General features: G+C 60.2%; 55 protein-coding genes, 4 tRNA genes and 1 pseudogene (1 of these 60 cut by a window edge). 27 read left to right on the top strand and 33 right to left on the bottom strand.

Annotation, left to right across the window (positions count from 1 at the left end; all coding sequences use genetic code 11):
- Positions 1 to 1,136, top strand: partial view of an Mks condensin complex protein MksF gene (gene mksF, locus L6D64_RS18145; RefSeq protein WP_176506906.1) — the 3' portion only. The gene continues 1,696 nt to the left of window position 1, outside the view; the window shows 1,136 of its 2,832 coding nt (coding positions 1,697-2,832); the start codon falls outside the window, past its left edge; it ends in the stop codon at positions 1,134 to 1,136.
- 135 nt (positions 1,137 to 1,271) lie between these two features.
- Here mksF and L6D64_RS18140 read toward each other — a convergent pair whose 3' ends face one another.
- The 5 genes from L6D64_RS18140 to rplU form a co-directional block, all read right to left on the bottom strand.
- Entirely contained in the window at positions 1,272 to 1,733 is a 462-nt protein-coding gene (locus tag L6D64_RS18140) for a CreA family protein (protein WP_176506907.1), read from the bottom strand.
- A complete protein-coding gene (gene proB, locus L6D64_RS18135; protein ID WP_054887601.1) occupies positions 1,730 to 2,848 on the bottom strand; it encodes a glutamate 5-kinase in 1,119 nt (372 codons plus the stop codon). The genes L6D64_RS18140 and proB overlap by 4 nt, the downstream gene beginning before the upstream one ends.
- An 85-nt stretch (positions 2,849 to 2,933) precedes the next feature.
- Positions 2,934 to 4,163, bottom strand: coding sequence for an Obg family GTPase CgtA (gene cgtA / locus L6D64_RS18130; RefSeq protein WP_054887600.1), 1,230 nt, complete (start codon positions 4,161 to 4,163; stop codon positions 2,934 to 2,936).
- A 188-nt stretch (positions 4,164 to 4,351) separates the two neighbouring features.
- Positions 4,352 to 4,609, bottom strand: coding sequence for a 50S ribosomal protein L27 (rpmA, locus tag L6D64_RS18125; protein WP_003247464.1), 258 nt, complete (start codon positions 4,607 to 4,609; stop codon positions 4,352 to 4,354).
- A 38-nt stretch (positions 4,610 to 4,647) separates the two neighbouring features.
- Entirely contained in the window at positions 4,648 to 4,962 is a 315-nt protein-coding gene (gene rplU, locus L6D64_RS18120) for a 50S ribosomal protein L21 (RefSeq protein WP_003247466.1), read from the bottom strand.
- Positions 4,963 to 5,206: 244 nt separating this feature from the next.
- On the opposite strand from rplU, the gene L6D64_RS18115 reads away from it, so the two are divergent.
- The 3 genes from L6D64_RS18115 (at position 5,207) to L6D64_RS18105 (ending at position 7,007) form a co-directional block, all read left to right on the top strand.
- A complete protein-coding gene (locus L6D64_RS18115; protein WP_099815048.1) occupies positions 5,207 to 6,175 on the top strand; it encodes a polyprenyl synthetase family protein in 969 nt (322 codons plus the stop codon).
- Positions 6,176 to 6,338: 163 nt separating this feature from the next.
- Entirely contained in the window at positions 6,339 to 6,680 is a 342-nt protein-coding gene (locus L6D64_RS18110; protein ID WP_054887598.1) for a zinc ribbon domain-containing protein YjdM, read from the top strand.
- 81 nt (positions 6,681 to 6,761) lie between these two features.
- Positions 6,762 to 7,007: a PA4570 family protein gene (locus tag L6D64_RS18105; RefSeq protein ID WP_176506908.1), complete on the top strand. Its 246-nt coding sequence runs from the start codon at positions 6,762 to 6,764 to the stop codon at positions 7,005 to 7,007.
- A 25-nt stretch (positions 7,008 to 7,032) separates the two neighbouring features.
- Here the strand turns inward: L6D64_RS18105 and L6D64_RS18100 are convergent, their stop codons facing one another.
- The 5 genes from L6D64_RS18100 to L6D64_RS18080 form a co-directional block, all read right to left on the bottom strand.
- The gene (locus tag L6D64_RS18100; protein WP_054887596.1) at positions 7,033 to 7,650 is read right to left on the bottom strand and encodes a BamJ family beta-barrel-assembly machinery protein; all 618 of its coding nucleotides are present in this window, start codon (positions 7,648 to 7,650) and stop codon (positions 7,033 to 7,035) included.
- Positions 7,651 to 7,735: 85 nt separating this feature from the next.
- Positions 7,736 to 8,041 carry a DUF6482 family protein gene (locus L6D64_RS18095; RefSeq protein WP_176506909.1) on the bottom strand — a complete coding sequence of 102 codons (306 nt, stop codon included), beginning with the start codon at positions 8,039 to 8,041 and terminating at the stop codon, positions 7,736 to 7,738.
- A 236-nt stretch (positions 8,042 to 8,277) separates the two neighbouring features.
- Entirely contained in the window at positions 8,278 to 8,766 is a 489-nt protein-coding gene (locus tag L6D64_RS18090; RefSeq protein WP_003247486.1) for a TIGR00645 family protein, read from the bottom strand.
- Between the two features lie 108 nt (positions 8,767 to 8,874).
- A complete protein-coding gene (locus L6D64_RS18085) occupies positions 8,875 to 9,213 on the bottom strand; it encodes a PA4575 family protein (RefSeq protein ID WP_054887213.1) in 339 nt (112 codons plus the stop codon).
- Positions 9,214 to 9,374: 161 nt separating this feature from the next.
- A complete protein-coding gene (locus L6D64_RS18080) occupies positions 9,375 to 11,813 on the bottom strand; it encodes a Lon protease family protein (protein ID WP_176506910.1) in 2,439 nt (812 codons plus the stop codon).
- A 253-nt stretch (positions 11,814 to 12,066) separates the two neighbouring features.
- Here L6D64_RS18080 and L6D64_RS18075 point away from each other — a divergent pair, with 253 nt between their 5' ends.
- From L6D64_RS18075 to L6D64_RS18060, 4 genes are all read left to right on the top strand, one after another.
- Positions 12,067 to 12,555: a DUF3015 domain-containing protein gene (locus L6D64_RS18075; RefSeq protein WP_176506911.1), complete on the top strand. Its 489-nt coding sequence runs from the start codon at positions 12,067 to 12,069 to the stop codon at positions 12,553 to 12,555.
- Between the two features lie 75 nt (positions 12,556 to 12,630).
- A complete protein-coding gene (locus tag L6D64_RS18070) occupies positions 12,631 to 14,484 on the top strand; it encodes an Lnb N-terminal periplasmic domain-containing protein (RefSeq protein WP_176506912.1) in 1,854 nt (617 codons plus the stop codon).
- A gap of 94 nt (positions 14,485 to 14,578) precedes the next feature.
- Positions 14,579 to 14,935: a hypothetical protein gene (locus L6D64_RS18065; protein ID WP_176506913.1), complete on the top strand. Its 357-nt coding sequence runs from the start codon at positions 14,579 to 14,581 to the stop codon at positions 14,933 to 14,935.
- Between the two features lie 68 nt (positions 14,936 to 15,003).
- Positions 15,004 to 15,492: a GreA/GreB family elongation factor gene (locus tag L6D64_RS18060; RefSeq protein ID WP_176506914.1), complete on the top strand. Its 489-nt coding sequence runs from the start codon at positions 15,004 to 15,006 to the stop codon at positions 15,490 to 15,492.
- Between the two features lie 140 nt (positions 15,493 to 15,632).
- On the opposite strand, the gene gdhA is transcribed toward L6D64_RS18060, so the two are convergent.
- The 3 genes from gdhA to L6D64_RS18045 form a co-directional block, all read right to left on the bottom strand.
- Positions 15,633 to 16,973, bottom strand: a complete 1,341-nt coding sequence (gene gdhA, locus L6D64_RS18055) for an NADP-specific glutamate dehydrogenase (RefSeq protein ID WP_176506915.1) — start codon at positions 16,971 to 16,973, stop codon at positions 15,633 to 15,635.
- Between the two features lie 231 nt (positions 16,974 to 17,204).
- Positions 17,205 to 18,872 (bottom strand): energy-dependent translational throttle protein EttA, encoded by a 1,668-nt coding sequence (gene ettA, locus L6D64_RS18050; protein ID WP_054887205.1) that lies wholly within the window; start codon positions 18,870 to 18,872, stop codon positions 17,205 to 17,207.
- A gap of 296 nt (positions 18,873 to 19,168) precedes the next feature.
- Complete coding sequence (locus tag L6D64_RS18045) at positions 19,169 to 19,555, bottom strand: hypothetical protein (RefSeq protein WP_176506916.1); 387 nt, start codon at positions 19,553 to 19,555, stop codon at positions 19,169 to 19,171.
- A gap of 258 nt (positions 19,556 to 19,813) precedes the next feature.
- Between L6D64_RS18045 and L6D64_RS18040 the strand changes: the two genes are divergently transcribed.
- The 6 genes from L6D64_RS18040 (at position 19,814) to L6D64_RS18015 (ending at position 27,852) form a co-directional block, all read left to right on the top strand.
- Positions 19,814 to 23,644 (top strand): sensor domain-containing protein, encoded by a 3,831-nt coding sequence (locus L6D64_RS18040; RefSeq protein ID WP_176506917.1) that lies wholly within the window; start codon positions 19,814 to 19,816, stop codon positions 23,642 to 23,644.
- Between the two features lie 171 nt (positions 23,645 to 23,815).
- Positions 23,816 to 25,069 (top strand): serine hydroxymethyltransferase, encoded by a 1,254-nt coding sequence (gene glyA, locus L6D64_RS18035; protein ID WP_054886141.1) that lies wholly within the window; start codon positions 23,816 to 23,818, stop codon positions 25,067 to 25,069.
- A 146-nt stretch (positions 25,070 to 25,215) separates the two neighbouring features.
- Positions 25,216 to 25,809 (top strand): hypothetical protein, encoded by a 594-nt coding sequence (locus L6D64_RS18030; protein WP_176506918.1) that lies wholly within the window; start codon positions 25,216 to 25,218, stop codon positions 25,807 to 25,809.
- Positions 25,810 to 25,960: 151 nt separating this feature from the next.
- Positions 25,961 to 26,926: an arsenic resistance protein gene (locus tag L6D64_RS18025; RefSeq protein ID WP_176506919.1), complete on the top strand. Its 966-nt coding sequence runs from the start codon at positions 25,961 to 25,963 to the stop codon at positions 26,924 to 26,926.
- Positions 26,927 to 27,236: 310 nt separating this feature from the next.
- Positions 27,237 to 27,533, top strand: coding sequence for a type II toxin-antitoxin system RelE/ParE family toxin (locus L6D64_RS18020; protein ID WP_176506920.1), 297 nt, complete (start codon positions 27,237 to 27,239; stop codon positions 27,531 to 27,533).
- A gap of 1 nt (position 27,534) precedes the next feature.
- On the top strand, positions 27,535 to 27,852 hold the full coding sequence (locus L6D64_RS18015; protein WP_176506921.1) for a helix-turn-helix domain-containing protein: 318 nt from the start codon (positions 27,535 to 27,537) through the stop codon (positions 27,850 to 27,852).
- 78 nt (positions 27,853 to 27,930) lie between these two features.
- On the opposite strand, the gene L6D64_RS18010 is transcribed toward L6D64_RS18015, so the two are convergent.
- Positions 27,931 to 28,860, bottom strand: a complete 930-nt coding sequence (locus L6D64_RS18010) for a malate dehydrogenase (RefSeq protein WP_176506922.1) — start codon at positions 28,858 to 28,860, stop codon at positions 27,931 to 27,933.
- Positions 28,861 to 29,239: 379 nt separating this feature from the next.
- Here L6D64_RS18010 and L6D64_RS18005 point away from each other — a divergent pair, with 379 nt between their 5' ends.
- The gene (locus L6D64_RS18005) at positions 29,240 to 30,625 is read left to right on the top strand and encodes a GntP family permease (protein ID WP_176506923.1); all 1,386 of its coding nucleotides are present in this window, start codon (positions 29,240 to 29,242) and stop codon (positions 30,623 to 30,625) included.
- Positions 30,626 to 30,657: 32 nt separating this feature from the next.
- Here the strand turns inward: L6D64_RS18005 and L6D64_RS18000 are convergent, their stop codons facing one another.
- Positions 30,658 to 31,458 (bottom strand): class I SAM-dependent methyltransferase, encoded by an 801-nt coding sequence (locus L6D64_RS18000; protein WP_176506924.1) that lies wholly within the window; start codon positions 31,456 to 31,458, stop codon positions 30,658 to 30,660.
- Positions 31,459 to 31,630: 172 nt separating this feature from the next.
- On the opposite strand from L6D64_RS18000, the gene L6D64_RS17995 reads away from it, so the two are divergent.
- The 4 genes and pseudogenes from L6D64_RS17995 to L6D64_RS17980 all read left to right on the top strand — a co-directional run bounded on the left by L6D64_RS17995 (position 31,631) and on the right by L6D64_RS17980 (position 34,129).
- Positions 31,631 to 32,275, top strand: coding sequence for a hypothetical protein (locus L6D64_RS17995; protein WP_176506925.1), 645 nt, complete (start codon positions 31,631 to 31,633; stop codon positions 32,273 to 32,275).
- Between the two features lie 107 nt (positions 32,276 to 32,382).
- Positions 32,383 to 32,976, top strand: coding sequence for a hypothetical protein (locus tag L6D64_RS17990; protein ID WP_236192524.1), 594 nt, complete (start codon positions 32,383 to 32,385; stop codon positions 32,974 to 32,976).
- Positions 32,976 to 33,668, top strand: coding sequence for a hypothetical protein (locus L6D64_RS17985; protein WP_176506927.1), 693 nt, complete (start codon positions 32,976 to 32,978; stop codon positions 33,666 to 33,668). Before L6D64_RS17990 ends, L6D64_RS17985 begins: the two co-directional genes overlap by 1 nt.
- Before the next feature lie 195 nt (positions 33,669 to 33,863).
- Positions 33,864 to 34,129 (top strand): annotated as a pseudogene (locus L6D64_RS17980) (DUF3077 domain-containing protein).
- A 153-nt stretch (positions 34,130 to 34,282) separates the two neighbouring features.
- On the opposite strand, the gene L6D64_RS17975 reads toward L6D64_RS17980, so the two are convergent.
- Both L6D64_RS17975 and L6D64_RS17970 read right to left on the bottom strand, forming a co-directional pair.
- Entirely contained in the window at positions 34,283 to 34,726 is a 444-nt protein-coding gene (locus L6D64_RS17975; protein ID WP_176506928.1) for a GFA family protein, read from the bottom strand.
- A 102-nt stretch (positions 34,727 to 34,828) separates the two neighbouring features.
- Positions 34,829 to 35,671 carry a LysR family transcriptional regulator gene (locus L6D64_RS17970; RefSeq protein WP_176506929.1) on the bottom strand — a complete coding sequence of 281 codons (843 nt, stop codon included), beginning with the start codon at positions 35,669 to 35,671 and terminating at the stop codon, positions 34,829 to 34,831.
- Between the two features lie 102 nt (positions 35,672 to 35,773).
- Between L6D64_RS17970 and L6D64_RS17965 the strand changes: the two genes are divergently transcribed.
- Positions 35,774 to 36,163, top strand: a complete 390-nt coding sequence (locus tag L6D64_RS17965) for a tautomerase family protein (RefSeq protein WP_176506930.1) — start codon at positions 35,774 to 35,776, stop codon at positions 36,161 to 36,163.
- 21 nt (positions 36,164 to 36,184) lie between these two features.
- Here the strand turns inward: L6D64_RS17965 and L6D64_RS17960 are convergent, their stop codons facing one another.
- The 12 genes from L6D64_RS17960 to L6D64_RS17905 all read right to left on the bottom strand — a co-directional run bounded on the left by L6D64_RS17960 (position 36,185) and on the right by L6D64_RS17905 (position 48,753).
- Positions 36,185 to 36,802, bottom strand: a complete 618-nt coding sequence (locus tag L6D64_RS17960) for a LysE family translocator (RefSeq protein ID WP_176506931.1) — start codon at positions 36,800 to 36,802, stop codon at positions 36,185 to 36,187.
- 25 nt (positions 36,803 to 36,827) lie between these two features.
- Positions 36,828 to 37,460, bottom strand: coding sequence for an alanyl-tRNA editing protein (locus tag L6D64_RS17955; protein WP_176506932.1), 633 nt, complete (start codon positions 37,458 to 37,460; stop codon positions 36,828 to 36,830).
- 102 nt (positions 37,461 to 37,562) lie between these two features.
- Positions 37,563 to 38,372 carry an AraC family transcriptional regulator gene (locus L6D64_RS17950; RefSeq protein ID WP_176506933.1) on the bottom strand — a complete coding sequence of 270 codons (810 nt, stop codon included), beginning with the start codon at positions 38,370 to 38,372 and terminating at the stop codon, positions 37,563 to 37,565.
- Positions 38,373 to 38,513: 141 nt separating this feature from the next.
- On the bottom strand, positions 38,514 to 38,726 hold the full coding sequence (locus L6D64_RS17945; protein WP_176506934.1) for a hypothetical protein: 213 nt from the start codon (positions 38,724 to 38,726) through the stop codon (positions 38,514 to 38,516).
- 1,311 nt (positions 38,727 to 40,037) lie between these two features.
- Positions 40,038 to 42,179: a transcriptional regulator gene (locus tag L6D64_RS17940; protein ID WP_176506935.1), complete on the bottom strand. Its 2,142-nt coding sequence runs from the start codon at positions 42,177 to 42,179 to the stop codon at positions 40,038 to 40,040.
- Positions 42,180 to 42,619: 440 nt separating this feature from the next.
- Positions 42,620 to 42,964 carry a hypothetical protein gene (locus L6D64_RS17935; RefSeq protein ID WP_176506936.1) on the bottom strand — a complete coding sequence of 115 codons (345 nt, stop codon included), beginning with the start codon at positions 42,962 to 42,964 and terminating at the stop codon, positions 42,620 to 42,622.
- Positions 42,965 to 43,045: 81 nt separating this feature from the next.
- A complete protein-coding gene (locus L6D64_RS17930) occupies positions 43,046 to 43,855 on the bottom strand; it encodes a hypothetical protein (RefSeq protein WP_176506937.1) in 810 nt (269 codons plus the stop codon).
- A gap of 697 nt (positions 43,856 to 44,552) precedes the next feature.
- On the bottom strand, positions 44,553 to 44,840 hold the full coding sequence (locus L6D64_RS17925; RefSeq protein ID WP_176506938.1) for a hypothetical protein: 288 nt from the start codon (positions 44,838 to 44,840) through the stop codon (positions 44,553 to 44,555).
- Entirely contained in the window at positions 44,837 to 45,817 is a 981-nt protein-coding gene (locus L6D64_RS17920) for a site-specific integrase (RefSeq protein WP_176506948.1), read from the bottom strand. Before L6D64_RS17920 ends, L6D64_RS17925 begins: the two co-directional genes overlap by 4 nt.
- Before the next feature lie 895 nt (positions 45,818 to 46,712).
- Complete coding sequence (locus L6D64_RS17915) at positions 46,713 to 48,035, bottom strand: tyrosine-type recombinase/integrase (RefSeq protein WP_176506939.1); 1,323 nt, start codon at positions 48,033 to 48,035, stop codon at positions 46,713 to 46,715.
- A gap of 161 nt (positions 48,036 to 48,196) precedes the next feature.
- Positions 48,197 to 48,272: transfer RNA gene (locus L6D64_RS17910), tRNA-Thr, on the bottom strand.
- A gap of 70 nt (positions 48,273 to 48,342) precedes the next feature.
- Positions 48,343 to 48,753 carry a pilin gene (locus L6D64_RS17905; RefSeq protein WP_176506940.1) on the bottom strand — a complete coding sequence of 137 codons (411 nt, stop codon included), beginning with the start codon at positions 48,751 to 48,753 and terminating at the stop codon, positions 48,343 to 48,345.
- Between the two features lie 215 nt (positions 48,754 to 48,968).
- Between L6D64_RS17905 and L6D64_RS17900 the strand changes: the two genes are divergently transcribed.
- The 4 genes from L6D64_RS17900 to yacG are packed head-to-tail and all read left to right on the top strand — an operon-like array spanning position 48,969 to position 51,866.
- Positions 48,969 to 50,177, top strand: coding sequence for a type II secretion system F family protein (locus L6D64_RS17900; RefSeq protein ID WP_176506941.1), 1,209 nt, complete (start codon positions 48,969 to 48,971; stop codon positions 50,175 to 50,177).
- 2 nt (positions 50,178 to 50,179) lie between these two features.
- Entirely contained in the window at positions 50,180 to 51,046 is an 867-nt protein-coding gene (locus L6D64_RS17895) for a prepilin peptidase (RefSeq protein ID WP_176506942.1), read from the top strand.
- Positions 51,046 to 51,669 (top strand): dephospho-CoA kinase, encoded by a 624-nt coding sequence (coaE, locus tag L6D64_RS17890; RefSeq protein WP_176506943.1) that lies wholly within the window; start codon positions 51,046 to 51,048, stop codon positions 51,667 to 51,669. The genes L6D64_RS17895 and coaE overlap by 1 nt, the downstream gene beginning before the upstream one ends.
- Positions 51,666 to 51,866, top strand: a complete 201-nt coding sequence (gene yacG, locus L6D64_RS17885) for a DNA gyrase inhibitor YacG (RefSeq protein WP_054886117.1) — start codon at positions 51,666 to 51,668, stop codon at positions 51,864 to 51,866. Before coaE ends, yacG begins: the two co-directional genes overlap by 4 nt.
- A 73-nt stretch (positions 51,867 to 51,939) precedes the next feature.
- Here the strand turns inward: yacG and L6D64_RS17880 are convergent, their stop codons facing one another.
- Positions 51,940 to 52,647 carry an energy-coupling factor ABC transporter permease gene (locus tag L6D64_RS17880; RefSeq protein WP_176506944.1) on the bottom strand — a complete coding sequence of 236 codons (708 nt, stop codon included), beginning with the start codon at positions 52,645 to 52,647 and terminating at the stop codon, positions 51,940 to 51,942.
- Positions 52,648 to 52,733: 86 nt separating this feature from the next.
- Between L6D64_RS17880 and L6D64_RS17875 the strand changes: the two genes are divergently transcribed.
- The 3 genes from L6D64_RS17875 to L6D64_RS17865 all read left to right on the top strand — a co-directional run bounded on the left by L6D64_RS17875 (position 52,734) and on the right by L6D64_RS17865 (position 55,049).
- The gene (locus tag L6D64_RS17875; protein WP_152959241.1) at positions 52,734 to 53,363 is read left to right on the top strand and encodes a DUF1780 domain-containing protein; all 630 of its coding nucleotides are present in this window, start codon (positions 52,734 to 52,736) and stop codon (positions 53,361 to 53,363) included.
- A gap of 132 nt (positions 53,364 to 53,495) precedes the next feature.
- Complete coding sequence (locus tag L6D64_RS17870; RefSeq protein WP_060512989.1) at positions 53,496 to 53,669, top strand: DUF3094 domain-containing protein; 174 nt, start codon at positions 53,496 to 53,498, stop codon at positions 53,667 to 53,669.
- 84 nt (positions 53,670 to 53,753) lie between these two features.
- Positions 53,754 to 55,049: an NAD(P)/FAD-dependent oxidoreductase gene (locus L6D64_RS17865; RefSeq protein WP_054886114.1), complete on the top strand. Its 1,296-nt coding sequence runs from the start codon at positions 53,754 to 53,756 to the stop codon at positions 55,047 to 55,049.
- Between the two features lie 203 nt (positions 55,050 to 55,252).
- Here L6D64_RS17865 and L6D64_RS17860 read toward each other — a convergent pair.
- The 3 genes from L6D64_RS17860 to L6D64_RS17850 form a co-directional block, all read right to left on the bottom strand.
- Positions 55,253 to 55,328, bottom strand: a tRNA-Lys gene (locus tag L6D64_RS17860).
- A gap of 6 nt (positions 55,329 to 55,334) precedes the next feature.
- Positions 55,335 to 55,411 (bottom strand) — tRNA-Pro (locus L6D64_RS17855).
- 49 nt (positions 55,412 to 55,460) lie between these two features.
- A tRNA-Lys gene (locus L6D64_RS17850) sits at positions 55,461 to 55,536 on the bottom strand.
- Between the last annotated feature and the right edge of the window lie 43 nt (positions 55,537 to 55,579).

The raw sequence follows: 55,579 nt of genomic DNA, 5'->3' as shown, positions 1-55,579 counted from the left end.
CCTTCACCGAGCGCGTCCAGCAGCTGTCGGCCAAGCTGCAGCTGGTCGGCCGCCAGATCGGCGACCTGGAATCCAAGCAGCGCACCCTGGAAGACGCCTTGCGCCGCCGTCAGCTGCTGCCGGCCGACTTGCCTTACGGCACGCCGTTCATGGAAGAAGTCGACGACTCCATGGACAACCTGCTGCCGATGCTCAACGACTATCAGGACAGCTGGCAGGCCCTGCAACGCGTCGACAACCAGATCGAGGCGCTGTACGCCCAGGTACGCCTCAAGGGCGTGGCCAAGTTCGACAGCGAAGACGACATGGAGCGCCGCCTGCAGCTGCTGGTGAACGCCTACGCGCACCGCACCGACGAAGCCCTGACCCTGGCCAAGGCGCGCCGCGCCGCGGTCACCGACATCGCCCGGACCCTGCGCAACATCCGCAGCGACTACGACAGCCTCGAGCACCAGCTGGCCCTGTTCAACCGCGAGATCAACAAACGCCAGGTTTCCAACCTGGAAAGCTTCCGCGTCGTGCTGGCGCCGAACAAGGAAGCGCTCAAGCACATCGACCAGATCATCCACAGCGCCGGCCAGTACGAGGAAGGCGAGACCCTGTCGGTGTTCGACCTGACCCAGAGCGCCGAGCAGGACAACAAGAACGAAGAGGCCAAGGAGTACCTGGCGCGGCTGGTGGCTGCAAACCACAACCAGCTGGGCCTGAAGGACCTGTTCGAGCTGGCGTTCGAGATCACCAAGGTCAACGGCCAACCGATCATCCACGCCGACATCGACGGCGCGGCGTCCAACGGCACCACCATGACCATCAAGGCGCTGACCAACATGTACCTGTTGCTGCACCTGATGGACCGTGACCTGGCTGGGCGTATTCGCCTGCCGTACTACCTCGACGAAGCGGCGGACATCGACGAACGCAACCAGGCGGCACTGCTGGAGACCAGCCTGCAACTGGGCTTCGTGCCGATTCTGGCCAGCGTGAAGCCGCAGGTGTCGGCGCGCGTGGCGATCGACCTGGAAGGTGGCAGCGGGCCGAATGGCATCTACATCGACGAGGCCGACTGGAAGTACATCAGCCGGCTGGATGAGGTGAAGGCGATTGTGCGTGAGGATCAGGCCGAGGAGTTGGCCTGAGGAACCTTGGGGCCGCTTTGCGGCCCTTTCGCGACGCAAGGCCGCTCCCACATTGGCCGGTGTACGCAGGCCCTTGTGGGAGCGGCCTTGTGTCGCGAAAGGAGGCCAAAGGCCTCCCGGCGATCTACCAGGCTATCAATGCGCCCAAGGCAGGATCGGGATCGCCGTCACCGCATTCTGCGGGCTGCCTTCGATCATGCGGTCGCTGTACACCAGATAAACCAGCGTATTGCGCTTCTTGTCGAGGAAGCGCACCACCTGCATGGTCTTGAATACCAGCGAGGTGCGTTCCTTGAACACCTCCTCGCCGTCCTTCAATTCACCCTTGAAGCTGATCGGCCCGACCTGACGGCAGGCAATCGAAGCCTCCGCCCGATCCTCCGCCAACCCCAACCCACCCTTCACGCCGCCGGTCTTGGCCCGCGACAGGTAGCAGGTCACCCCGTCGACCTTGGGATCATCGAACGCCTCGACCACGATGCGATCATTCGGCCCAAGGAACTTGAACACAGTGGACACCTGGCCGATCTCCTCGGCCCCGGCCAGCAGCGGCAGGGCAAGGACCGCCATCGCCATTACCCGCTTGAGCAGCTTCATACCAGCACCAGGTTGTCGCGGTGCACTAGCTCCGGCTCGGCGATGTAGCCCAGCAAGGCCTCGATCTGATCGGACGGCTGGCCGATGATCTTCTGCGCTTCCAGTGCGCTGTAGTTGGCCAGGCCACGGGCCACTTCGACGCCATCCGGGCCGACGCAGACCACCATCTCGCCACGGCGGAAACTGCCCTGCACCGTCTTCACGCCGACCGGCAGCAGGCTCTTGTTCGCCTCGCGCAGCGCCTGCACGGCACCTGCGTCGAGCACCAGGGTGCCGCGGGTCTGCAGGTGGCCAGCCAGCCACTGCTTGCGTGCCGCCAGCATGCCGCGCTCGGGCGACAGCAGCGTACCCAGGCGCTCACCGGCCTTCAGGCGATCCAGCACGCGCTCGATGCGGCCACCGATGATGATCGTGTGGGCGCCGGAACGGGCTGCCAGGCGCGCGGCGCGCAGCTTGGTCTGCATGCCGCCCCGGCCCAGCGCCCCACCGGTACCACCGGCCACGGCGTCGAGCGACGGGTCGTCGGCACGGGCTTCGTAGATCAGCTGGGCTTCGGGGTTGTTGCGCGGGTCGGCGTCGAACATGCCGTCGCGGTCGGTGAGGATCACCAGCAGGTCGGCTTCCACCAGGTTGGCCACCAGCGCGGCCAAGGTGTCGTTATCGCCAAAGCGGATCTCGTCGGTGACCACGGTGTCGTTTTCGTTGATCACCGGCACCACGCCCAGGTCAACCAGGGTACGCAGGGTGCTGCGGGCGTTCAGGTAACGCTTGCGGTCGGACAGGTCGTCGTGGGTCAGGAGGATCTGCGCGGTGTGTTTGCCGTGCTCGCCGAAGCTCGTTTCCCAGGCCTGCACCAGGCGCATCTGGCCGATCGAGGCAGCGGCCTGCAACTCGTTCATCGCACTCGGTCGCGAAGTCCAGCCCAGCTGGCTCATGCCGGCAGCCACGGCCCCGGAGGAGACCAGTACCAACTCCACGCCTGCTTCACGCAGCGCGACCATCTGCTCGACCCATACGGCCATGGCGCCGCGGTCGAGCCCCTTGCCATCAGCGGTCAGCAGGGCACTGCCAATCTTCACGACCCAGCGCTTGGCGCCCGTCACCTTGCTTCGCATCTTCTTCCAACCTATGTCGAATCTATAGATACCGTGGATACAAAAACGCCGCTCCCGAGAGCGGCGTTTAGTGTACTGCAACCGATCAGTCGCGCACGTAAATGATTTCCGGGCCGTCTTCGTCGTCCTCGAAATCATCGTCCCAGGCATCGTCGTCGTCGCCGATGTCGTGCACGCTCTTGACGCCGGTACGACGCAGGGTACGGGCGTCGTCCAGGGCCTGCAGCTGGGCGCGGGCTTCGTCTTCGATACGCTGGTCCAGTTCGGCCAGTTCCTCGGCGTAAGCCGGGTCGTTGGCCAGGCGGTCGGCGCGGTCTTCGATGTAGCGCATCAGGTCGTGGCTGAGCTGCTCGGTACCCTGCTTGGAGATTGCCGAGATCACGTAGACCGGGCCCTCCCACTGCAGGCGCTCGATCACTTCCTTGACCCGCTCTTCGCGCTCGTCTTCCATCAGCATGTCGGACTTGTTCAGTACCAGCCAGCGCTCGCGGTCGGTCAGCGACGGGCTGAAGCGGGTCAGCTCGTTGATGATGACTTCAGCGGCATCGGCCGGGCTGCTGCCGTCGAGCGGCGCCAGGTCGACCAGGTGCAGCAGCACGCGGGTACGGGCCAGGTGCTTGAGGAAGCGGATACCCAGGCCGGCACCGTCGGAGGCGCCTTCGATCAGGCCGGGGATGTCGGCGATGACGAAGCTCTTCCAGCGGTCGACGCTGACCACGCCCAGGTTCGGTACCAGGGTCGTGAACGGGTAGTCGGCGACCTTCGGCTTGGCGGCCGAAACCGAGCGGATGAAGGTGCTCTTGCCCGCGTTCGGCAGGCCGAGCAGGCCGACGTCGGCCAGGACCTTCAACTCCATCTTCAGGTCGCGCTGTTCACCTGGCTTGCCCGGTGTGGTCTGGCGCGGCGCACGGTTGGTACTGGACTTGAAGCGGGTGTTACCCAGGCCGTGCCAGCCGCCCTGGGCGACCATCAGCTTCTGGCCTGGCGTGACCAGGTCACCGATCACTTCCTGGGTCGAGGCATCGATCACGGTGGTGCCGACCGGCACACGCAGGAACAGGTCCTCGCCCTTCTTGCCGGTGCAATCGGTGCTGCCGCCATTGGAACCGCGCTGGGCTTCGTGGTGACGGGTGTAGCGGTAGTCGACCAGGGTGTTGAGGTTTTCGTCGGCAACCATGTACACCGAGCCACCGTCACCACCGTCGCCGCCGTTGGGGCCGCCGTTCTCGATGAACTTCTCGCGGCGGAAGCTCATGCAACCGTTACCGCCGTCACCGGCCTTGACCCGGATGGATACTTCGTCAACAAACTTCATTCAAAACCGCCTCTCGCCTGCGGGCGAGTTGAATACTGAAAAACCTGAGGCTCTTGCAAAAATGAGCGCGGCGGCCCCGTACGACCGTAGAAACCCACGCCGGCAGCCCATACAAACAGCTTTGCAAGAGGCTCACCACAAACGAAAAAGCCCCGTCGCGTGACGGGGCTTCTGGAGCGACGTCGCGATTAAGCGGCGACGATGCTCACGTAACGGCGCATGAACTCGCCTTTCTTCTCGAACTTGATCACGCCTTCGATCTTGGCGAACAAGGTGTGGTCCTTGCCCATGCCAACGCCGTAGCCAGCGTGGAATTCGGTGCCGCGCTGACGGACGATGATGTTGCCTGGCTTGATAACCTGGCCGCCATACATCTTCACGCCAAGGCGTTTCGATTCTGAGTCGCGACCGTTACGAGTACTACCACCAGCCTTCTTGTGAGCCATGGTTCAATTCTCCAAATAAATTCAGGGGACCGAGGCGATTAAGCCTGGATACCGGTGATTTTGATCTCGGTGAACCACTGGCGGTGGCCCATACGCTTCATGTGGTGCTTACGACGACGGAACTTGATGATGCGAACCTTGTCGTGACGGCCTTGCGAAACGACTTCGGCAACCACTTTAGCGCCGGCGACGACTGGTGCGCCGATGGTGACTTCTTCACCGTTGGCAACCAGCAGGACGCGGTCGAAAGTCACGGATTCGCCAGTGGCGACTTCCAGCTTTTCGATCTTGAGGAATTCACCTTCAGCGACTTTGTACTGCTTGCCGCCGGTAACGATTACTGCGTAAGACATGGTATTTCTCCGATAATCCTGCTCACCCAGCGCTTTATATGATGAGTATTGGCTGGCATGGCTGCATGGGGCTGGAACGGCCCTGTGCAATTGCGTAAGGCAGGTGCTGCCCAGGAAGTTAGGGTGCGCGATTGTACGCAACCCCGGTTTTGCTTGCAAGTCCCGCCCCCGGCCAGCGGGCACCGCGCCTTGACACACCGGGACCCGCGACCTAGCATGCCGCGCAACCTCACTGGAGCAGCCGATGCAACCCCAAACCTTCTACCGCGCGGTAGCTGAAGATTTCAGCGCCGTCGACGAGATCATCAAGAAGCAGCTGACCTCGCGCGTGCCGCTGGTATCGAAGATCGGCGACTATATCACGTCGGCCGGTGGCAAGCGCCTGCGTCCACTGCTGGTCCTGCTGTGCGGCAAGGCCCTGGGCCGTGAAGGCGCCGACCTGCGCCTGCTGGCCGCGACCATCGAGTTCCTGCACACCGCCACCTTGCTGCACGACGATGTGGTCGACATGTCCGGCATGCGCCGTGGCCGCTCCACCGCCAACGCCCTGTGGGGCAACGCGCCGAGCGTCCTGGTGGGCGATTTCCTCTATTCGCGTTCGTTCGAGATGATGGTCGAACTGGGCTCGATGCCGGTCATGCAGATCCTCTCCAAGGCCACCCGGGTAATCGCCGAGGGCGAAGTGCTGCAGTTGTCGCGGGTACGCGATGCCAGCACTACCGAAGAGGTCTACATGGACGTCATCCGCGGCAAGACCGCCATGCTGTTCGAAGCCTCGACCCACAGCGCCGCCGCACTGGCCGAAGCTAGCGAAGCGCAGCGCGAAGCCCTGCGCACCTTTGGTGACCACCTGGGCGTGGCCTTCCAGCTGGTCGACGACCTGCTCGACTACGAAGGCGATGCCGAAGCCCTGGGCAAGAACGTCGGCGACGACCTGGCCGAAGGCAAGCCGACCCTGCCCCTGATCTACACCATGCGCGAAGGGACGCCGGAGCAGGCGGCACTGGTGCGCAAGGCGATCCAGAAGGGCGGCCTGGAAGATCTGGAGCAGATTCGCGAGGCCGTCAACGCCTCTGGCGCACTGAAGTACACCGCCGAACTGGCACGAGACTACGTCAAGCGTGCCATCGAGTGCCTGGAAGTGCTGCCAGCCAGCGAATACCGGGATGCGCTGGTTGAACTGAGCGAGTTTGCCGTCGCGCGTACCCACTGACAGACCGAGCCGCCTTCATTCGCGGGTAAACCCGCTTCCACAGATTGTGCAAACGCTGTGGGGGCGGGTTTACCCGCGATGCATTTGTCCGGACAAAAATACTTCTCCCGCTAGACCTTATACAATATGGGCCTTTAACCGTCTGTCTGTTTAAGGAACCGAAGTGAGCACCCTGCCTCCCTGCCCCAAATGCAACTCCGAATACACCTACGAGGATGGCAGCCAGCTGATCTGCCCTGAGTGCGCCCACGAGTGGTCGGCCAGCGGCGAAGCCGAGGCGGCCAGCGATGACGTAGTGAAGAAGGATTCGGTCGGCAACGTCCTGCAGGACGGCGATACCGTTACCGTGATCAAGGACCTCAAGGTCAAGGGCTCGTCCCTGGTGGTCAAGGTCGGCACCAAGGTGAAGAACATCCGCCTGTGCGATGGCGACCACGACATCGACTGCAAGATCGATGGCATCGGTGCAATGAAGCTCAAGTCGGAATTCGTGCGCAAGGTCTGATTACAAAATCTGCCAATTGGCGCTTGCTATTCTGATAATAAGAATTATTCTCATTGGAGCTGCTTTCCAAGGAGAATCGCCATGACTTATCTGATCGACGCCTGGCTGGACCGCCCCCACCCCTATCTGCGCATCCTCCATCGGGAAACCGGTGAGGTGTGCGCAGTGCTCGAAGAAGAAGCACTGGACGAACTGCGCGAGCAGGGAGACCTGGATCTGTGCGGGCTGAATTCGAGTGAGCCGGTGGTGCTCAAGGAGTTGGTGCGCAACCTGTTTCTGTTCTGCTATGCACGGGCCTTGCGCCCCGGGGGAACGGACTGGAGTTGAGGCCGGCAGCGCCGGCCTCACGGCATTACAGAACGTCGAGCAGTTCGACGTCGAACACCAGTACGCTGTGCGGCGGGATGCTGCCAACGCCTTGCGCGCCGTAGGCCAGCTCGCTCGGCACGTACAGGCGCCATTTGCTGCCCGCGTTCATCAGCTGCAGGGCTTCGGTCCAGCCAGCGATCACGCCGCCAACCGGGAATTCGGCCGGCTGGCCACGATCGTAGGAGCTGTCGAACACAGTGCCGTCGATCAGGGTGCCGTGGTAATGGGTGCGGACGTTGCTTTCGCGGGTCGGCTTGGCGCCTTCACCTGCGGTCAGCACTTCGAACTGCAGGCCCGAAGCCAGGGTGGTGATGCCGTCACGCTTGGCGTTTTCGACCAGGAAAGCCTTGCCAGCGGCTGCGGCGGCTTCAGCCTTGGCGGCAGCTTCGGCTTGCATCAGCTCACGGATGACCTTGAAGCTGGCCGACAGGTCGGCTTCGTTGACACGGCTTTCGGCGCCGTTGAACGCATCGGTCAGGCCGGCCAGGATGGCTTCCAGGCTCACGCCTGGCGGCGGGTTGTCGCGCAGCTGGCCGCCCAGTTGACGGCCGATGCCGTAGCTGACGCGCGTTTCGTCGGTGGACAGGTTGAGTTCGGACATGGTCATGCTCCACTGCAGGGCGCAGTGCAGCCGCGCCCTTGATGAAAAGGGCGAGCAGCCTAGCACACTGGGCAGCCGCGAGCAGCTACCAGGCCGAACGCTGGGAAATCGGCACCTTCAAATCTTCTTCGGGGTGCGTGCCCATGCCGCACATCTCATCCTGCACCGACCAATGCACAAGGTTCATCGATACCATCGGAATGGTCTGCAACAACTTGCGCGCATCCTCCACCGAGTGCACGCGCAAGCGCTCACCGCGGGTATCGGACAGGGGATGGGGATGGCCTTTGATCCGCGCTTCGATCAGGTAGTCGCCGCCCTCGATGGCAATGAGGTTCAGTTCGTCGACATGGCCGGCCCTGGCCTCGGTGTTGAGCTGATGCAGGTTCATGAGAGCACCTCGCTATGGGAACCACGCATGAGTGCTCATTTTTTGTACGAATCCAATGATTGCACAAGGCATTACTGACGCCGCTCGTCAGTTGGCCTAGATCCCTGTGGGAGCGGCCTTGTGTCGCGAAAGGACCGCAAAGCGGCCCCAGCAATACGACTTAAATGCATAAGTCCTGGGGCTGCTGCGCAGCCCTTTCGCGACACAAGGCCGCTCCCACACTGACCGCGCCAGCCTCAATGCTTGGTCAGCTTGTCCAGGTAGCCCATGCAGAACGCCGAGACCACGAAGGTCATGTGGATGATCACGTACCACATCAGGTAGTCGGTGGAGATGTTCTGCGCATCCATGAATACCCGCAGCAGGTGGATCGAAGAAATCGCCACGATCGAGGCGGCTACTTTCATCTTCAGCGACGAAGAGTCCATCTTGCCCAACCAGTTGAGCTTTTCTTTGCTCTCGTCGATGTCCAGCTGCGACACGAAGTTCTCGTAGCCGGAAATCATCACCATCACCAACAGGCCGCCAACCAGCGACATGTCGATCAGCGACAGGATGACCAGAATCAGGTCGGCTTCACTGAGGGCAAAGACGTTGGGCAGGACGTGGACAACTTCCTGGAAGAACTTCAGCGCCAAGGCCAGCAGGCCGAGGGACAGCCCGAAGTAGATGGGAGCGAGCAGCCAGCGCGAGGCATACATCGCGTTTTCGAGAATACGTTCCATGGAGAATTTGGGACTCGTCAGGTGACTGGAAATTCGGCCGCGAGTATAGCCAGCCACCTGTGACAGCAAAAGCCTGCGGCCAGATGCCGCACCGCTGGCAATGAATGCTCAGGTTTCAGGATGAAACTGGTAGTCCCCCAGATTGCGGCAGCGTTCGCCGTTGATCCGGCGCAGCTGGGCCTGCAGGTGCAGGCACCAGATCTGTGGATCGTCGGCCACCTGATAGCCATGCAGGGTCAAGCTGTCGACGATGGCGCTGAGCACGGACTCGGCCACTACCGGCCCATGGAACGGCCCCTGGGCCTTGATTGCCGAGGGTTGTTCACCGGCCATGCCGGCGGCGAACAGCAGCGTCCACATGCCGTTGTCACCGGCCAGTGGGCGGATGCTGCATTCAATGCGGGTCACCAGGCCCAGGCACTGGCGAGTAAGGCTGAGGTTGCGCATGGCCGCGTCCCCTCCAATGAGCCCTGTTCAGCCTGAAAACCAGGCTGTTTCCATCCTGAACCCTGATACCGTCCTTAAGTTCCAGCATAGAAGAACGGCACAGAAAGATGGAAAACCGGCGCTGAACGGTAGCACTTGGCCGCCAGCGCCGATTTATTGACTCAGGCCGGCTTGGCTTGGGCAATCACCTCTTCCAGCCGTTCCTTTTCTGCCTTCTCGATTTCTTCCTCGCCGATCATCTCGGCGATCTCGCGCAAGCGTTCGACCACCCGGGCGTTGACGCTGCCTTCGGTAAAGACGCCTTGATCGTTGAGTTCGCCAGCTTCTTCGCCCACCAGCAGGCTCAATGCTTCATCGGCCTGGCTGACGGCATAGACGTGGAACATGCCGTTCTCCACCGCCTGCAACACGCGCTCGTCGAGCATCAGTGTGGCAACGTTGGCGCGCGGAATGATCACCCCCTGCTCGCCCGTCAGGCCACGTGCCTCGCAGAGGCGGAAGAAGCCTTCGATCTTCTCGTTGACCCCACCCACCGCCTGCACTTCACCGAACTGGTTGATCGAACCGGTGATGGCGAAGCACTGCTTGAGCGGCGTGCGCGACAACGCCGAGATCAGCGTGCAAGCCTCACCCAGCGAGGCGCTGTCGCCATCGACATAGCCGTAGGACTGCTCCAGGGCGATGCTGGCGGAAATCGCCAGGGGGAATTCCTGGGCATAGCGGCTGCCCAGGTAGCCCGTAAGGATCATCACGCCCTTGGAGTGGATCGGCTGGCCGAGGTTGACCTCACGTTCGATGTCGACGATGCCGCTGCCGCCCGGGTAGACGGTGGCGGAAATGCGTGCCGGCATGCCGAACGCCGAATCGCCGACTTCGAGCACGGTCAGGCCGTTGCACTTGCCGATCGCCGCGCCTTCCGTGTCGATCAGGATGATGCCCGCGAGCATGTCGTCGAGCACCCGCTGCGAGACACGCCCGGTGCGGGTGGCCTTGGCCTTGAGCGCCCGCTCGATGTGCCCGGCGTCGGTCATTTCGTCACTGGCCAGCTGACGGATGAAGTCCGCCTCGCTGACCAGCTGGAACAGGTCGCCAATGCGTGCCGACAGGCGCGACTGGTTTTCCGCCAGGCGCGCGCTGTAAGTAGCCAGGCGCGCCACCGCATCGCTGGTCAGCGGTGCCATGCCTTCTTCGTTGGTGCGGGTGCGCAGCAGCTGGGCGAACTGCTCGAGGTTCTCGTCGACCATCGGCATGTCTTCGTCGAAGTCGACCAGCACACGGAACATCTCCTGGAAGTCCGGGTCGTGGTCCTGCAGCGCGTAGTACAGCTGGCGCGAACCGATGATCACCAGCTTGATGTTCAGCGGAATCATCTGCGGCGTCAGGCTGACCGTGGCTACACGGCCCAGCTCGCCCAGCGGCGACTCCATCTTCAGCTTGCGCGACTGCAGGGCGCGCTTGAGGGCGTCCCAGACGAACGGCTCGCCCAGCATCTTCTCCGCTTCGAGAATCAGGAAGCCGCCGTTGGCGCGGTGCAGCGCACCAGGGCGCAGCTGCCGGTAAGAGGTATACAGCGCCCCTTGATCGGTGCTGTATTCGATGCGCCCGAACAGGTTGTCGTAGGTCGGGTGCGGCTCGAATACCACCGGTGCACCACCGTCAGCGTGGTGGCCGACCACCAGGCTTGGCGCGTACTGTTCTTCAAGCAGCTTGCGCGCAGCAGCGTCGGTCTTGCTGTCTTCAACCAGCTGCTCGACCACGGTACGCAGCAGGTTCAGCTGCACGGACTGCAGGTAAGCGCAGACCGCCGCGTTCTCCGCGTACTTTTCCGACAGCGGCGCCAGCAGCGGCTGCAGGGCCAAGGTGATGGTTTCTTCGTTGAGCTGACGCAGCTGGTTGTTCGACTCGCGCTTCCATTGTGGCAGGCTGGCCAGCTCCTCGTTGAGGCGCTCCTCGAGCAGGGCGATGTCCTCGTGGAATCGCTCGCGAACCTCCTCGGGCAGCTGGGCGAATTCGGCTTCGTCCAGCGCCTTGCCGTCGGCCATCGGGGTGAAGGCCACGTTGCTGGCATCGCGGTACAGGGCCACGTCCTTTTCCAGCGAGGCGCGCTCGATCACATCCAGTGCACGGTCATAACGCTGGTTGAAGGCGCGGTCGATGGCGCCCTTCTTTTGCTGGTACGACGGGTGCTCGAACACCGCCGGGAAGGTCGCCAGCAAGTTGTCGATCAAGCCGCCCATGTCGTTGATGAACTCGGCCGCGCTGCCGGAAGGCAGCTCCAGGGCTCGTGGTTCGCGGGTGTCATCGAAATGGTTGACGTAGAGCCAGTCGGACGGGGTCTGCTGACGCTTGCCCTCGGCCTTGAGGTAGCGTTTGACGAACGAGAAGCGGCCGGTGCCCGGCTCGCCCATCACATAGACGTTGTAACCCGGGCGCGGCATGGCCACGCCAAACTGCAGGGCCTCGACAGCACGCTCCTGGCCCAGGACGCCGCGAAACGGCTCCAGATCGTCGGTATTGGTAAAGGCAAACTGCTCGGGGGAGAAACGCCGGGTCAGGGCTTCAGGCGCGAGACGCAGGCGCGCAGCGACAGGATCGGGCATTGGGTTTCCTTACTTCGGCGGGGCAGATACGCAGCATTCTGGCGCTGCCCGCGCGCGCCTTGCAAGGTTCCTCGGGACTTTATGTCGCAGCGTTGATGATGTCATCTGCGAGCAAATTTTTCGCAATCAACAACGCAACCTTTAGATCATGCCTAAACTCCAAGCTGCGCGGGTGGGTGAAATGCTTTCCCGACCTGGCAACCGAGTTGCCAGAAACCCTGACCCTTGGTTAAGACAAATAGAGAACAATGCTATGAAACGGATTCTTCTGGGTACTCTGTTCACCGTGGTTTCGCTCAACGCGCTTGCCGAAGCGCCGGGTGGCCCGAACTGCGGCTGGGGCAACATGCTGTTCGAAGGCCAGCGCGGCACGCCGGCCCACTTCCTGGCTTCCACCACCAACGGTACCTCCGGCAACGCCACCTTCGGCATGACCTCCGGCACCAACGGCTGCTCGACCAAGGCTTCGCTGACCTATGGCGGCAAGTCCTGGTTCGCCATGAATGGCATGATGAACGAGCTGTCCGAAGACATGGCCATGGGCAAGGGCGAAGCCCTGACCACCTATGCCGTGGTCCTGGGCGTCGCTCCGGAAGATCGTGGCTACTTCGCCTCGGTCACCCACCAGCACTTCAATCAGATCTTCAGCAGCGCCGACGTGACTGCCGAGACTGTCCACAGCAATACCCTGGCCGTTCTGAAGAACGACCCACGCCTGGCCAAATACGCCACCGAGGCCTGAGTGCAGCTACCCCCGCCCCGGCCTCCGGGGCGGGTTTCGCCTTTCTTCGGCATCGTTAAGAAGTAGTTGCCCGACATGCTCAAACGCCTCGCATCCCTGGCGCTGTGTGCCTGCGCCCCCGTACATGCCATGCCCGTGCTGGACTCAGGCCGTATCCAGCAACTGGCCAACACCCCTTACTGGATTGCCCTGGGCCACTATGAAACCGCCAAGCTCGGCGGCTGGCGCAGCTATGTGGACGATGATGCCTTTTTCCTCGCCGAGGACGGCGCGCACCACCCGGACCAGGAGCTCAAGGCCACGGTCGCAGCGCTGTACGCCCCCGCCAGCCTGGGCGACAAGCACGCCCAATGCGTATTCCCCGCGCGCACCCGCTGGCTGCGTGAACAGCTGGACCTCGAAGACCTGCCGCAACCGGACTGCCAGGAGTTCAAGACCTGGTACCAGTCGATCGATCCGCACAGCGCGGCGCTGATTTTCCCGGCGGCCTACCTCAACAGCCCGTCGTCGATGTTCGGCCACACCCTGCTGCGCATCGACCAGTCCAACACCCGCAGCGACGACACCACGCTGCTGAGCTACGCAATCAACTTCGGCGCCTACATCGAAGGCAGCGACAACAGCATCCTGTATGCCTGGAAGGGCCTGATGGGCGGCTACCCAGGCCTGTTCGCGCTGATGCCCTACCAGGAAAAGCTCTCCGAATACCGCAGCCTGGAGAACCGCGACCTGTGGGAATACCAGCTGGACCTGACGCCCGAAGAAACCGGGCGCATGGTCGAGCACGTCTGGGAGCTGAAGCAGATCCAGTTCGACTACTTCTTCTTCGACGAAAACTGCTCCTACCGCCTGCTGGAGCTGCTGCAGGTGGGCCGGCCAAGCCTGGACCTGACCTCGCAATTCCCGCTCACCGCCATCCCGACGGACACGGTGAAAGCGGTGAAGCAATCGGGCCTGGTCGCCAGCGAAACCTACCGCCCGTCACGCGAACGCGAACTGCTGGCCCGGGCCGAGCCGCTGGACCATGACGAGAAGCGCCAGGTGCTGGCCGTCAGCGCCGATACCGCGCAGTTGCAAAGCCCTGAATTCAAAGCCCTGCCCCGCGAGCGCCAGGCACTGGTGCAGGATGCTGCCTACCGCCTGGAGCGCTACCGGGCCAACGGCCAGGCGCGAGACCCTGGGCAGGCCAAGCGCAGCTTCGAGCTGCTGCGGGCAATCAACAGCAACCCGCCGCCACCGTTGCAGATCGAGCGCCCTGGCCTGCCAGAAGACGGCCATGACTCGCGGACCTGGCAGCTGGGCGTTGGTACCCGAGAGGACCGCGCCTACGCCGAATACGGCCTGCGCATGGCCTACCACGACCTCAACGACAACGCCTACGGCTTCCCGCTGGGGGCGCAGATCGAGATTCTGCAACTGAAAGTACGCCAGTACGAAGGCAACGACTGGCAGGTACAGCGCCTGGACCTGGCCACCATCCGCTCGCTGACACCACGCAACGAGCTGCTCAAGCCTTGGTCCTGGCAAGTCGCTGGCGGCCTGGAACGGGTGCCGGGCAAGCATGACGACGAGGTGCTGGTGAGCCATGTGAACGGCGGCGCCGGGGGTACCTGGCAGCTGGCCGATGGCTTGCTGGGCTTCGCCCTGGGCACGTTGCGAATCGAGCACCACAACGACTTCGCCCAGTTCGTCGCCCCGGCGACGGGGTTCAATGGCGGGCTGCTGTGGCGCAACGGGCTGGGCAACATGACGCTGGAAGCCAAGGGCGATTTCTTCGCCAATGGCGAGGTGCGCCGCAGTGTGAGCCTGAACCAGCAGTGGGAGATCAGCCAGAACCTGGGGCTGAGGTTGAGTGCTTCGCGGGCGTTCAGCCACCTGGCGACGGCGCAGAACGAAGTGATGCTGGAGCTGAAGTGGTACCACTACTGAACGTGAACCAACCGACTCTTTGACACTGTTTTGACACCTCCCCGACAAATCGCCACCTAGACTTTGCGGTATTTCCCAAAGGGTTCAGGTGGTCATGTCGCGGTACTGGTTCGGCTTGTGCGTTGCGTTGTTGCTGGCGGGTTGCGAAACCACCCATGATCAGATGGTCAACCACGGTTATCCCCCCGCCTACGCCGACGGCTACCAGGACGGTTGCAGCAGCGGCCGCCAGGCAGCCGGGCTGACGGTGGGCGACTTCAAGAAGGACGTACCGCGCTACTTGCACGATCGCCACTACGAGACCGGTTGGGACGATGGATTCCGTCAATGCCAGGCGATGCAGAACAGCGAGGAGCAGCGCCAGTACCACGAGCGCTTCTGGGACGAACGTGATCGCCAGTGGCAGCAGGAGAAAGACCAGGGCGCCGCCCGTGCCTACCGCCATGACTAAGTCGCAAATGGACATCCATTGAAACCGTCGGCCTGCCATGCTGGTCTCCAGCACAAGGGGGCTATTGCATGAGCCGAGCATTCGTCAACGAAGACCAAGCCGCTGCCCAGGCCGACCAGCCAGTGGAACGGCGCGTCAGCGACCAACCCAATTACGTCACTGCCAATGGCCTGCGCCAGCTGCAACAGCGCGTGCGTGAACTGAATGCCTTGCGCAGCGCGTTGCAGGCGCAGGGCGAGCGCGGTGACCAGCAGCGCCTGGCCGATACCGAGCGGGATTTGCGCTATTTCAGCGCGCGGGTGCAGAGCGCCCAGGTAGTGCCGGCGGCGACTTCGCGCAGCAACGTGCAGATTGGCAGCCGGGTCCGGTTCGTCGATGAACAGGAACAGGAGCACGTGGTGCAACTGGTGGGCGAGGATGAGGCAGATGCCGCCCGCGGGATGATCAACTGGGGATCGCCGCTGGGGCGGGCCTTGCTTGGGGCCGGGCCTGGGGATGAAGTGCTGTGGCGCAGGCCGGTAGGGGATCAGATGATCGAAATTGTCGAGATCGGTTGAAGCCGTGGGGCTGCTCTGCAGCCCATTCGCGGGACAAGCCCGCTCCCACAGGTACCTCACAGAATCACAGACTTATGCAGTACCTGTGGGAGCGGGCTTGTCCCGCGAATGGGCCGCAAAGCGGCCCCATCGATCTCTGATCAGACCACGCCCTGAGCCAGCATGGCATCGGCAACCTTCACGAAGCCGGCGATGTTCGCGCCCTTCACGTAGTTGACCTTGCCATCGGCCTCTTCACCGAAATGCACGCAGGCATGGTGAATCGACTGCATGATGTTGTGCAGCTTGCTGTCCACTTCACCCGCCGTCCACAGCAGGCGCATGGCGTTCTGCGACATCTCCAGCCCGGATACCGCCACGCCGCCGGCGTTGGAAGCCTTGCCGGGTGCGTAGAGGATGCCAGCCTCGATGAACAGGTCGACCGCCGCCAGGGTGGTCGGCATGTTGGCGCCTTCGGCCACACAGATGCAGCCGTTGCGCAGCAGGGTGCGGGCGTCTTCGATGTCCAGCTCGTTCTGCGTGGCGCATGGCAGGGCGATGTCACACGGCAGGCTCCACGGCGTCTGGCCCTTGCGGAACTCCAGGCCAAACTGGTCAGCCAGCTCGCTGATGCGGCCGCGCTTGACGTTCTTCAGCGCCATCAGCGCGTCCCACTGGGCATCGGTCAGGCCGCCTTCGGCATACAGGGTGCCTTCGGAGTCGGACAGCGAAATCACCTTGCCGCCAAGGTCCATCACCTTGCGCGCCGCGTACTGGGCGACGTTGCCGGAACCGGAAATGGCCACGCGACAGCCATCGATGCGCAGGTTCTGGCGCTTGAGCATTTCTTCAGCGAAGTACACGCAGCCATAGCCAGTGGCTTCGGGGCGGATCAGGCTGCCGCCGTAGGTCATGCCCTTGCCGGTCAGCACCGACGTGAACTGGTTGGCGAGGCGCTTGTACTGGCCGAACATGAAGCCGATCTCGCGGGCGCCCACGCCAATGTCACCGGCCGGCACGTCGCAGTCAGCGCCGATGTGGCGGTACAGCTCGCTCATGAAGGCCTGGCAGAAGCGCATGACTTCGGCATCGCTCTTGCCTTTCGGGTCGAAGTCCGAACCGCCCTTGCCGCCGCCCATGGGCAGCGAGGTGAGGGAGTTCTTGAACACCTGTTCGAAGGCCAGGAACTTGAGCACGCTCAGGTTCACCGACGGGTGGAAGCGCAGGCCGCCCTTGTAGGGGCCGATGGCGCTGCTCATCTGGATGCGATAGCCGCGGTTGACCTGCACCTTGCCCTGGTCATCGACCCACGACACGCGGAACAGCAAGGCGCGCTCCGGCTCGACCATGCGTTCGAGGATGCCGGACTGCAGGTAGTGCGGGTTGGCTTCGAGGAACGGCCACAAGGTACGCAGCACCTCTTCGACGGCCTGGTGGAATTCCGGTTGGCCCGGGTCGCGTTGCTGCAGGCGTGCGAGGAAATGGTCGACAGATTCGATCATGGTAGACATCTCACCAAGGGATTGGACTTATTGGTTTTTTCTGGAATGTACCAAGAAGCAATCGCACCGGAATAGGGCGAAATGTCGTTTTTTTGAAATTATTTGGTGCGTTTTATATAAATGTATACAAAACAACTTTCGAATCGACAGTAAAACATCCGCCCCACCGCCGCAAACAGGCACAAAAATGGGGCCGCGATAGGCCCCATTCTTGTGCATCAGAACACCGGCTTATTGAGCCAGCTTCTTGTGCCGTACACGGTGTGGCTGGGCTGCAGCGTCGCCCAGGCGCTTCTTGCGGTCGGCTTCGTACTCGGTGTAGTTACCCTCGAAGAACACCACGTTCGAGTCGTCTTCGTACGCCAGGATGTGAGTGGCCACACGGTCCAGGAACCAACGGTCGTGGGAAATCACGATGGCGGCACCCGGGAAGTCCAGCAGGGCTTCTTCCAGGGAACGCAGGGTTTCGACGTCGAGGTCGTTGGACGGTTCGTCGAGCAGCAGGACGTTACCGCCCTCCTTCAGGGTCAGCGCCAGGTGCAGACGGCCACGCTCACCACCGGACAGGTCCTTGACGAACTTCTGCTGGTCGCCACCCTTGAAGTTGAAGCGGCCAACGTAGGTACGCGACGGGATCTCGTAGTTGCCGATGCGGATCTGGTCGGAACCGTCGGAGATCTGCTGGAACACGGTCTTGGAACCGTCGAGGTCTTCACGGCTCTGGTCGACGCAGGCCAGCTGCACGGTTTCGCCGATCTCGATGCTGCCCGAGTCCGGTTGCTCCTTGCCCATCAGCATGCGGAACAGGGTCGACTTACCGGCACCGTTACCGCCGATCACGCCGACGATGGCACCTTTGGGCATGGAGAACGACAGGTTGTCGATCAGCACGCGGTCGCCATAACCCTTGGTGACGTTCTTGAACTCGATGACCTTGTCGCCCAGGCGCGGACCGGCCGGGATGTAGATCTCGTTGGTTTCACTGCGCTTCTGGAATTCCTGCGACTGCATCTCTTCGAAGCGCTGCAGACGGGCCTTGGATTTCGACTGGCGGGCCTTGGCGCCTTTGCGCACCCACTCCAGTTCCTCTTTCATGGCCTTCTCGTGGGCGCTCTGCTGCTTGGATTCCTGCGCCAGGCGCTCCGACTTGGCTTCCAGCCAGCCCGAGTAGTTGCCTTCGTACGGGATACCAGCGCCGCGGTCCAGTTCGAGGATCCAGCCGGCAACGTTGTCGAGGAAGTAACGGTCGTGGGTAATCGCGACCACGGTGCCCGGGAAGTCGTGCAGGAAGCGCTCCAGCCAGGCTACCGAATCGGCATCCAGGTGGTTGGTCGGTTCGTCGAGCAGCAGCATGTCGGGGGCCGACAGCAGCAGGCGGCACAGGGCCACGCGGCGTTTCTCACCACCGGACAGGTGCTCGATGCGAGCATCCCAGGCCGGCAGGCGCAGGGCGTCGGCGGCGACGTCCAGCTGGCGCTCGAGGTTGTGGCCGTCGGCAGCCTGCAGGATGGCTTCGAGCTTGGCCTGTTCGGCAGCCAGCTTGTCGAAGTCGGCATCAGGTTCGGCGTAGGCCGCGTAGACCTCGTCCAGGCGAGCCTGGGCGTCCTTGATCACACTGACCGCTTCCTCGACCACTTCGCGCACGGACTTGTTCGGGTCCAGTTGCGGCTCCTGCGGCAGGTAACCCACGTTGATGTCGGGCATCGGACGGGCTTCGCCGTCGAATTCCTTGTCGACGCCCGCCATGATCCGCAACAGGGTCGACTTACCGGCGCCGTTCAGGCCGAGCACGCCGATCTTGGCGCCTGGGAAGAACGACAGGGAAATATTCTTGAGAATTTCCCGCTTCGGCGGCACGACCTTGCTCAGCCGATGCATGGTGTAGACGTATTGAGCCAAAACCAAGCCCTCTAGATAGGTAAAGACATCGACGATCGCCCCGGCACTGTGGCCAGGGGGATGTGTTTACGGGTTTCATTGAACAAAGTCGACCATTCTACGCCAACGCGCGGCGTTGCACAGGGTGGTCGGATGGTGGGGGATCGGGGTGGACCTGAAGGTCACATTGGTTGCCTGTACTGGCCTCTTCGCGGCTAAAGCCGCTCCCACAGGTACAGCACTGGCTTGAAGCCTTGTGCAGTCCCTGTGGGAGCGGCGTTGGCCGCGAAAAGGCCGGTACAGCAGCCAAAAATGGTTCAGACGTGACGCTGCTTGGCCTTGCCCCGGGGCAACCGGCAGCGCTCGCTCTGCTCGGCCAGGCGCGCCGCATAAGCGGCCTTGACGCTGAAACCGCCACTGCGGGCAGGCTGGGCTGCAACAGGCGTGCTGACGACCTTGCCAGCCGGCTTGGCTACGCCAGCCACCGGTGCCTGTTCAGCAGGTGCTGCGGCCGCCTTGGCGGTCTTGCGCAGCTCGGCCAGCGATGGCGTCTTGTTTTTCGAGGCCGCAGCCGCATCTGGTTTGACCAGCGAACGCTGGCACGATTTGCAGGATACGTCCGCGGTCACGGCAGTGCTGACAAGGGTCTGACTGCTGCGCCCACAGGCGGAATCGAGGCCATTGGTGGAAAAGTGAGTAACCAAAACCGAACATCTCCGATGCGTTGTCATTGAAGCGGGCGGCATTCTCGCACAGGATGCAGGGCCTTGCCGAACGGGTCAGCGTCACCACGACCATTGGCTTCGGACAATCGGGCTGGCACATTGCCATAATCACAGGCATGCTAGCCCGTTCGCATGTCCGGCTTTATAGTGCGCGGCCGCGGTCCAGGCCTGTGCAGTACCGGCATACACCGTGCATGTCCATCCCTGCCATCGCCAGCCCAATCGCAGGACCAACGCTTGACCAATCTCAATCATCCGACTCTGCTGCGCCCCGCTTCGCCGGCCCCAGTCGCTTCGCTACGGGGTTCGGTCAAGGGTGCGTTGGCGCTGCTGGCCCTGATTCTGCTGGGCTTGCTGCTATGGCAACTGTTCTCCCAGTTTCGCCACACCCAGGCCGACCAGCGCCAGCTGAACCTCAACGCGAGCGCCGAACTCGCCGACCACCTGAGCCTGAACATGGCCCTCAAGGCCCAGCAGGCCATCAACGTGGTCCAGCCGTACGTCAAGGCGCCGGCGCCGGCCGCCCTGCCCAGCCTGCTGGAGACCTTGCGTGAACGCCTGCCCGCCCTGCGTGACCTGGCCTGGCTGGACCAGACCGGGCAACTGCACGGTGACAGCCTGGTCGACAGCCCTGACCGCCAGTCGATTGACGAGCTGGTCGGGCTGAACCAGGGGCGCAGCTACTTCTTTACCAACTCGGCAGACAACCGCACCCTCTACCTGCTGTTGCGCCAGTCGGCGGAGCAGGACCGTGGCTACTGGCTATTGCGCCTGTCACCGGACTATTACCAGACACTCACCGAACACCTCGACGGCCCGGGCCACCCGCTCTGGCTGCTGGAAAACAGCCGCAGTGGCGAGGTGCTGGAACGCCACGCGCCGGCGCAGACCAGCGGTGAGCCGCTGCAAAGCGTGATGCTCGCCTTCATCGACAACAGCACCTGGCAATTGCGTGGCCTGTTCGACGCAGGCCTGGCCCAGCAGAAGCTGCTGCCGGCACTGATTGGCAAATGCCTGCTGGCGCTGTTCTGCGCCCTGCTGCCGGTACTGGCGCTGTTCAACATGCGCCGTCGCCAGCGCGCGCTGCAGGAAGACCGCCGGCGCTACCAGGAAATCTTCGAAGGCACCGGCGTGGCCTTGTGCGTGCTCGACCTGTCGAGCCTGCCCGGCCAGCTCGACCGCTATCACCTGCGCAACCTGGCCGGGCTCAAGCAGAGCCTGGCGCTGGACCCGACCCTGCGCCGCTCGCTGCTGCTGGAGCTGAAGATCACCGAGATCAACCAGGTGGCGCGCCAGCTCCTCAATGTCGAGTGCCACCAGGGCGCCTGGCAACGACTGATCGATGGCAGCGGCGACGGCCGCGACAGCGTCGGCATGCAGCTGATCGACGCGCTGATCGAACAGCGCCCGTCGCTGGAGCTGGAAGTGCGCCTGCCCGCACCGCTGGGTGGCGAATTGCACCTGTGGCTGATGGCGCGCCTGCCGCAGCAGCGTCGCGATTACCAGGCGGTGATCCTCAGCATCAGCGACATTACCAGCCGCAAGCAGGTGGAGCTGTCGCTGCTGGAACGTGAAAGCTTCTGGTCCGACGTCGTGCGTACCGTGCCCGACCAGCTGTACGTGCAGGACGTGCTCAGCCAGCGAATGATCTTCAGCAACCGCCACCTCGGCCAGACCCTCGGCTACGACCGCACCGAGCTGGCGCAGATGGGCGACCGCTTCTGGGAACTGCTGCTGCACCCCGAAGATGCCGCGCACTACCAGGCTTTGCGCCAGCAACAGCGCGACAGTGCCCATAGCCAGTCACTGCACACTCAGTTGCGCTTCCGCCACCGCGATGGCGGCTGGCGCTGCTATGAAATCCGCGAACAGGTACTGACCCGCGATGACGATGGCCTGGTCACACGCATCATCGGCGTGGGCAAGGATGTCACCGTACAGATCGAGGCCAGCCAGTCGCTGCGTGACAGCGAGCAGCGCTACCGCATGCTCGCCGAAAGCATCAGCGACGTGATCTTCTCCACCGACAGCCGCCTGCAGCTCAACTACCTCAGCCCCTCGGTGCAGGCGGTGCTGGGCTACCAGGCCGAGTGGATCTTCGACAACGGCTGGCAGTCGATCATCGCCAACCCGTCCCAGCTCACCGGCATCTACAGCCTGATGGAGCGCGTCAGCAAGGCCATGGGCGACAGCGAGCAACTGGCCCAGCTGCGCAGCCAGCTGCCGACGCAACTGTTCCTGTTCGACTGCCTGCGCGCCGATGGCCGCAAGATCCCCATCGAACTGCGCCTGGTACTGGTATGGGACGACCAACAGCGCTTCGAAGGCGTACTCGGCGTAGGCCGCGACATCAGCCAGCAGCGCCGTGCGGAAAAAGACCTGCGCATGGCGGCGACGGTATTCGAGCACTCCACCTCGGCCATCCTCATCACCGACCCGGCCGGCTATATCGTTCAGGCCAACGAAGCCTTCAGCCGGGTCAGCGGCTACGCGGTCGGCGACGTGCTCGACCAGCTGCCGAGCATGCTGGTCGTCGAGGACCAGCAGGAAAGCCACCTGCGCTACGTGCTCAAGCAACTGCACCAGCGCGGCAGCTGGGAAGGCGAAGTGTGGCTCAAGCGCCGCGACGGCGACCATTACCCGGCCTGGGTCGGCATTACCGCCGTGCTCGACGACGAAGGCGACCTGGCCAGCTATGTGTGCTTCTTCACCGACATCAGCGAGCGCAAGGCCAGCGAACAGCGCATCCACCGGCTGGCCTACTACGACGCCCTTACCCACCTGCCCAACCGCACGCTGTTCCAGGACCGCCTGCACACCGCGCTGCAGCAGGCCGAACGGCAGAAGTCATGGGTGGTGCTGATGTTCCTCGACCTCGACCGCTTCAAGCCGATCAACGACTCCCTCGGCCACGCTGCGGGCGATCGTATGCTCAAGGACATGGCCCTGCGCCTGCTGGCCTGCGTCGACGATGACGACACCGTGGCGCGCATGGGTGGCGACGAATTCACCTTGCTGCTGCAGCCGCGGGCCACCCGCGAGATGGCCCTGAACCGCGCCATCCACGTGGCCGAGAACATTCTTGGCAGCCTGGTGCGGCCATTCGTGCTGGAGGGTCGCGAGTTCTTCGTCACCGCCAGTATCGGCATCGCCCTCAGCCCGCAGGACGGTAACGAGCTGAGCCAGTTGATGAAGAACGCCGACACCGCCATGTACCACGCCAAGGAGCGCGGCAAGAACAACTTCCAGTTCTACCAGACCGAGATGAACGCCAGCGCCCTTGAGCGCCTGGAACTGGAAAGCGACCTGCGCCACGCGCTGGAGCAGAACGAATTCACCCTCTACTACCAGCCGCAGTTCAGCGGCGACGGCAAGCGCCTGACCGGTGCCGAAGCCCTGCTGCGCTGGCGTCACCCGACCCGCGGGCTGGTACCGCCGGGCGACTTCATCCCGGTGATCGAAGAGCTGGGCCTGGTGGTGGATGTCGGCGACTGGGTGCTGCGCGAGGCCAGCCGCCAGCTCAAGGTCTGGCACAAGAACAAGGTGCGCGTGCCGAAGGTATCGGTGAACATCTCGGCGCGGCAGTTCTCAGACGGCCAGCTGGGCACGCGGATCGCCACCATCCTCGAAGAAACCGGCCTGCCGCCGGCGTGCCTGGAGCTGGAGCTGACCGAGAGCATCCTGATGCGCGAGGTCAATGAGGCGCTGCAGATTCTCGCCAGCCTGAAAAACCTCGGCCTGAGCATCGCGGTCGACGACTTCGGCACCGGTTACTCGTCGCTGAACTACCTCAAGCAGTTCCCCATCGACGTGCTGAAGATCGACCGCACCTTCGTCGACGGCCTGCCCGAGGGCGAGCAGGACGCGCAGATCGCCCGGGCGATCATCGCCATGGCCCACAGCCTCAACCTGGCGGTGATCGCCGAGGGCGTGGAGACCCATGAGCAGCTGGAATTCCTGCGCGAGCACGGCTGCGACGAGGTGCAGGGCTACCTGTTCGGGCGGCCGATGCCGGCCAACCAGTTCGAAGCGCAGTTCGCCAACGCCGCCCTGTTCATGTTCCAGTGAGCGCTCGCAAAAACGGACTTTCGAGTCAACTCCAATCCCCAGCCAGCCCAGACACGGCGCGGGATGCAACATGAAGCCCATTGGTCCGCGACTTGATGCCAGTTCATATGCCAGGCGCGGATCAATCGGTTAGAATGCCCCCCCAAATTACCCCGATCCTTGAGGACCGCCATGTTCAGCCGTGATTTGACCATTGCCAAGTACGACGCCGAGCTCTTCGAAGCCATGCAGCAAGAAGCCCTGCGCCAGGAAGAGCATATCGAGCTGATCGCTTCGGAAAACTACACCAGCCCGGCAGTCATGGAAGCTCAGGGCTCGGTCCTGACCAACAAGTACGCCGAAGGCTACCCAGGCAAGCGCTACTACGGCGGCTGCGAGTACGTCGACGTGGTCGAGCAACTGGCCATCGACCGTGCCAAGGAGCTGTTCGGCGCCGACTACGCCAACGTCCAGCCGCACGCCGGCTCGCAAGCCAACGCGGCGGTCTACCTGGCCCTGCTGTCGGCCGGTGACACCATTCTGGGCATGAGCCTGGCCCACGGTGGCCACCTGACCCACGGTGCTTCGGTAAGCTCGTCGGGCAAGCTGTACAACGCCATCCAGTACGGCATCGACAGCAACGGCCTGATCGACTACGACGAAGTCGAGCGCCTGGCTGTCGAGCACAAGCCGAAGATGATCGTTGCCGGCTTCTCGGCTTACTCGCAGGTCCTGGACTTCGCCCGCTTCCGCGCCATTGCCGACAAGGTCGGTGCCTACCTGTTCGTCGACATGGCCCACGTTGCCGGCCTGGTTGCCGCTGGCGTGTACCCGAACCCTGTGCCATTTGCCGACGTGGTTACCACCACCACCCACAAGACCCTGCGCGGTCCACGTGGCGGCCTGATCCTGGCCCGCGCCAACGCCGACATCGAGAAGAAGCTGAACTCCGCCGTCTTCCCAGGCGCCCAGGGCGGCCCGCTGGAGCACGTGATCGCGGCCAAGGCCATCTGCTTCAAGGAAGCGCTGCAGCCTGAGTTCAAGGCTTACCAGCAGCAGGTCGTGAAGAACGCCCAGGCCATGGCTGAAGTGTTCATCGAGCGTGGTTTCGACGTCGTTTCCGGCGGCACCCAGAACCACCTGTTCCTGCTGTCGCTGATCAAGCAGGAAATCTCCGGTAAAGATGCTGACGCTGCCCTGGGCAAAGCCTTCATCACCGTCAACAAGAACTCGGTACCGAACGACCCACGCTCCCCGTTCGTCACCTCGGGCCTGCGTTTCGGCACCCCAGCCGTCACCACCCGTGGTTTCAAGGAAACCGAGTGCCGCGAACTGGCCGGCTGGATCTGCGACATCCTGGCGGACCTGAACAACGAAGCGGTGATCGACGCCGTACGTGAGAAGGTCAAGGCCATCTGCAAGAAGCTGCCGGTTTACGGCAACTGATTGGCGCAAGCCTGATGTGAAGAAGCCCGGCCCGGTGCCGGGCTTTTTCATGCCTGCGATCTGGCGCTGGAACCGCTTCCGGATAGGTTGAATGAACCAGGCTGCCTAACCTGCCACCTCCTTTGAAAACTGACAGGAGGCACCCCATGGCAGACCACGCAGCAATGTCCTTCACCGCCACGTTGCAGTTCGCTGAAGCCCCCATCAATGTACTGGGCGACATGACCACCGGGCCCGTGACGCTGGTGAGCCCGCATCAAGTGCCGGGTGATGTCGTTGAAGGCGCCACGACTCTCGGCATGTTGAACGGCACCAACACGGATTGGCATCACGGCCAGGAGATCGGACTGATCACCTTCGAACCCGCCGCCCAGCCAGCTGCGTTGCTGCTGTACTTCCGCCATAGCGAAGCGGGTTACCGCCTCTATCTGCGCAACGGCCCCCACTCCGGCGAGGGCGTATTCACCACCGACGATGGCCTGGTGAACGTAGAGCCGATCAAGGCAAAAGACCCAAGCCTGTGGACGTTGACCGATGCACAGACGGGTGAAGCGTTCGACCTGACACAGCTTGAAGATGGCCGCAGGGAAATTCTGCTGGCGAGCGCGGATGGGCACCCGCTGGAAGTGCACAGTCTCTACCCGGTAGGCGGTTTTCTGGCCTGCTACCCAACTGCACGCCAAGGCACCTTGAGCCTGATCATTCAGGAGCGCGGTGTCGACTGGCTCAAGCCGGCTTGATAGATCCCTGTGGGATCGGGTTCACCCGCGAAGCATCCAACGCGGAGCACGCGGGTGAACCAGGGCCCCTTCAGGCTCATTCAGCTCATGCAGCCCCCGCCGTCACGTATTAACCTGTGCCACCCAAGCGCAACCAGACACAGGCCCGGCTTTGACCAGAGAGCAACTCGAAACCCAGCAGATCCCGATCTACTTCGCCGCCGTGCTCGCCGCCCTGGCCTTCGGCCTGCTGGCCAGCGACAGCGCACGGCACCTTGAAGCCCTGGTCACGCCCGCCATCGCCATCCTGATGTATGCGATGTTCCTGCAGATCCCCTTTCTCGGCCTGCGCGAGGGCCTGGGCAATCGCCGCTTCATGGCGGCCCTGCTGCTCGCCAATTTCATCCTGGTGCCATTGCTGGTGTGGGCCCTCACCCGCGGCGTTGCCGATCATCCGGCGATCCTCATCGGCGCGCTACTGGTACTGCTCACACCCTGCATCGACTACGTGGTGGTGTTTACCCACATCGGTAAAGGCGACTCACGCCTGACCCTCGCCGCCACGCCCGTGCTGCTGCTGGTGCAACTGGTGCTGCTGCCGGTGTACCTGGCGCTGATGCTCGGCGACAACAGCGAGGTAACAATCAGCATTGCCCCGTTCGTGGAAGCCTTCGTGCTGCTGATCATGCTGCCGATGATCCTCGCCGTGCTCACCAGCGCCGGCGCCCGCCGCTCCCGCACGGTGTCGGCGTGGAACGACGCCTGGGCGTGGATGCCGGTGCCAGCGATGGCATTGGTATTGGTGGCGGTGATCGGGTCGCAGATTGCCGTGGTGCTTCGGGACTTCGATCGGTTGATGCCGGTGATTCCGGTCTATGTCGGCTTCATGCTGCTGGCACCGCTGCTCGGGCTCGTTTCGGCGCGGTTGTTGCGCCTGCCGGTGGCCGAGGCACGCTCGGTGACCTTCAGCGCCGCGACGCGGAACTCGCTGGTGGTGTTGCCATTGGCGCTGGCATTGCCGGAAGACCTGCGCGGGTTGGCGGCGGCGGCGGTGATCACCCAGACGCTGATGGAATTAGTGAGCGAGTTGGCTTACATCCGAATCATCCCAGCCCTCCTGCGAGGCCGACAGGCATAAAGGCGATCCCGAGCAGGAACGTCCGCACTGGAGCACTGGGCCGGCCATAAGCCGTACTAGACACATCCAGAAAATTACCCGATGAAGACTCTGTGCCCTTGAGCCTGGAAGATGATCCAGACGAGCACATCAGCTCGTATTCGAAGAACTCAAGGGCGAGTTCAATGATTTACGCCAAGGTCGGCTTGAAATCTGAGTGGCAGCACTGCCTGCTTGGCACAGGCCACTCCATCCCTTGACCGTTTGCCGTTTCGCCCTTTGAGCATCCGTTTCCAGCGTTGCATCATATAAGGGAATCCCGTACATTCAGATGCGTACAGTAATCGAAACACCTACGTTCCAAAAAGCCGCCGCCAGGCTGTGGTCCGATGACGAGCGCCTGACCTTCATCGATTGGATAGCAGTCAATCCGCTTGCAGGGGATGTCATCCCCGGTGCCGATGGAGCACGAAAGATTCGATGGAGCCGCGCAGGGGCCGGCAAGTCCGGCGGTACACGAGTGATCTACTTCAACCTTAACGAAGAAGAAATTGTTTTGTTGCTTACGGTTTATGCCAAGGCCGAACGAGCAAACATGAGCCCCGCTGAAATCAGCAAGGTGGTATGAAATGCGTGATATTGATATTGAAAGCGTTGCCAAAGCCATCGAGGCTGATGCTGGTGAGCCGTTGCCTGACCTGCGCCAAGCACTCAAAGAAGCCAAGATAGGCGCCGGGCGCGTCACCACGCCTGAACAGATACTGGTTCGACAGGCACGTGAGCGTTGCGGATTGACTCAGGCAACTTTCGCCGAACGTATTGCTACACCCGTGGCGACGTTACGTGATTGGGAACAAGGCCGCTTCGTACCTCCAGGTGGTGTTTTGTGCCTGATGCGCTTGATCCTGAAACATCCGGAACTGTCCCTGGAACTGACCACGAACTAAGCATCGTTTGGTCTGTGTTTATCGCCGGCCACAGGGCCGGCGATATACCTATGTTGGCTAAGCAATTGGGCCTTCACCTCACAACGCCTTCATCTCCGCTATATCCCGCGCCACCTGATCCGCCGAGTGATCAAACATCGCCTGCTCCTGCGCCTCCAGCGGCAACTCGATCACCCGGGCAATTCCCTCCCCAGCCAGGATGCAAGGAACGCCCATGGCGATGTCGGTGCGCCCGTATTCCCCTTCAAGAATCGCAACTGCCGGCAGAATGCGGTTACGCCCATTGGCGATCGCATCCACCATCTGCGCAATGGCCACACCCGGCGCATCGCAGGCGCTGCCGACCTTCTTCAAACCCAGGATCTCGCCACCACCCTTGCGTGTACGTTCGACGATCCGCTCGATCTGCTCTTCGGACAGGAAATGCGACAGCGGCACCGAGCCGACCTGGCAGTAGCGCATGAGCGGCACCATGCTGTCGCCATGCCCGCCCAGTACCAGCGCCGTGATGTCCCGGGCGGAAAACCCCGTCTCCTCGGCAATGAAGCACTTCATCCGCGCGGTATCCAGCACCCCCGCCTGGCCGAACACCCTGCCACGCCCGAGCTTGCTGAGCGACCAGGCGCGATAGGTCAGCACATCGACCGGGTTCGACACCACCAGCACCGTCGCTGCCGGCGCATAGCGATTGATGTCGTGCATGATGCCATCGAGGATCGGCAAGTTGATGCTCAGCACGTCCTGCCGCGACTGGCCAGGCTTGCGCGGCACGCCTGCGGTAATCACCACCAGCTCCGAGTCCTGCAGCATTTCGGCCTTGGCACCGCCCAGCACCTTGGTATCGGAACCTGACTCAACGGCTGCCTGCCAGATGTCCAGCGCCTTGCCCTGGGCCAGCTCACCCTGCACATCGAGCAACATCAGTTCACGGCAATACTCTTCCCGGGCGATGATCTGCGCCGCCGCCTCACCCACGATCCCCGCGCCCACGATTGATATCTTGTTCACCTGACACCTCCCAGCGGCGCGCGCCACCAGGAGCACGCCTGCGTATACAGAGAAGTATTGCCTGCCAAGGCGAAAAGACCATGTGACGCGACCGCATGCTATTGACAGCCTCACACGGTCCCGGAAATACTTTGTAATGATTCATATAGATGACCAAATAACAAGGTGAATCGCTCCATGACCGCACTGCCCAGCCCTACGCGCTTGCCCGGCGCGACACCTGCGTCCGCCAGCCCCATCCCTCCGAAGTTCGAAGTGTGTGCATCCAGTCAGCCATCTGCCCGCGACCGCTAACGGCTCGCTACCGCCCGCAGAACCCGCTGGCCTGCCTGCAATGCCTGAGCGCCGCTAGCGCGCCAGCCCAACCGAGATTCCCTGAATGACTCCCTTAGATATACAGCTGTTGCTGACCGCCTTGGTCAGTGTCCTGGTGCTGGTTGCGCTCATCGTGTCCCGCCTCAAGATGCACCCGCTGCTGGCCTTGCTGGTGGTGTCCATTGGCGTCGGCTTTGCCACCCGCATGGAGCCCGGCAGCATCGTCTCCCACCTGCTCACTGGCGCCGGCAAGACACTGGGTGCGGTGGGGGTGGTGATCGCGCTGGGCGCGATGCTCGGCAAGATTCTGGCTGACGCCGGCGTCACTGAGCAGGTCGCCGACGTCATCCTCAAGCGCACCTCGGACCGGATGATTCCTTGGGCAATGATGCTGGTGGCTTTTGTGATCGGCATCCCGATGTTCTTCGAAGTGGGCCTGGTGATCATGCTGCCGTTGATCTTCAGTGTGGCGCGCAAGCTGGAAGGCCAGGCCCGCTTCAAAGGTTCGGCGTATGTGTATGTCGGTGTGCCGGTGATTTCCGCGCTGGCCGCCATGCACGGCATGGTCCCGCCGCACCCAGGCCCCTTGACCGCCATCGCCGTGCTCAAGACCTCGGTCGGCCCCACCATGCTCTATGGCTTCCTGGCTGCTATCCCGGCCATGATCCTGGGCGGCCCGCTGTATGGCCTGTTCATTGCGCCGCGCATGAGCACCCGGCCCGATCAGGCCCTGCTGGACCAGTTAACACTGGCTGAGAAAGCCGACCGCCAATCCCGCCCCGGTGTAGTGGTCGGCATGCTGGCGGCGTTGCTGCCGGCGATCCTGATGCTGGTGCATGCCGTCGCCGAAATGCTGCTGCCCAAAGGCAATACGCTGCTGGAGCTGGCCAGCTTCCTCGGCAACCCGCTGATCGCCATGCTGCTGGGCGTGCTGTTCGCCGGCGCGAGCCTGGTACTGGCGCGCGGTGGCGACGCCGAACAGCTGCGCGATGCGCTGGGCAAAAGCCTCAAGCCGATCGCCTCGATCATCATGATCATTGCAGGGGGCGGAGCCTTCCAGGAGATGCTGACCAGCGCCAAGGTCGGCGATGCCATCGTGCACCTGACCCAGCAATCGGCCTTCCCGCCATTGCTCCTGGGGTGGCTGATCGCGATGCTGCTGTCGGTGTCAACCGGCTCTGCCACGGTCGGTATCGTCGGTGCTGCCGGCTTGCTGGCGCCGCTGGCAGGGGCTGACCCGAGCCTGAACCTGCCATTGCTGGCCCTGTCGATCGGCTGCGGTTCGCTGTTCTTCAACTACGCCAACCATGCGGGCTTCTGGATGGTGAAGGAGTCCTTTGGCATGACCATGGGTGAAGCGACCAAGACCATCTCGGTGGTGCAGTCCATCGTGGCAGTGGTTGGCTTGATCGTGGTGTTGATGCTGAATGCGGCGATTACGGTGAACTGAGCCGGGAAAACCGGCCCAGTTCATCAACTGCCTCAGCGTTTTTCTGCGACCAGGGTGTAGCACATAGGTATTTGTGCCGCGCCCTGCTCATAGACGTCGTACACCTCCTCCCGATTGGAATGCGGGTATTCGTCGAACGCACGAAGGCTCAAGCCTGCGCCAGCAACGCTCATGAGCACCTCGCTTAGCGGGTGGAGATGCCAGTAGGACTGCAACTCGTTTGGCTCGCCCTTGCCTTCGTAAACAATGGCGCCCGTTTCGACCAGCGGTTCGGTCAGGAAATAGGACGTGCTGATGCGCCAAGGGTCGCTGGCTTCCGGGTCGAGCATTTCCAGGAAGGGGTGCGTTTCGTAGATGACCAGAGTGCCGCCCGGCCTCAGCGTCCTGGCGACGTGGCTGAAGAACAGAGCGAGGTTGGGCATCCAGTTCAGGACACCGATGGTGATCAAGGCAACATCGAAGCGCTGGTCGAGGTTTGCTGGTAGTTCGTGGATGTCTGACTCAATGAAGACGGGCGAATAGGGGGACCTTTCGGCCAGCTCGTGCGCTTGCTTCAGAAACTCCGAAGACTGATCGACGCCCACCACCTCCGATGCGCCAAGGGCAAACAGCGATATCGCTTCGCGACCATTGTTGCAGCCTAGCTGGATAACGGCCTTTGCCGTTATGCCTACCTGTTCCAACTGGTCGGTCAGGGTTGAATCCAGGCAGGAAAAGTCTTTGTGAGCCACAGCATCGATCAGTGGGGGCCAGGACGCGCTTTGCCGATGGAAATCTGCAGATGCATTCCAGGCATCACGATTGCTGGCGATTACATCCCTGTGAGAAATCATCTTGAACCTCATCTTTGGTTATTGAGGCTTTTGACGTTAGCAGCTGCGCCCGGTTAAAGGCCTTTCGAAAATGGCTGGCGTACGAAAAGCCTACCGCCTCTTGCGAACATCATAATTTCGTGATCAAGTTGTCCCATGTCCCGGGACACGGGACGGCCAGATAGAGATTCTCATGAAAGGTCAAGACATCGGCTTACTGCTCAAGCTGATTTGCCTCCAGCGACATGAGTCGCGGGACAAAGCAGTATCAGCCTGGCCACACGACTGGAAAGACTGGCAAGAGTCGGATGACGACCGCCTTACGTTATTGCAAGAGAACGCAGGCCCCGAGCAAGGCACACCCCCCCCCTACGCCTACACTGCCCGTGCTCTGGAACTACAAACTGGTATCAGCAAAACGCAGATCAATCTGTCCCTGAAGCACTGCATCGATATTGGCCTGGCCAAGACCGACCGCAAAACAGGCGCCCCAAGAGCCAACACCAAAGCCCTGCTTGAGCTCATCGTTTACGGCCTGAAGTACGTGTTCCCAGCCCGCGCGGGTGAGCTGACACGCGGTATCGCCACCGGCTTTGGAGCACCTGTGCTGGACAAAAGCCTTATCAGCTCCGGTGAACACGTTCCAGTCTGGCCCTATGCCCGTGGCAATACCATGGGAACGAAAGTCGAGCCGCTGTTCAAGAGCGCAGCCGATGCGGCTCGAAGAGATCCGGAGATGTATGCCTTGCTGGCGCTGGTGGATGCCATACGGTTGGGGCAACCCCGTGAGCGCAACCTTGCTGCAAACATGCTGCAGGATAGATTGGAGCTGCCATGAGTGTTTTCAGTACCCTTCACGCCATGCTGCTTGAGGTTGCTAGGGCTTTGGGGCCTGACCTTTGCCAGCAGATGACATTTGTCGGTGGCTGTACAACAGGGCTTCTGTTGACCGACACCTTCACCCGGGAACAAGTGCGCAGTACCGACGATGTCGATCTGATCGTACACGTCATGGGTCCGGTTGGCTTTGCCCACTTGCAACAAACACTCAGCGGTCGCGGCTTCCGAGTCGGCCCGCAAGATGACGATGACTTCCCGATCTGCGCCATGAAACTGGGTGACCTTCGCGTCGATTTCATGCCAGACGACGATTCCCTCGGCTTCAGCAACCGCTGGTACCGCGACGCCATGAGTACCGCCACGGCCTATCAACTCGACGAGCAAACCATGATCAATCTGGTCAGCCCCGTGTACTTCGTGGCCACCAAGCTCGAAGCCTGGAAAGGCCGTGGACGAGGGGACGCACTCTCGAGTCGTGACATCGAAGACATCCTCAACCTGGTTGACGGGCGCGAGGAGCTGCAGGACGAAATCGAAGCAGTCGGACCCGATGTGCGCGATTACATCCGACAGGAAGTAGCGCAATTGCTGGACGACAGGAACTTTGAATATGCCGTCAGTGCTCAAGCCAAGGGCGACAGTGATCGCGAACAGTTGCTGTTCGAGCGACTGGAAGCCCTGGCAGGGGTGAACCACTAATGCAGATTGGCTGGATCAGCCGCAAGGGCAAGGCCAGTCTTCGTAACAGCGATGCTGCAGCGTACGGCCGCAAGGACCACTTCGTGCTGGCCATGCTCGTGGATGCAGCCGAGAAGGGCGATGGGCAAGACTTTGCCAGGCACTGGTGCCGGGTGGTCATCGACGCCGCGCTGGGAGCGTCGCAACAGCTGAGCCTCGAAGGGCTGGTTGGCATCATGCGCGCCGAACAGCACCATTTACGCCAACAACACCTCCACGCGATCGCCAGCTACTGCTGCGTACTCGTCGACCAGCAACAACAGCTGCTCCATGTCGCGCATGTAGGTGATTGCCTTGCGGGAATCCAACCTCTAGGAGCGCCCATCAACTGGCTGAACCGCCCACATAATCTTCAAGATCAGCCAATCTGGTCAAAATCCCCACGTACCGCAGAATCGCGGCATTTGCTGACCCGCTCGCTGAATGCGAAGCGCTTTTGCGCTCCTGACTGCCTGACGACACAGCTATCACCGGATGCGCGGCTACTGATTTGCAGTGACGGCTACTGGCATGAACACTTGCATACGGGCGTCGATCTGCACTGCGTCAATGATGATGCCAGCATGCTGCGCATAGCGCCTGGAGAGCCGGCTATCGAACTTCAATCGGACTGCGACAACTTCCGAGAATGGACTCAGGCGAATCCTGCCTAGACGAAGCTTCCCTTTCACATGCCGTTAGCAGTTGTGTCGGACGCCGATTGGAGTTACATGCTGTTACTTCTAACGGCAAAATAAATCAGACTTAACCCCTTTCTTGTAGGGCATTTCCCCTGGTGAACCTGTGGGCACCCGGCTTGCCGGCGATAGGGCCAGCCCAGGCATCTTCAACTTCAGGGAGATCAAACAATGGCCATCGAAGAAACCCACTTCACTGTCGGCAAAACCACCTTCTACCAAGGTGAAAACCAGACCCATCCCCTCTTCCGCATCGAACCCGGCATCCCTTGCCAGAGCGCCCGCGAACAGGCCTCAGAACTGATGGGCTACGTCCGCGACCTGACCATCGACGGCCTTATGGAAGACAACCCCAGCTGCTCTGGGCCTCGCACTACCTCAGCGCCCTGGCCAAGGCACTGCTCGATGATGCCGAACTGGGCATGATGAAAGATTGAAGTCGAGTCACCCGCCCCTGTGGGAGCCGCGCTTGTCGTGGCGACGAACCGCGGCGATGGGCCGCAAAGCGGCCCCAACAACCCAAGCACCCGCGCAGGCTTGCAAGAGAAGTCATCTATGTCGGAAGACGACTTCCCACGCCAGCTGTGCAGTCACTCAAGGTTGCTTTCATACCGCAGCCATCCTGCAACCCCTGCTGCCCCACCTACGCGGTCTTTAGGATGATTCCGTCCTTCACTGACAGGCACTTGCGGGAAGTCGAATGGGCTCATCCCCTCAATACAAGCCACGTTGACCCCGTACTGGTCCGGCACAGAGCGACGCTGGTGGAAGGTATAGATCCCACACTTCGAGCAGAAGTAGTGCTTGGCTTCACGTGTGTTGAATTGATAAAGGGTCAGCGCTTCTTCACCTTGAGTGACAGTGATGTCGTTCAGGTTGGCTGATACCGCCACGGCGCCACGCATGCGGCAGAGCGAGCAGTTGCACCTTCGCGCTGTACGCAGCCCATCGGTCAAGCGCAGTGAAAATCTGACTGTTCCGCAATGGCAGGCTGCTTGATAAACAGGGCGATCATCGTTTTTATCATCAGTCATAGCGTTTCTCTAGTCTGAGAAGCCAATCTGGATATTCACGGGGCAAGGCCAAAATGGGTGTCTATTAGCCTGAATGAAACGATGAATGCCTCGTCCCGAACCCTATGCGAGATAACCCTGCAACAATCGCCGGACATTTTCCACCAGCGCAGACTCTCCCTTACGCGGTGGAAGCAACGAGAACCTGGCTTGCGCCAATACCGGCAAGCCAGTCCTGTAAGGCTCCACACCATGGGGGACAGCACTCGCGTTAAGGCACGCAATTCCAAGCCCTGCCTTCAATGCCGATTGCAACCCCGCCACCCCTGAAGTCGAGTAGACGATCTCGTAATCGACATGGGCGCGCTCCAGCACCTGGCAGCTGTACTCCGACAATCCACACCCGCTGATCGCCAGCAATGGCAGCGGCTGCCCAGGCTCTGGAACCCAGCCGACAGCGGCTACCCATTGTAGTGGCTCCTGCCTTACTTCAAAGAGGTTGGATGAAGACACGCGCTCGTCAAAACGCATGGCCAAGCCGATGTCCAGATGGTCATTTGCCTGATCAATTTCCAGGCTCTTTTTCATCACTACATGAAGCCGAAGCCGTGGATGCCATTCACGAAGTTTTTTCAGCAACCCAGCAATGTCGCCGGGGCGAAAGTAATCAGTGATCGCTAACCGTATCTCCCCTTCGAACTGTTCGCCTCGAACGTCGGACAGCGCCCGCTCGCCCAGGGTGATGATTTGCCTGGCGTGGCGCAAAAGTCGTTCACCAGCAGGTGTTGGGCGAACGCCTTGCTTGCCGCGAATGAGCAACTCGACACCAACGGCATCTTCCAGCTTACGCAGCTGTTCGCTGATCGCGGAGGTCGAGCGAAACAGGGCCGGAGCGGCCGCCGAGATACTGCCTGCCTCACAGACCGCCAAGTAGACGTGGAGCTGCGCAATGTCGAAGTGGTACATGCAGGTTCCGGATAAACAGGAAGATGAGCATCGATTTTCCCGCTTTTGGGGATGATGTTCAAAGGCTAAGTTACAGGCACATCACTTACGAGGATTACCGAAATGCCTGGAATAACCCTGACCTTGTCTGGCGCGCCAGATACTGCCCTGGCGTCGGAACTCAGCCGCGAGCTGACTGAACTGACCGCACGCGTTCTGGACAAGCAGCCATCACAAACGATGGTGATCGTTCGCTTCGTCGATGCTGGCTTGTGGTTCATCGAGTGTGAATCGCTCGAGAGCTTGGGGCGCAACAGCTTTCGCCTGGAGGTCACGATCACCGACGAGACGACGACAGTGGAGCAGAAACGGCGGTATCAGCGTGAGGCGTATGATCTGCTTTCAGGACGCATCGGCAATGTGCACCCTCATTCGAACGTACACCTCATGGACGTGCGCGCTACCGCCTATGGCTATGGCGGGGTGCCGCAAAGTGCGAAGCTATGGAGCTGAAACAGGCAACCCGGCCTGGCGTTATCGCACCAGCGCCAGCCGCAAGCCAAGCCCCACCAGTACCGCGCCCATTGCCGCATCGATCGGCCGACGCACCTTCGTGTATAACGCCCGCACCCGAGCCGTGGAAAACATCAATGCCAGGGTGGAAAACCAGGCAAACGCAACAAGCGTGACCACCACCACGGCAGCAGCCATCACCCAGCCTGGGGCATGTGCCGGCAGCACGGTGATGAAAAAGCTGCCGAAGAACGCCGCGGCCTTGGGATTCGTGGCAGACACCAGCAACCCGACGCGGGGGGCTGCCGTGGTGGTGTTTTGCGTCGTGCGGATTTCGAGGGCTGCATAAGGCCGCCGCGCGCCGAGCAGCATTTTGATGCCCATGTAGATCAGATACGCCGCGCCCACAACCCGAATCGCGTCATACAACCACGCCACTGTACTCAGCAAAACACCCAGCCCGACAATCGCCAGCACCGCCCAGATGGCGATGCCTGCGCTGGTGCCCACTGCAACACCTATCCCTCGGCTGCGGCTCACCAGGGCGTTGGACGTGACGGCAATGAAATCGGGGCCTGGGCTGACGCAGGCCAGGAGCATGACGGCGGCAATGGTCAAAAGTTGGGGAACGTAGTCCACGTGATGCCTCCAGTGACTTCGTTGTCTATCGAGCTACGTCGTAATGCACCGACAGCAGGCCTTTCTTCTCTTTGAGCTTGAGCACCTTGATCGGCCCGACCAAGCCCGTCGAGGTGACATGCGTGCCGCCGCAACCGTGCATCGGCAAGGTGCCGAAGCGCACTGAGCGAACACCGTCCTGGTCGATCAACTCACGCGGCAGGTCACGCTCGATCAGTGCGCTCACCGCCGCCTCGATACCTTCGGCCGTCAGCGGCTCGCAACCGACCTGGCGCTCGAAAACCACCCGAGACTCCCCCGGCCAGTGGTGGCCTTTGCTGGGGAGCCAGCCCAAGTTCTGCCCGACACAAGCAATCAGGTGACCGGCGGAATGCAGGCGAGCATGCAGCGCACGCACCTCGGGCGAGATGGCAATCTCGACGCTGCCCACGGGCACGGGTTGCCCGACCACATGCACCACATCGCCGTCGATATTGAGCACGTCCTCGACCCGGATACCCGCGATGGTTCCCTGATCCGCCAGCTGCCCGCCGCCCTGGGGGTGAAAGAGGGTTTCGGCCAGGTCGACCCGGAACCGTCCATCCTCCGTCGGTGTGCAACGCACCACGTGCGTGTTCAAGGTCAACTCATCGCTGGTGTAGTACGCCCGTTGCGTCATCGATCTAAATCCTTGGTTCCTTCCGGGGCAACGCCCGATCAAGACTCAAGGCTAAAGGGCGAGGACTTCGCGCACTTGTAAAAAATTGATGGGCAACCGCGATCAGTAACGAGACGGCGCAACCCCGAAGGCTTGCTTGAAGGCACGGTTGAAGTGGCTCTGGTCGTAGAAACCCACCTCTTGCGCGACCCTGGTCAATTCCCACTGGGTATGGCTCAGCAGCACACAGGCGCGCTCCAGGCGCAAACGCACCAGCCAGGCATATGGCGTCATGCCGACCGTTTGCTTGAACAGCTTGAGGAAGTGAAAACGCTCCAGGTCGCACAACGCAGCCAGGACTTCGAGGGTTATCTTGTCGGCGAGGTGTTCGTTGCAGTAGTCCCGCACACGGTGCCACTGCACGCTCGAAAGCGTGCCCTTCACGAACTGCGGCTTGACCATCCGCGCCTGGGCGAATAGCCGCCCGAGCAGCATGAGCCACTGAGAATCGACGAACAGCGGGTCAGTAGGCAGCCCCGCTGCGAGCGCGTCGTGCAGCCGGGAAAGCTGGATGGCAAGGCTGGCATCCTGCAACAGTGCGCCACCCAGGGCGGAAAACTGGTCACTGCCCGTCAGCTCTTCGGTCACGCTGCGCAACAGGTCAGCGGATACGCGAAAGGTCTTGAGCGTGTAAGCGTCGTCGCCTGCGCTGATGCCATCGTGGATTTCGCCGGGTGGCATCAACTGGATGGTGCCTGGCGAGAGCAGCGTCGTCTCGCCATTGAACACCTGGCGCTGCACGCCGTCGGTGATCAAGCCGACGTGGAAATCCAGATGGTAGTGACGGCCGAAGCGAAAGCTCGAGAAACGCGCCTCGCTCAGCACCAGCCCGGGGATATCGCTGTTGCGTTTGTAATCAACGTGGTCTGCCATCGACCGCCTCCTGCCATACCGGGGGGATCATCTCATACCTGCTCTTGCGGGGGCTGGCGTGGTTGTCGGGTTGAGGGCTTGGCCAGGCTGCGCCAGCGCTTGGCTGGCGGCTGCGGTGCCTTCATCAGTCGGCTGGATCATTCAGGGCGCTGGGGCGATCAGCTTTGCGCACTGTTCACTGGCCAGCCGGCTGATGATCCGGATCGCCTGGTGGATACCTGCTGTGTTACGAAAGCTCAGGTGAGGGTTGTGTTCGCACTCCAGCACTTCATCGTGCTGGACCAAGGCTTCGCCGAGCAGTTCGAGGGTCCAGGCGTAGCTTTGGATGGTCGATAAGCGCTCTTGGTCAGTCATGGGACACCTGCCTTGGGTTGGAGGCGGGACGAGCCAGGTCACAGATCGGGTAGAAGCGGTGCGGTTTGGGAGCCGGCGCGGAGCGGCGGCGGAGAACGGATGCGAGGATCCTGAACGGATTTCTGGTGGTCATGCATGAGTTCCTTTCGTTGTGGAACTGCCACCGCTCGCGGCCAAGCAAGTTTAGGTGGCAGCAGTACGCGGGTTGGCCGACCGGGACGAAAGGAGCCCGGCACACCCGAAGGTGTCCCGCGCACCACCGCCATAACACGACATCGCGGGCACAAAAAAAAAGCGCCTGCGATGAAGACTGGGCGCTGCTGCGCCTTTCGATTCCGACCGGCCAAGGTCGCATCGCCGATGCTTCGGCGACTGGGGCAATTTATCCCTATGGACCCGCTTGCGCAAGGGCGCGGGGGGTTGTCTGGGGGCACACGTTTCGTAGGAAGAATCCGGGCCTTTATTTTCTCAGCCGTGACAGGTAAGCCTCAACGATGTCGGCGACGAGCACACCGGGGCTTCTAGGATTATCCCCATATGGCAGATTCTTTATCTATAAAATTTTGAGCTCTTGCCCCGTAAACACTGGGCCAAACCGAAACGCTGAAAATCAGTTATCTCAAAAGGGGCCGTTTCTTAAGTGGAAGTTGCGGTCTACGTCGAAGTCGGCCAGCACCATCAGGTGAAGGATGGGCAGAAAGTGCGCTACTTTCTTCAAAGCACAAAAAGGCCTGCATCACTGCAAGCCTTGATATCTGGCGCGGAGACAGGAATCGTATCAACACGAAAGGCTCTGAATTGAGTGGGTATTTTTCTTCAAGGTAAACATCTTTATCTCTAAAATTATCCTCAACCTATTCCGAGATTCACGCCCCCGTGAAAGCCCCTGATAAGATGATGAAATTCGCTGAGGCATTCTGCCGTCCATTCGCCAGAGCCACGCTCAGGCTCTGGTGAAGGATGGCAGTTATCGACCCAAGCTGTGTGAAAATCTCCAGAGCAGTTTGACTGGGCAAAAACAAGCTGAAAATCGCGTTCCCATGCGAAACTCTGGGTTAATCGACCGGCCGAGATTATTCAGATTTCGCGGAAGAACGTGGACCTCAAAAATCTACAGGGGTTTTCACACAGCCTGGACCCAAAACTGTCATTCTCGAAGGGCAGCCTCCGTCCCGAAGCTGCCACTTCTCAAAACAACCATAGCTCCGACCATGCCAGTAAAAGACGGCTGGAAAAGTAACCGTTTTCAACCCCTATTGAGTGTCCAAGATCAAGAACCTTCTGGCCTTGGCCTGAAGGGCTCCCTATAATTTAGCGATCAGTGGGGCCGAAGTATGTCGCTTCACAACGGAAAGTAAGGCGACTTCTCATTCTCCCATCACTATCTGGCTCCTTATCCACCAGCCCCATATCCTTCAACTTACTTGTCCTGCGCCCTACCATTTGATGGGTAGTATCAATTAGGGCAGATATTTCACCAGCTCGCATATCTCTTTGCTCGTCATTGAGGGCGCTAATAATCTCTAGCTCAATCGGCTCTAGCATGATGTCTTTATCAAGGCGAGCCACTTCCTCCTTGAAATCATCAGAAAGATTTACAACCGAGCAAGTTCCCTCCCGGCAGTCTGGGCATCGCCACTTAAAGAACTCAAACTTATCTCGATTATCCATCGAGTGACACATACCACATGTATCACAACGAATAGTCTGGTTGCTCGACAAAAATTGATGAATAGCTCGTGTATACTCAAAGCAACGCTGCTGGAAATAATGCCTAAATGGGCGCCCGTCAGGATAACCCCAACTCATCCGCTCATTTTCGCACAAACCAAGAAATAAGGAGTATGCGATGACCTCTCTATTATCTTTGGCTCGCATTTTTTTATAACGAGACACAAAGAAATTAGATTCTAGAGAGGAAAGCATATCCTCCAAGCCCGGACTAACTGTGAAGTGGCTTGTAGGTGGATTAGATCCAAGGCTTGAAAAATAGTCGCCTCCGACTTCCTTAGAGATAATTCTACGCTTTACATCCTTCGCCTCATTGATCAAGCAGTTCAAAAGCTGGCTTTGATTATGACGATCAAGCTTATTCTCAAAGGGCTCCAATGCATAACGATTGAGGCGATCGAAATATTTTGAAATTGTGTTTTCGTAGTACTTTCGAGAAGCTAAGCGGATTGAGGCGGCCGTTATCTTTTGACCTTTTGAAACTCTATCCAGATACAGAAGATGCAACAAATGCCCCATAATCCTAGGAACATTGAATGAGGCCTGAAACATCAAGCGCATTACATCCTCGCGAGCAGTATCAGATGAGAGCTCAAAATAATTGGCCAAATCTTCACCGAAAACCTTAAAGCGAGTCTCCAAGAGCCTTGCAGCATAAGAGGATGCTGAGCGCTCCATCTCTTGAACTTCAGATGCCTCGTAAAGATCAGAAAAATCCAGACTAATAGTATCTGCCTTTCCTGGATCAATTTTCCCATAATAGACTCTACCTGGGTATCCAGCAACCTTTAACTTGACCGCCTCATTACTGGAATTATTCAAGGGAGACAGCACAACATCAACAAAAAGGCGTTGATCTATGAAACTTAGCTCCGAGAAGTCATCAAAGAACGCGACCAGACGAGCGAGGCCCGCACCAGCAATCAGCCCTTGAATATCTTCAATTATATCTCCAAAAGGGAATGACTTGACGACAACATCAGAGTATTCGTTATAAAAGTCGCTATCATCCAGAGTTTTATCGAAGTCAGTCATCGACTCGCTAATATTCGCACTCAACTCAGCCTTCGCAGGTGATATTTTTGCTGCCCCCTTCACAGATTGATCTATTTTCTGTGAATTTTCTTGCTGTTTTTTTATGCGAAGTTGGTGGCTTATCTTTTGCAGCACTGGAATCTCATGCTGCTCAAGTTTAGCACTCTTAATGCTATCCTCAAGAGCCGAAAGACTAGCAATTAAATCCTCATACTGACGCTTCACTCCTGACAGCCAGCGATCCCACAGAGACAATCGCTCACATGCGGCACCTATTTCCTTGAGCAACCCCGCAATGACTTTGCCGAGCATCACCTTCCTAAGCATATGTGAGCGATAGGCGACAGGTGAAATATTATTAGCCACTAGATCGACGTTCGATACATCAACCGCATCAATTACGTCATATATCGACTTAACATCGATGTAAACTGAGATAATATCTTTTCTGTCGCGAAGCATAGATTGCGCACGAGCAAAAACAGTGCTCTTTCCGGTACCTTTGCGCCCGAGAAGAAAAGTCGTATTGCCGGACAGCACAGACTTCAGGACTGCGTCCCCTGGAAGGGGGTCAACATAAAGCTGGTCGACAGGCTTACCATTGGTCTCAGGCTCGAAATCCTTGAGCTCTGCACGCCTATACTGACGAAGTGATTCAGCAATTTTCGAGAATTTTTCCAGATTCATGGAAGTTCCATCTAGGTTAGCAATCCGGCCCCTGCACTCAGCAGAGCGCAGATTTTTTCTCGTTATACCAAAATTAATTCACGAGCGCCACATCAGTCGTAGGCTAGCCTAACGAGCCAGCAAGTGGCTTGAATATTCACACAATGAAAAACGCTGTACGGTTTTCCACCTTACGCAACCTTGAGAACTCTATGATATGAGCAACTTTTACTTACAACTACTGCTATTAGCCGCTTGTCGCCCTCACAAGAAGCATCTACAGGTCGAAAGCGGCGATCGGTATTGCCGAACCACTTCCGACCCATAGTCAGCGAACTGCCAAACAACTTACAACAAACCAGCAGTTTCACTGCAACATCCTAACTAGCAGTCATGACGATCGCTTTATATCTGACTTAGCATCGACAATGGGCGCAGACTGCGTGACGGTATAGTTTTAACTAATAGCAAATTTCGACTTCATAGCTATCGCTAAAAACACTGAAAGATCTTGCCGATGTTGATTTCACTTCATTCCACTCAGTAGTCATCCTTCCAAACAACCCCATTTCTTTATAATTTTTGTAGCCGCAATCTTCCCAATGAATATCAATAATGGCGAAATTTGGGCGGCTATTTGTGAGCTGAACAGTAATTTCTTCTTTGTCAATTTTTAGAACGCCGTTAACCTTGGCGCTTACAACCCCGGTAAAGCTTGCGTAACTCGTGTCACCTGTTAATTGCCTCAGCGCAGAAAAAACTACGCTCGTACTGTTGGATGAAGTCAGCAGATCAAGTTTTGGCATATTAGTACCCTGCAATAATAATCGAAACCATAGATGGCTTTGGCTCATTTAAGCCTGAGGACTTCAGGCTGATCAATCATTTTATTTTGGAGAAACAAGAGAATTCACTCGATTGTAGTACCTATTTTCGAATCCAATAGGCTGCCCGTTAAGCTTGTCTGATACAGCATTTGTCTCGCGGAAAAAGTCAAGAAACGTCACGTCAAGTCCTGGAAGCTCTGGATTGATCTGCATCCGGGATAGGTGATTGACTACTGCGAGCACTGTGGCGAACTCGAAACATGCAACAAAGCCCTGCGCTATGCCTTTCTTTTCAGTTCGTAGATACTGGTAAGTGAATTTAGACTGTGTGCCATCAGTGATTACGGAAGTATTATTGACCAAGGCAATTGGGTTTGGATGAGCGCCGAAATCTATAGCAGCATCATATAAGGTCATCACATATTCTTCATAGGGCGTATCACCCGATTTCTTATCGTGCTCCTGTAAATAACCTCGAAACCGTGTCATTGCTCGCGTAAGCGCTTGCTTGCAATTATTGAAGTCCTCATCAGACACATGGCGCTTTCGCCACTTATCAACTAGTCCGTCTTCGCGATTAAACAAGTAACCATACACAGCTGATTCCAGAGCAGTCCTAAGAAGTGGGAACATTGCTGAAAAGTGACCCGATCTGGCCAAGTCGTAAGCGGCTAGGTATAGGGAGTGAGCGTGAACTGCTGCCGCAAGGGCTTCACCGGCTCCCAATTCTCGGGTCGAAGAGAGAATTAGGTGATCACATTTTTCCCCATGGGCTATGGCCTCGACAAAGTCCTCTTGGATGAGCTTACGCAATTCGTACTTTGTAGCTGCGTATTGATCATAGTCGAAGTGAGGACTGGTAGTTTCCATACTTTATCTCCTAGATGGTTACTGCGTAACGCTTGTGATGACTTTTTGAAAATTCCGAACGATGGCTAAATGCCACCTTTCCAATGTGAATCACACACACCATTTTCGATTGTGTCAACCCCTCAGTGCTGTGTGACAACCATTAAAGGGCGTAGGAACCTATGGAGGTGTCATTTTTTTGTAGAATGCTCGCGGCTTTAGCGAAACGCGGCCGTGGGCAAGCGATCCGAGATTTACTGGGAGACTGGGAAAAATGGCTTTTTCCGGAACTTTCCACATCGGGCGCCCCAAAATGGCTTGTTGAAGGGTAACAACCATATAGCGACCAGCTAGTGCAAGCTTGTGAAAATCTATGTCGCGATGGACACATTGGCCTGCTGGCCGCAGTGCCTACATGAACTGCCCTTAGAAACTGGGAGGCTGGACTTCCATTGCTCAGCTTCGACGTTTCTGGTAGCGGCTCATGCGATAGCGCCGTCCAGAATGGCTTCTCTCGTGGTGCTTTCCCTATCGCTGTTCAGGTATTTGTCTGCCGCTCAACCGCGGGTAGATCAAGAAATATTTTGGTGCCCGCAACCTGGCATCATAGTTCATCAAGCGCTATGAGTTTCTCCGTGCATAAGCATGGGGGTTGCGAGCACTTGTCATAACAAGTTATTGCCTGCTAAGAGGGGAACGCGCTCAGTCGTGACTATCGTCAAATCTTAGTTTGGTATTTAAGCACCCACGGTCGCTCTAAACGACGAACTAGCAACCGCGCCGTTAGCAAATAGTAGTACCGAGTCGCCGCGCATCGCCCAGCCAGTCGGCGTTCAAGAAACCAAGTCACATGTTTTCTCTGCCACGCCCAAGGAGTTTCCAGCTGCCAGCGTTCAGATATCTCAGCTTGGATGAGCTTTGCTTGCCGTAAATGGCGCTGCCGGGTTGCGTACGAACCCGTCAGCACCGCAGCCAAGAACAGCTCCATATCAAATGACTTGCTCATCTGCGTCCTCCGATGTAGGCCGCGACCACATCGATCCGACCGTGCCCCAACTCATAGCTGATTTGCCTTCTGGCCTCACGATCTAGGTTCCTATCTGCCTGGCAACATTGGCCGCCGTTGATAGGCGCGGGGTGTTGGGTGATTTGCTCATAGCGTTCACATGCGTACGCCGCTCGTAGCTCATGGAAGCCCTTGAGCTTTTGTGCATGCAGGACATCCCGCGCTGGGCGGATGATTTCCTGAAGAACATTCAGATAGCTTTCGTCTGGTGCAATCAGGTTGCGGCTACTCGCAGGCGACACCTGCCGTGCAAACACAAGTGCGTCTTGAACATGGTGGTCCACCGCAATCCATCGCGGCGCTGAGACCCCGGCACGACCGCCTTTGGTGCCATTCTGAATGTTAATCCTACCTAGATCGTCAGCCTCACGGCTTAGCCGTGGCAGGTCAGCCAAGATGACCTCACGCAGGCGCATGCCGGTGGCTCTCGACAATAGAACGATTGCAGCGGCCCGCAGTTGATGTCGACTGCAAAGCGTATCGACGATCTGCTTAACCTGTTCGCGGTCTTGGCCCTGCGGCACTGAGTGGCGAATCCCGGTGCGCTGCATACCCAACGCTTTGCTCGGACTGGGCAGTGCTACGTACTGATCACCGCGAAGCGCCACCATGGTCCTGTTAACGCTGGATAGCCGGTTTTGTGCGGTGCTGACAGCAAGGTCACCGCGCCTAACCACGTCGCGCAGATACGCTGCATAGTCCGCCAGCACCCTCCGATCAATCTGCCGCGCATCATTGATACCGGGGCCCTGATCGGAGCGGCACCACTTCACGAATGCGTGCCACCGATCACAGTGCGCTTTGACCGTGCCGTAGTGGCCGCCGCCGAACATGTCTTTCAACGCCTGCGGCCCTGCATAGCTCAGTTGCCTGCCGTAACCGAAATTGCGGCCATCGCGTCTACCCACCAATGCCATATTGGTCACCTCATCTTCTGCTCTCCAGTCCTCGCCCCACGTCATCCCGCCAAGAATGCTGAGTGTTATCAGGGATCAAGGCCCCTGCGACCTGTGGGGATGTCCTCTAGCGCGGGACTGGCGGCTCCTTACGTCCGGGAGCAAGGGCATCTCATGATCTGGCCTCCTGAACACCGTTGCCGGTGGGCGGGTGGAGGCAGCACTGGCTGACTAGACCAACGTCTGAAGATCCTGAGCCGGGTGAACGCAGCAATGCAATGACCGGGGCATGCCTGACTGTCAGTCAGGTGCAGTCCATTCCTTGGTCTGCGGCACCATCATCTACATGGCTGTTGCTGGTGATATCGGCGTTTGTCACGCCAATTGTCACGAGGGGGAATGCCGCAAAGCCTTGTGCGATCAGGGCTGCAGCAGCTGTAGAAGTGCCCGTCTCTTTTCAGGAAAAGAGACGGGCACCAGTTGGCGCAAGATTCGGCCAAGCGGATAGGTTGCTGCAGGGCAGCGAGGTACGGTGTATCTGGCGCACGAGCGCTATATGTGTAAGAGCATCCATCACATGGGTAGTGACCGGGCGAGCTGCCGGATGCGAATCGCCCTTGGGGAGAACCACCGCGAGAGCGGCGTGACCTTTAAGGTTCGGGTCACCTGGGGTGCTGTCAACGACAGCCTTTGCACTATCTTTTCTACGCCCGCAATCCGGGAGGGTCAAGCGACTCGCCCGCTGGATTTTGCAGTTGAAAATGGCATGGGGCGTGTACGGAATCCCGTGGTTTCCAGTGGCCAGTTGGGTGCTTTTGATTTTTTCGGTGAGGTCCATCCAAACAGGGCGGCTTTGCAGCCCTATTTGGATGGACCCGCATGGAAAGCGGATCACCGAACTTTCAAAGCCGTGCGCTCACTCGACTGCGCCACGCCTTGCTCTAAGACTCGATACGTTTGCCCCGGCCTGATTCGCGAACTCATGCGGCGAGATATGCTCCTGCCGATTCGCTTCGAGGTAGCGGCTCCACCAACTCATGATCATTCGCCGCTCCTCCAGGAACTCGGCCTTGTGGATATACGCCGCCCGAACGTTGTTGCGCTCCCTGTGGCTCATCTGCCGCTCGATAGCGGTCTCTGACCAAAGCCCGGATTCGACCAAGGCACTGCACGCCATGGACCGAAAGCCATGACCGCAGATTTCGGTCTTGGTGTCGTAGCCCATGTTCCGCAAAGCGCTGTTGACCGTGTTCTCGGACATAGGCTTCCACGAGCGAGCGTCACTGGTGAACACTAGGTCGAAGTACCCCGTGATCGCATGAATCTGTTCGAGCAACATCACCGCTTGCGGTGAAAGCGGGACAAGGTGGATGTCGCCCGCCATCTTCGTCCCTCTGGTCGAGTACGGAACGCCGTCTAACGCGGGCCGCGTATCAGGTATCTCCCAAATACCGCGCTTCAGGTCGAACTCACTCCAACGTGCGAAGCGCAATTCGCTGGAGCGCACGAACACGTGTAGCGACAGCATGACTGTCAGCCGAGTGAGCGTGCGTCCCTTGTAGTTCTCGATGCGGTCCATCAACTCTGGCAGACGTGAGAGCGGGAGTGCAGGCCGATGCGTAACCCGTGGCGCGCTGATGAAGCCCTCAAGGTCATACGCAGGGTTCACCGTGATCAGCCGCAGCCGTTTCGCCTCACGCATGATGCTCTGAAGGTAGTTTTGTACCCTTAACGCCACATCGATCGTGCCGCGCTTCTTGATTGCCTCAAGCGGCTGCATGAGGTCGAAGGTATCCAGATCCACGATGGCCCGTGCGCCTAGCAGCGGGAATACGTGAGTCTTCAAGCGACTCAACACGGTCCTCGAATGGCCAGGCGCCCACTTCACGGACATTTCCTTATGCCAGTCCAAGGCAACGCGCTCAAAGGTGTGCCCTCTGACAACCGCCTCGGCCTTGGCCTGCTGCTTGGACGCAATCGGATCAATGCCTTCAGCCAGCATCCGCTTAGTCTCCAGACGCTTCTGCCGAGCATCTGCGAGCCCTATGACGGGGTAGATGCCAAACGAGGTCAGCCCCTCTCGCCCATCCGGTTTCACATACCGGAAACGCCAGCCTTTGCGGCCATTGGGGTAAACGAGGAGGTAAAGACCGTCACCGTCGAAAAGCTTGTAGGGGCGATCAGTAGGTTTGGCCGAACGGCATGCGGTGTCGGTCAGGGGAGCAGTAGTACGAGCCATAAGGGTAAACCCCTTTATCGAATCGACTTTATCCCAAACGTTACCCCTAAATCGGCTGGCAGCTGTCGGAATCCGACGGAACGCCATAACGAAAAAACCCGCCAGAAGGCGGGTTTTACGGGGGTTCCAGAGATTTTGGTAGCCTTCGCTGGAACCTGAACTGGTGCCGGAGACAGGAATCGAACCTGCGACCTTCGCGTTACGAGTGCGCTGCTCTACCGACTGAGCTACACCGGCGTGTAGCGCAACGTACCACTGCCGCACCCGCCGCGTAAACCCCTGTTTCCCCGGCCTTATTCCCCTTCCCTCAGGGCGCTTTGCAGCCCTTCGGCGCGAGGTCTTCCTCGATATCGGTCGTGCAGGTCCAGCCAGTTGGCGAACGCGTCAGGGCAAGGCTCTTGCCAACCACATTGGTCGGCGCATCAACCAGGGTGCATGCAATCGTGCCAATCCCGTCAGCCGCCTTGCTGCTCACCGCAATCGCACAGTTCGCCGTAGCCGGCTGGCCACCCAATTCAGCCACACTCCCCACCTCCTTGCCTTCATTCAAGCGCAGCTCCATCGCCGTCTTCAGCGCGCTGATCTCCAGCAACCCGGCCGCCGCCTTGGTGCGGGACTGGTGGTTGGTGTACATCGGGATGGCAATGGTCGCCAGAATGCCGATGATCGCGACGACGATCATCAGTTCGATCAGGGTGATACCGCGTTGCCCTTTCATGAATGATTTCCTTTTTGATACGTGTACTGGTGGAGGTCAGGCTCGCCCCAGCTGGCAGCGGCGCAGTAGGCCTGAACAGACACCTTTTGTCACCCCTGCCTGCCAGGGCGTCATCTTCGCTGAACTACTCTAGTGAGCATCACGGACGCACGCCCGCTCATGGACGCGGCAAGCTGTTTCCAGGCTTGTCGCACGAGCCGAAAAGGACCTTTGCAATGAACCCATCTACACACCTCTACACCTGGCGCGGCACGGATGCCAATGGCGCCGCGGTCAGCGGCCAGGTCAGCGGGCGCAGCCCGGCCTATGCGCGGGCCGGCTTGCAGCGCCAGGGCATCCACGTGCTCAGCCTGCGGGCGGCTGGCGGGTTTGAATGGCGTTTGCCGAAAGCTCGGGATAAGACAGACCCAGCAGGCTTCAGTCGGCAGCTGGCGACCTTGCTCAAGGCCGGGGTGCCACTGCTGCAGGCCTTCGAGGTGATGGGGCGCAGCGGCTGCAGTGCGGGGCAGGCAGCGTTACTGGATAAATTGAAACGGGATGTGGCCTCGGGCCTGGGGCTGGCGGATGCGCTGCAGCGCCATCCGGCGTGGTTCGATGGGTTGTACTGCAACCTGATTCGTGTGGGCGAGCAGTCCGGTACGCTTGATCGGCAGCTGGAACAACTGGCGGGGATGCTGGAGCAACGCCAGGTGCTGCGTAAGCGAGTACGCAAGGCGATGCTCTATCCGTTGCTGCTGTTGCTGACCGGGCTGGGGGTTTCGGCGGTGTTGTTGCTGGAGGTGATTCCTCGTTTCGAGAGCCTGTTCGCCGGTTTCGATGCCGCGCTGCCGGCGTTCACACAGTGGGTGATCGACTTGTCCACAGGGCTGGGGCGCTATGCGCCGTTGCTGTTGATAACCGCGCTTGGCCTGGGCTTCGCCGTGACCCGGCTGTATCAGAAGCATGCGCCAGCCCGCTTGTGGATAACTGCACAGGCTTTGCGCCTGCCTGTGTTCGGCAGGCTGTTGAGCCAGGCGGCCCTGGCGCGCTTTGCTCGCACCCTGGCCACGTCCTATGCTGCGGGGGTGCCGTTGCTGGATGCGCTGGTCACCGTGGCCAAGGCCTGTGGCGATGACCTGCACGAGCAGGCGGTGCAGCGCTTGCGCCAGGGCATGGCCAACGGGCAGGCGCTGAATCAGGCAATGGGTAATGAACCGCTGTTTCCGCCATTGTTGGTACAACTCACCGCCATCGGTGAATCCAGCGGCACGCTGGACCAGATGCTGGATAAGTCCGCCAGCCATTACGAGGAACAGGTCAGCCAGACGCTGGACCAGTTGACCAGCCTGCTGGAGCCGGCCATCGTGCTGATCCTGGGCTTGCTGGTCGGTGGCCTGGTGGTGGCGATGTACCTGCCGATCTTCCAGTTGGGTAGCTTGATCTGAACATGACTTCATGGACTTTGCTGGCCGAGCGGCCAGCGTACTTCATCACCCTGGCGGCTGTGCTCGGCCTGCTGGTGGGCAGCTTCCTCAACGTGGTGGTGCATCGCTTGCCGATCATGCTGGAGCGCCAATGGCAGCGTGAGGCGCAGGAAGCATTGGGTCTGCCGACCACCGAATACCAGCGCTTCAATCTGTCCCTCCCCGCCTCCCACTGCCCGCACTGCGGGCACGCGATCCGCGCCTGGGAGAACATCCCGCTGCTGAGTTACCTGGCATTGCGCGGACGCTGCTCGGCCTGCAAGCAGCCGATCAGTGCACGTTATCCATTGGTCGAGTTGGCCTGTGCGCTGTTATCGGTGGTGGTGGCCTGGCACTCCGGCGCTGGCATCGAGGCGCTGGCCCTGCTGCTGTTGACCTGGAGCCTGCTGGCACTGAGCCTGATCGACCATGACCAGCAGATCCTGCCCGATGTCATCGTGCTGCCAACGCTGTGGCTGGGCTTGATCGTCAATGCCTTCGACACCGTGGTGCCGTTGCCCGCCGCATTGTGGGGCGCGGTGGCGGGGTACCTGAGCCTGTGGTCGGTGTACTGGGTGTTCAAGCTGGTTACCGGCAAGGAGGGCATGGGCTATGGCGACTTCAAGCTGCTGGCGCTGATCGGTGCCTGGGGCGGCTGGCAGGTATTGCCGTTGACCTTGCTGCTGTCATCGGTCATCGGCGTGGTGGCGGGCCTGTGCCTGCTACGCGTGCGCAGGCAATCCGTCGGCACGGCGATACCCTTTGGCCCTTATCTGGCCACTGCGGGGTGGATTGCTGTGCTCTGGGGTGATGAAATGTACGCCTTCTACCTGCAACTGTTTGGAATGTGATGACCACCAAGGCCTTCACCCCCTGGATTCTCGGGCTGACCGGCGGCATCGGCAGCGGCAAGAGTGCCGCCGCCGAGCGCTTCGTCGAACTTGGCGTGCACCTGGTCGACGCCGACCAGGCAGCGCGCTGGGTGGTCGAACCCGGTCGCCCGGCACTGGCCAGCATCGTCGAGCGCTTCGGCACCGGTGTGCTGCTGGACGATGGCCAGCTGGACCGCGCAGCGTTGCGCCAGCTGATCTTCGCCGACCCGGCCCAGCGCAAGTGGCTGGAACAACTGCTGCACCCGCTGATCGGGCAGGAGATCTTCAGTTACCTGGCCAAGGCCGAGTCGCCCTACGCGGTGTATGTGTCGCCGTTGCTGATCGAGTCGGGCCAGTACCAGAAGGTCCAGCGCGTGCTGGTGATCGATGTGCCGCAGGAGCTGCAGGTGGCGCGCACCCTGGCGCGTGACAACACCAGCCCTGAGCAGGTACAGGCCATTCTCAAGGCCCAGCTGGCCCGTGAGGAGCGCCTGGGCCATGCCGACGATGTAGTGGTCAATGATGGCGACCTCGCCGCACTGCACGAGCAGATTGACCGCCTGCACCATTTTTACCTGACTTTACGAGGAGGCCAGCCATGAGCCAGCCATTGACCGTCGATTGCCCGACCTGTGGCGCACCTGTGGAATGGAACGAGAAGAATGCATACCGGCCGTTCTGTTCCGATCGCTGCAAGCTGATCGACCTGGGCGCCTGGGCGGCCGAGGAACACAAGATTCCGGTGGCGCCGGATGCCGAGGATGAGCTGTTTTCCGGGGAGCTGGAGCCGCGGCATTGATCTGATTCTCGGCGGCTGCACTGGCCTCTTCGCTGGCGCGCCCGCGAAGAGGCCGGAACTGCCAATTCAATTCTCAGCGCTCATCATCCTTCCACGGCGCCTGCAGATACCGGGTGCGGTTGAACGTCTCCAGCCATTCCGGGCAGAACACCACCAGCGCACTGATCACCATGCCGTTGATGAACGCCTCCGGGAACATCATCAGCCACAGGTAGCCGATAAAATCGCTGAGCCACTCCGGCATCGCAAAGCGACCATCAAGCCACAACACCGCCAACGCCACCGGCACGCAAATCAGCACCGTCAGCGCAGCGGGAAAGAACCCCGAACAGAAGATGTAAACGAACAGGTTTCGCGGCTGCGCCCGCTCCACCAGGATCGCGCACACTTCGGTGATCAGCACCGGCAAGCCCACCAGCAGCAAACCGTTGACCCCAAGCGCCGCAAGGTCCTGCCGCCCCAGCGCCAGCAACCCCAACTGGGCGAGGAAACCGCCCAGAACGGCCAGCGGCCAGTCCAGCAGCAAGGTCACTGCCGTCATGCCGATGAAGTGGTAAGACACACCCGTGTCGAAATCGCGCCGGACCAGCCATAGCGCGAACAGGCAGAACACCGTGCCAAACAAAAGGTGCTGACGGCGCCGGTCGGTCACCAGTTCCACCCAGCGTGTACGGCTGGCGGCCCAGATCAGCAAGGGCACGTAACCCAGCCAACCCACGGCAAGGCTGGTTGTGGATAAAACCTGCGCGCTGATCACCTGGAACATATCCCTTTCGGCCATGTGGACAAGCTGAGTCTACACCCTGCCCCGTTTCCTACGCACAAACAGCATCTTACCGTCATCGATTAGCGGCTAAGCTTGTTCCCATGGATGACTCAGATTACCTGCGCCTGCTTACCATCCAGGCCGAACAAGCCAATGCCTTTCTCTCCAACGCCCGCAAGTGGGAGCGGGAGCGCTGGGTGTGCCAGCGCCTGCTGCAAGGGCTGAACATCCCCTACCGTAGCGAGGACTTCACCCCGGCCGGCCAGGAGCCACCGGATGTGCTGTTCCGCGATGCGGCATTCGAGGTGTTCTTCGTGCTCGACGAAGGCCGCCGCCTCAACGATGAGTGGCGTGAGGAGCTGCAACGCCGGCGCAGTGCCTTTTCCCTGGCCCAGCTGGTGCGCCGCGAAGCCCGCCCCCGGCGTATCGCCGCCGCCGAGCTGCTCGGGCGCCTGGCGCCAACCCTGCGCAAGAAGGCGCACAACTACCGTGAGCGCGGGCTGGACCTGGGCGAGCTGGACATCATCGCCTTTGCCAGCCTCAAGCGCGAAGTGCTCGACCTCAATACCCATTTCCCACCGCCCACCGAATACCTGCGCCAGGGCTGGCGCTCGCTGTCGCTGGTCGGGCCGACGTTCGCCCGCGTGCTGTTCGCCCACCCCGACGCGCCGGACTTTCTGCGTGGCAACCTGGGGCGCAGCATTGTCTTCGACGTGGGCATCAGTCTTTGATCCACTGCCGAGAGTCTTTGCGATGGCGTAAACTCGGCGCCAGGGATAGAAAGCATTATCATTTGTTTGACGCGCTTGCATGAACGCTGTGGCGTTCGTGCAGTCACAAACGTCTATCTGACGAGGCCCACCATGACCAGCCGCCTGAACCCGGAAGATCAGCGTCGTGTCGATGAGTATCTGCGAGCCCCCCAGCATCAAGTCGAGCGCCGGCCTTTCCGGCCCTGGCTGCTCCTTGTGCTGGTATTGGCCGTGACCATCGGGTTGGGTCTCATCAGCCGCCTGCTGAGTGAACTGGTGCTATGAGCTGCTTGGCGCTCGCCCTTCCCTCTCGCAGTTTGCGGCCGGCCCCTGTGGCCACGAATTCCGTAAACCTTATGAGATATTTCCATGACTCATCGCATCGTGATTGTCGGCGGCGGCGCCGGCGGCCTGGAACTGGCGACCCGCCTGGGTAAAAGCCTGGGCAAGCGCAAGCAGGCCGAGATCACCCTGGTCGACGCCAACCTTACGCATATCTGGAAACCCCTGCTGCACGAAGTGGCCGCCGGCTCGCTGAACTCCTCGGAAGATGAACTGAACTACGTGGCCCAGGCCAAGTGGAACCACTTCAACTTCCAGCTGGGCCGCATGAGTGGCCTGGACCGTGAAGGCAAGCAGATTCAACTCGCCGCCACCCTCGATGACGAGGGCCGCGAGTTGCTGCCTGCGCGCATCCTGGGCTACGACACCTTGGTCATCGCCGTGGGCTCGAATACCAACGACTTCGGCACCCTGGGCGCGGCGCAGCACTGCCTGTTCCTCGACACCCGCAAGCAGGCCGAGCGCTTCCATCAGCAGCTGCTGAACCACTACCTGCGCGCCCATGCCGGTGACGTGGCCAGCGAGCAGATCAGCGTAGCCATCGTCGGCGCTGGTGCCACCGGTGTGGAACTGGCCGCAGAGCTGCACCACGCGGCCCATGAACTGGCCGCCTATGGTCTGGACCGCATTCAGCCCAAGGACATGCACATCACCCTGATCGAGGCCGGCCCGCGCGTGCTGCCTGCCCTGCCGGAACGCATCAGCGTGCCGGTGCACAAGACCCTGGAGAAACTCGGGGTGAAAGTGATGACTAACGCGGCGGTCAGTGAAGTGACCGAGGATGGCCTGAAGACCAAGGACGGTGAAGTGATCCAGGCCAGCCTCAAGGTGTGGGCGGCAGGTATCCGTGCGCCGGGTTTCCTCAAGGACATCGATGGCCTGGAAACCAACCGCATCAACCAGCTGGTAGTGCGCCCGACCCTGCAGACCACCCGCGATGACAACATCTTCGCCTTCGGCGACTGTGCCGCGTGCCCGCAACCGGGCAGCGACCGCAACGTGCCACCACGAGCCCAGGCCGCGCATCAGCAGGCTTCGATGCTGGCGCAGAGTCTGAAGGCGCGGCTGGAGAACAAGGCGCTGCCAACCTACGCGTACAAGGACTACGGTTCGCTGGTGTCGCTGTCGCGCTTCTCGGCGGTGGGCAACCTGATGGGTAACCTGATGGGCAGCGTGAAGCTGGAGGGCTGGCTGGCGCGGATGTTCTACGTGTCGCTGTACCGCATGCACCAAATGGCGCTGTATGGGTTCTTCCGCACGGCGTTGATGATGCTGGGCAGCAAGATTGGCCGTGGCACTGAGCCGCGATTGAAGCTGCACTGAAGATTGTCGGGGGCGCTTTGCGCCCCTTTCGCGACGCAAGGCCGCTCCCACATCGATCGCGCAAGCCCAATCTAGAGGGCAAACGCGGACATTGTGGGAGCGGCCTTGTGTCGCGAAAGGCCTGCGAAGCAGGCCCAAGGATCTACGAGAATGAATCCGAGGCAAAAGAAAAAGGGCATCTCATTCGAGATGCCCTTTTTACATGGTGGGTCGTGTAGGATTCGAACCTACGACCAATTGGTTAAAAGCCAACTGCTCTACCAACTGAGCTAACGACCCTGAAAATGGTCGGGGTGAGGGGATTCGAACTCCTGACATCCTGCTCCCAAAGCAGGCGCGCTACCGGACTGCGCTACACCCCGAGGTCTTGCTAAAAAAAAGGGCACCTCAATCGAGATGCCCATTTTTACATGGTGGGTCGTGTAGGATTCGAACCTACGACCAATTGGTTAAAAGCCAACTGCTCTACCAACTGAGCTAACGACCCTGAAAATGGTCGGGGTGAGGGGATTCGAACTCCTGACATCCTG

This window comes from Pseudomonas urethralis (assembly GCF_021602465.1).
GTDB lineage: Bacteria > Pseudomonadota > Gammaproteobacteria > Pseudomonadales > Pseudomonadaceae > Aquipseudomonas > Aquipseudomonas vlassakiae.
Note: the sequence above shows the minus strand (reverse complement) of the source record. Positions and strands in the feature narration are given on the sequence as shown.

What these genes read in the sequence shown, in the direction of transcription:
- L6D64_RS17975 (WP_176506928.1), bottom strand. Translation starts at nt 34,726, where the DNA reads ATGACTGATGATAAAAACGATGATCGCCCTGTTTATCAAGCAGCCTGC.
- L6D64_RS17930 (WP_176506937.1), bottom strand. Translation starts at nt 43,855, where the DNA reads ATGGAAACTACCAGTCCTCACTTCGACTATGATCAATACGCAGCTACA.
- glyA (WP_054886141.1), top strand. Translation starts at nt 23,816, where the DNA reads ATGTTCAGCCGTGATTTGACCATTGCCAAGTACGACGCCGAGCTCTTC.
- L6D64_RS17880 (WP_176506944.1), bottom strand. Translation starts at nt 52,647, where the DNA reads ATGGCCGAAAGGGATATGTTCCAGGTGATCAGCGCGCAGGTTTTATCC.
- L6D64_RS17900 (WP_176506941.1), top strand. Translation starts at nt 48,969, where the DNA reads ATGAACCCATCTACACACCTCTACACCTGGCGCGGCACGGATGCCAAT.
- L6D64_RS17895 (WP_176506942.1), top strand. Translation starts at nt 50,180, where the DNA reads ATGACTTCATGGACTTTGCTGGCCGAGCGGCCAGCGTACTTCATCACC.
- L6D64_RS18060 (WP_176506914.1), top strand. Translation starts at nt 15,004, where the DNA reads ATGAGCCGAGCATTCGTCAACGAAGACCAAGCCGCTGCCCAGGCCGAC.
- L6D64_RS17955 (WP_176506932.1), bottom strand. Translation starts at nt 37,460, where the DNA reads ATGACGCAACGGGCGTACTACACCAGCGATGAGTTGACCTTGAACACG.
- L6D64_RS18085 (WP_054887213.1), bottom strand. Translation starts at nt 9,213, where the DNA reads ATGCGCAACCTCAGCCTTACTCGCCAGTGCCTGGGCCTGGTGACCCGC.
- L6D64_RS17995 (WP_176506925.1), top strand. Translation starts at nt 31,631, where the DNA reads ATGAAAGGTCAAGACATCGGCTTACTGCTCAAGCTGATTTGCCTCCAG.
- L6D64_RS17970 (WP_176506929.1), bottom strand. Translation starts at nt 35,671, where the DNA reads ATGTACCACTTCGACATTGCGCAGCTCCACGTCTACTTGGCGGTCTGT.
- L6D64_RS17965 (WP_176506930.1), top strand. Translation starts at nt 35,774, where the DNA reads ATGCCTGGAATAACCCTGACCTTGTCTGGCGCGCCAGATACTGCCCTG.
- L6D64_RS17985 (WP_176506927.1), top strand. Translation starts at nt 32,976, where the DNA reads ATGCAGATTGGCTGGATCAGCCGCAAGGGCAAGGCCAGTCTTCGTAAC.
- L6D64_RS17925 (WP_176506938.1), bottom strand. Translation starts at nt 44,840, where the DNA reads ATGAGCAAGTCATTTGATATGGAGCTGTTCTTGGCTGCGGTGCTGACG.
- L6D64_RS17865 (WP_054886114.1), top strand. Translation starts at nt 53,754, where the DNA reads ATGACTCATCGCATCGTGATTGTCGGCGGCGGCGCCGGCGGCCTGGAA.
- yacG (WP_054886117.1), top strand. Translation starts at nt 51,666, where the DNA reads ATGAGCCAGCCATTGACCGTCGATTGCCCGACCTGTGGCGCACCTGTG.
- gdhA (WP_176506915.1), bottom strand. Translation starts at nt 16,973, where the DNA reads ATGATCGAATCTGTCGACCATTTCCTCGCACGCCTGCAGCAACGCGAC.
- L6D64_RS18140 (WP_176506907.1), bottom strand. Translation starts at nt 1,733, where the DNA reads ATGAAGCTGCTCAAGCGGGTAATGGCGATGGCGGTCCTTGCCCTGCCG.
- L6D64_RS18020 (WP_176506920.1), top strand. Translation starts at nt 27,237, where the DNA reads ATGCGTACAGTAATCGAAACACCTACGTTCCAAAAAGCCGCCGCCAGG.
- L6D64_RS17870 (WP_060512989.1), top strand. Translation starts at nt 53,496, where the DNA reads ATGACCAGCCGCCTGAACCCGGAAGATCAGCGTCGTGTCGATGAGTAT.
- L6D64_RS18100 (WP_054887596.1), bottom strand. Translation starts at nt 7,650, where the DNA reads ATGTCCGAACTCAACCTGTCCACCGACGAAACGCGCGTCAGCTACGGC.
- L6D64_RS17945 (WP_176506934.1), bottom strand. Translation starts at nt 38,726, where the DNA reads ATGACTGACCAAGAGCGCTTATCGACCATCCAAAGCTACGCCTGGACC.
- L6D64_RS18095 (WP_176506909.1), bottom strand. Translation starts at nt 8,041, where the DNA reads ATGAACCTGCATCAGCTCAACACCGAGGCCAGGGCCGGCCATGTCGAC.
- L6D64_RS18015 (WP_176506921.1), top strand. Translation starts at nt 27,535, where the DNA reads ATGCGTGATATTGATATTGAAAGCGTTGCCAAAGCCATCGAGGCTGAT.
- L6D64_RS17935 (WP_176506936.1), bottom strand. Translation starts at nt 42,964, where the DNA reads ATGCCAAAACTTGATCTGCTGACTTCATCCAACAGTACGAGCGTAGTT.
- L6D64_RS18005 (WP_176506923.1), top strand. Translation starts at nt 29,240, where the DNA reads ATGACTCCCTTAGATATACAGCTGTTGCTGACCGCCTTGGTCAGTGTC.
- proB (WP_054887601.1), bottom strand. Translation starts at nt 2,848, where the DNA reads ATGCGAAGCAAGGTGACGGGCGCCAAGCGCTGGGTCGTGAAGATTGGC.
- coaE (WP_176506943.1), top strand. Translation starts at nt 51,046, where the DNA reads ATGACCACCAAGGCCTTCACCCCCTGGATTCTCGGGCTGACCGGCGGC.
- L6D64_RS18075 (WP_176506911.1), top strand. Translation starts at nt 12,067, where the DNA reads ATGAAACGGATTCTTCTGGGTACTCTGTTCACCGTGGTTTCGCTCAAC.
- L6D64_RS17905 (WP_176506940.1), bottom strand. Translation starts at nt 48,753, where the DNA reads ATGAAAGGGCAACGCGGTATCACCCTGATCGAACTGATGATCGTCGTC.
- L6D64_RS18090 (WP_003247486.1), bottom strand. Translation starts at nt 8,766, where the DNA reads ATGGAACGTATTCTCGAAAACGCGATGTATGCCTCGCGCTGGCTGCTC.
- L6D64_RS18070 (WP_176506912.1), top strand. Translation starts at nt 12,631, where the DNA reads ATGCTCAAACGCCTCGCATCCCTGGCGCTGTGTGCCTGCGCCCCCGTA.
- cgtA (WP_054887600.1), bottom strand. Translation starts at nt 4,163, where the DNA reads ATGAAGTTTGTTGACGAAGTATCCATCCGGGTCAAGGCCGGTGACGGC.
- L6D64_RS17920 (WP_176506948.1), bottom strand. Translation starts at nt 45,817, where the DNA reads ATGGCATTGGTGGGTAGACGCGATGGCCGCAATTTCGGTTACGGCAGG.
- L6D64_RS17940 (WP_176506935.1), bottom strand. Translation starts at nt 42,179, where the DNA reads ATGAATCTGGAAAAATTCTCGAAAATTGCTGAATCACTTCGTCAGTAT.
- L6D64_RS18115 (WP_099815048.1), top strand. Translation starts at nt 5,207, where the DNA reads ATGCAACCCCAAACCTTCTACCGCGCGGTAGCTGAAGATTTCAGCGCC.
- L6D64_RS18065 (WP_176506913.1), top strand. Translation starts at nt 14,579, where the DNA reads ATGTCGCGGTACTGGTTCGGCTTGTGCGTTGCGTTGTTGCTGGCGGGT.
- rpmA (WP_003247464.1), bottom strand. Translation starts at nt 4,609, where the DNA reads ATGGCTCACAAGAAGGCTGGTGGTAGTACTCGTAACGGTCGCGACTCA.
- L6D64_RS18080 (WP_176506910.1), bottom strand. Translation starts at nt 11,813, where the DNA reads ATGCCCGATCCTGTCGCTGCGCGCCTGCGTCTCGCGCCTGAAGCCCTG.
- L6D64_RS17950 (WP_176506933.1), bottom strand. Translation starts at nt 38,372, where the DNA reads ATGGCAGACCACGTTGATTACAAACGCAACAGCGATATCCCCGGGCTG.
- L6D64_RS18030 (WP_176506918.1), top strand. Translation starts at nt 25,216, where the DNA reads ATGGCAGACCACGCAGCAATGTCCTTCACCGCCACGTTGCAGTTCGCT.
- L6D64_RS17875 (WP_152959241.1), top strand. Translation starts at nt 52,734, where the DNA reads ATGGATGACTCAGATTACCTGCGCCTGCTTACCATCCAGGCCGAACAA.
- L6D64_RS18000 (WP_176506924.1), bottom strand. Translation starts at nt 31,458, where the DNA reads ATGATTTCTCACAGGGATGTAATCGCCAGCAATCGTGATGCCTGGAAT.
- L6D64_RS18105 (WP_176506908.1), top strand. Translation starts at nt 6,762, where the DNA reads ATGACTTATCTGATCGACGCCTGGCTGGACCGCCCCCACCCCTATCTG.
- rplU (WP_003247466.1), bottom strand. Translation starts at nt 4,962, where the DNA reads ATGTCTTACGCAGTAATCGTTACCGGCGGCAAGCAGTACAAAGTCGCT.
- L6D64_RS17915 (WP_176506939.1), bottom strand. Translation starts at nt 48,035, where the DNA reads ATGGCTCGTACTACTGCTCCCCTGACCGACACCGCATGCCGTTCGGCC.